The 57671-nt window shown below is 41.9% G+C and carries 52 protein-coding genes (1 of these 52 running past the window's edge); 26 read left to right on the forward strand and 26 right to left on the reverse strand.

Annotated elements, in window-relative coordinates:
• The 4 genes in view from CDH51_RS07795 to CDH51_RS07810 are tightly spaced (at most 45 nt apart) and all read left to right on the forward strand, a layout consistent with a single transcriptional unit that may run on beyond the window.
• Positions 1-2757, forward strand: the 3' portion of a protein-coding gene (locus CDH51_RS07795) for a translocation/assembly module TamB domain-containing protein (protein WP_157807070.1). 1818 nt of this gene lie to the left of the window's left edge; only the last 2757 of its 4575 coding nucleotides appear in the window; its start codon lies off the left edge, out of view; the stop codon is at positions 2755-2757.
• A 45-nt stretch (positions 2758-2802) separates the two neighbouring features.
• Positions 2803-4101 carry a cryptochrome/photolyase family protein gene (locus CDH51_RS07800; RefSeq protein ID WP_100628127.1) on the forward strand — a complete coding sequence of 433 codons (1299 nt, stop codon included), beginning with the start codon at positions 2803-2805 and terminating at the stop codon, positions 4099-4101.
• A complete protein-coding gene (locus CDH51_RS07805; protein ID WP_100628128.1) occupies positions 4098-5048 on the forward strand; it encodes a Smr/MutS family protein in 951 nt (316 codons plus the stop codon). Before CDH51_RS07800 ends, CDH51_RS07805 begins: the two co-directional genes overlap by 4 nt.
• A 3-nt stretch (positions 5049-5051) precedes the next feature.
• Positions 5052-5885: a hypothetical protein gene (locus CDH51_RS07810; protein ID WP_100628129.1), complete on the forward strand. Its 834-nt coding sequence runs from the start codon at positions 5052-5054 to the stop codon at positions 5883-5885.
• Here CDH51_RS07810 and CDH51_RS07815 read toward each other — a convergent pair whose 3' ends face one another.
• Complete coding sequence (locus CDH51_RS07815) at positions 5886-7031, reverse strand: cystathionine gamma-synthase (protein ID WP_100628130.1); 1146 nt, start codon at positions 7029-7031, stop codon at positions 5886-5888.
• Between the two features lie 295 nt (positions 7032-7326).
• Between CDH51_RS07815 and CDH51_RS07820 the strand changes: the two genes are divergently transcribed.
• Positions 7327-7821 (forward strand): TVP38/TMEM64 family protein, encoded by a 495-nt coding sequence (locus CDH51_RS07820; RefSeq protein ID WP_157807071.1) that lies wholly within the window; start codon positions 7327-7329, stop codon positions 7819-7821.
• Here CDH51_RS07820 and porU2 read toward each other — a convergent pair.
• Together porU2 and CDH51_RS07830 are read right to left on the reverse strand one after the other, a co-directional pair.
• On the reverse strand, positions 7818-12836 hold the full coding sequence (gene porU2 / locus CDH51_RS07825; RefSeq protein WP_100628132.1) for a putative type IX secretion system sortase PorU2: 5019 nt from the start codon (positions 12834-12836) through the stop codon (positions 7818-7820). The two genes, CDH51_RS07820 and porU2, sit on opposite strands and share 4 nt — an antisense overlap.
• On the reverse strand, positions 12824-13921 hold the full coding sequence (locus tag CDH51_RS07830) for a putative type IX sorting system protein PorV2 (RefSeq protein ID WP_232724828.1): 1098 nt from the start codon (positions 13919-13921) through the stop codon (positions 12824-12826). The genes porU2 and CDH51_RS07830 overlap by 13 nt, the downstream gene beginning before the upstream one ends.
• A 409-nt stretch (positions 13922-14330) precedes the next feature.
• On the opposite strand from CDH51_RS07830, the gene CDH51_RS07835 reads away from it, so the two are divergent.
• The 9 genes from CDH51_RS07835 to CDH51_RS07875 all read left to right on the forward strand — a co-directional run bounded on the left by CDH51_RS07835 (position 14331) and on the right by CDH51_RS07875 (position 23018).
• Positions 14331-14660, forward strand: a complete 330-nt coding sequence (locus tag CDH51_RS07835) for a PadR family transcriptional regulator (RefSeq protein ID WP_024284937.1) — start codon at positions 14331-14333, stop codon at positions 14658-14660.
• Between the two features lie 40 nt (positions 14661-14700).
• A complete protein-coding gene (locus tag CDH51_RS07840) occupies positions 14701-16671 on the forward strand; it encodes a PspC domain-containing protein (protein ID WP_100628133.1) in 1971 nt (656 codons plus the stop codon).
• 62 nt (positions 16672-16733) lie between these two features.
• Positions 16734-18134, forward strand: coding sequence for an MBL fold metallo-hydrolase RNA specificity domain-containing protein (locus tag CDH51_RS07845; protein ID WP_100628134.1), 1401 nt, complete (start codon positions 16734-16736; stop codon positions 18132-18134).
• Positions 18135-18189: 55 nt separating this feature from the next.
• Complete coding sequence (locus CDH51_RS07850; RefSeq protein ID WP_157807072.1) at positions 18190-18612, forward strand: carboxypeptidase regulatory-like domain-containing protein; 423 nt, start codon at positions 18190-18192, stop codon at positions 18610-18612.
• Between the two features lie 201 nt (positions 18613-18813).
• A complete protein-coding gene (locus tag CDH51_RS07855) occupies positions 18814-19383 on the forward strand; it encodes an RNA polymerase sigma factor (RefSeq protein ID WP_024284933.1) in 570 nt (189 codons plus the stop codon).
• The gene (locus tag CDH51_RS07860; RefSeq protein WP_100628136.1) at positions 19376-20131 is read left to right on the forward strand and encodes a hypothetical protein; all 756 of its coding nucleotides are present in this window, start codon (positions 19376-19378) and stop codon (positions 20129-20131) included. Before CDH51_RS07855 ends, CDH51_RS07860 begins: the two co-directional genes overlap by 8 nt.
• A gap of 30 nt (positions 20132-20161) precedes the next feature.
• The gene (locus tag CDH51_RS07865) at positions 20162-21199 is read left to right on the forward strand and encodes a porin family protein (RefSeq protein WP_100628137.1); all 1038 of its coding nucleotides are present in this window, start codon (positions 20162-20164) and stop codon (positions 21197-21199) included.
• A gap of 43 nt (positions 21200-21242) precedes the next feature.
• Positions 21243-22073 carry an outer membrane beta-barrel protein gene (locus tag CDH51_RS07870; RefSeq protein WP_100628138.1) on the forward strand — a complete coding sequence of 277 codons (831 nt, stop codon included), beginning with the start codon at positions 21243-21245 and terminating at the stop codon, positions 22071-22073.
• A gap of 15 nt (positions 22074-22088) precedes the next feature.
• A complete protein-coding gene (locus CDH51_RS07875) occupies positions 22089-23018 on the forward strand; it encodes a DUF4097 family beta strand repeat-containing protein (RefSeq protein WP_100628139.1) in 930 nt (309 codons plus the stop codon).
• A 56-nt stretch (positions 23019-23074) separates the two neighbouring features.
• Here CDH51_RS07875 and CDH51_RS07880 read toward each other — a convergent pair whose 3' ends face one another.
• Both CDH51_RS07880 and CDH51_RS07885 read right to left on the reverse strand, forming a co-directional pair.
• Complete coding sequence (locus CDH51_RS07880; protein WP_134202319.1) at positions 23075-23566, reverse strand: hypothetical protein; 492 nt, start codon at positions 23564-23566, stop codon at positions 23075-23077.
• A gap of 4 nt (positions 23567-23570) precedes the next feature.
• Positions 23571-24674: a ferredoxin--NADP reductase gene (locus CDH51_RS07885; RefSeq protein ID WP_100628141.1), complete on the reverse strand. Its 1104-nt coding sequence runs from the start codon at positions 24672-24674 to the stop codon at positions 23571-23573.
• A gap of 200 nt (positions 24675-24874) precedes the next feature.
• On the opposite strand from CDH51_RS07885, the gene purB reads away from it, so the two are divergent.
• The gene (gene purB, locus CDH51_RS07890; protein ID WP_100628142.1) at positions 24875-26218 is read left to right on the forward strand and encodes an adenylosuccinate lyase; all 1344 of its coding nucleotides are present in this window, start codon (positions 24875-24877) and stop codon (positions 26216-26218) included.
• A gap of 52 nt (positions 26219-26270) precedes the next feature.
• Here purB and CDH51_RS07895 read toward each other — a convergent pair whose 3' ends face one another.
• The 4 genes from CDH51_RS07895 to CDH51_RS07910 form a co-directional block, all read right to left on the reverse strand.
• Positions 26271-26783, reverse strand: a complete 513-nt coding sequence (locus CDH51_RS07895; RefSeq protein ID WP_100628143.1) for a UpxY family transcription antiterminator — start codon at positions 26781-26783, stop codon at positions 26271-26273.
• An 85-nt stretch (positions 26784-26868) separates the two neighbouring features.
• Entirely contained in the window at positions 26869-28617 is a 1749-nt protein-coding gene (locus CDH51_RS07900; protein ID WP_100628144.1) for an ABC transporter ATP-binding protein, read from the reverse strand.
• A 100-nt stretch (positions 28618-28717) separates the two neighbouring features.
• A complete protein-coding gene (locus CDH51_RS07905; RefSeq protein WP_100628145.1) occupies positions 28718-29113 on the reverse strand; it encodes a DUF1573 domain-containing protein in 396 nt (131 codons plus the stop codon).
• A gap of 125 nt (positions 29114-29238) precedes the next feature.
• Positions 29239-30660, reverse strand: a complete 1422-nt coding sequence (locus CDH51_RS07910) for an ATP-dependent DNA helicase (RefSeq protein ID WP_100628146.1) — start codon at positions 30658-30660, stop codon at positions 29239-29241.
• Positions 30661-30675: 15 nt separating this feature from the next.
• Between CDH51_RS07910 and CDH51_RS07915 the strand changes: the two genes are divergently transcribed.
• The 4 genes from CDH51_RS07915 (at position 30676) to coaD (ending at position 33226) form a co-directional block, all read left to right on the forward strand.
• Positions 30676-31185, forward strand: a complete 510-nt coding sequence (locus CDH51_RS07915) for an NUDIX domain-containing protein (protein WP_100628147.1) — start codon at positions 30676-30678, stop codon at positions 31183-31185.
• A gap of 52 nt (positions 31186-31237) precedes the next feature.
• Entirely contained in the window at positions 31238-31819 is a 582-nt protein-coding gene (locus CDH51_RS07920) for a hypothetical protein (RefSeq protein ID WP_100628148.1), read from the forward strand.
• A gap of 11 nt (positions 31820-31830) precedes the next feature.
• Complete coding sequence (locus CDH51_RS07925) at positions 31831-32649, forward strand: DUF3822 family protein (RefSeq protein ID WP_157807073.1); 819 nt, start codon at positions 31831-31833, stop codon at positions 32647-32649.
• Positions 32650-32770: 121 nt separating this feature from the next.
• On the forward strand, positions 32771-33226 hold the full coding sequence (coaD, locus tag CDH51_RS07930) for a pantetheine-phosphate adenylyltransferase (RefSeq protein ID WP_026945304.1): 456 nt from the start codon (positions 32771-32773) through the stop codon (positions 33224-33226).
• Here the strand turns inward: coaD and CDH51_RS07935 are convergent.
• Entirely contained in the window at positions 33219-33893 is a 675-nt protein-coding gene (locus CDH51_RS07935; RefSeq protein WP_100628150.1) for an NUDIX hydrolase, read from the reverse strand. The genes coaD and CDH51_RS07935 overlap by 8 nt on opposite strands.
• 137 nt (positions 33894-34030) lie before the next feature.
• Here CDH51_RS07935 and pyrE point away from each other — a divergent pair, with 137 nt between their 5' ends.
• Positions 34031-34672 (forward strand): orotate phosphoribosyltransferase, encoded by a 642-nt coding sequence (gene pyrE / locus CDH51_RS07940; protein WP_024284917.1) that lies wholly within the window; start codon positions 34031-34033, stop codon positions 34670-34672.
• Positions 34673-34680: 8 nt separating this feature from the next.
• Here the strand turns inward: pyrE and CDH51_RS07945 are convergent, their stop codons facing one another.
• The 7 genes from CDH51_RS07945 to CDH51_RS07975 all read right to left on the reverse strand — a co-directional run bounded on the left by CDH51_RS07945 (position 34681) and on the right by CDH51_RS07975 (position 40794).
• Positions 34681-35877 (reverse strand): hypothetical protein, encoded by a 1197-nt coding sequence (locus tag CDH51_RS07945; RefSeq protein ID WP_100628151.1) that lies wholly within the window; start codon positions 35875-35877, stop codon positions 34681-34683.
• Between the two features lie 6 nt (positions 35878-35883).
• On the reverse strand, positions 35884-36717 hold the full coding sequence (locus tag CDH51_RS07950) for a type 1 glutamine amidotransferase (protein ID WP_394335568.1): 834 nt from the start codon (positions 36715-36717) through the stop codon (positions 35884-35886).
• Between the two features lie 38 nt (positions 36718-36755).
• Positions 36756-37874, reverse strand: a complete 1119-nt coding sequence (locus CDH51_RS07955) for a carboxylate-amine ligase (RefSeq protein ID WP_100628152.1) — start codon at positions 37872-37874, stop codon at positions 36756-36758.
• Positions 37875-37891: 17 nt separating this feature from the next.
• Positions 37892-38848, reverse strand: a complete 957-nt coding sequence (locus tag CDH51_RS07960) for an ATP-grasp domain-containing protein (RefSeq protein WP_100628153.1) — start codon at positions 38846-38848, stop codon at positions 37892-37894.
• A gap of 21 nt (positions 38849-38869) precedes the next feature.
• Positions 38870-39583, reverse strand: a complete 714-nt coding sequence (locus tag CDH51_RS07965) for an esterase family protein (protein WP_100628154.1) — start codon at positions 39581-39583, stop codon at positions 38870-38872.
• Positions 39584-39681: 98 nt separating this feature from the next.
• Positions 39682-40203, reverse strand: coding sequence for a hypothetical protein (locus CDH51_RS07970; protein WP_100628155.1), 522 nt, complete (start codon positions 40201-40203; stop codon positions 39682-39684).
• Positions 40204-40272: 69 nt separating this feature from the next.
• The gene (locus CDH51_RS07975) at positions 40273-40794 is read right to left on the reverse strand and encodes a gamma carbonic anhydrase family protein (RefSeq protein WP_100628156.1); all 522 of its coding nucleotides are present in this window, start codon (positions 40792-40794) and stop codon (positions 40273-40275) included.
• Positions 40795-40906: 112 nt separating this feature from the next.
• On the opposite strand from CDH51_RS07975, the gene CDH51_RS07980 reads away from it, so the two are divergent.
• Genes CDH51_RS07980 through dinB form a run of 3 tightly spaced genes read left to right on the forward strand, consistent with a single transcriptional unit; the run spans position 40907 to position 44012 of the window.
• Complete coding sequence (locus CDH51_RS07980) at positions 40907-41629, forward strand: YceI family protein (protein WP_100628157.1); 723 nt, start codon at positions 40907-40909, stop codon at positions 41627-41629.
• Positions 41630-41686: 57 nt separating this feature from the next.
• The gene (locus CDH51_RS07985; protein ID WP_232724777.1) at positions 41687-42922 is read left to right on the forward strand and encodes an anthranilate synthase component I family protein; all 1236 of its coding nucleotides are present in this window, start codon (positions 41687-41689) and stop codon (positions 42920-42922) included.
• Positions 42912-44012: a DNA polymerase IV gene (dinB, locus tag CDH51_RS07990; protein WP_262494515.1), complete on the forward strand. Its 1101-nt coding sequence runs from the start codon at positions 42912-42914 to the stop codon at positions 44010-44012. The genes CDH51_RS07985 and dinB overlap by 11 nt, the downstream gene beginning before the upstream one ends.
• Before the next feature lie 3 nt (positions 44013-44015).
• Here the strand turns inward: dinB and CDH51_RS07995 are convergent, their stop codons facing one another.
• Complete coding sequence (locus tag CDH51_RS07995) at positions 44016-45320, reverse strand: pyridoxal phosphate-dependent aminotransferase (protein ID WP_100628159.1); 1305 nt, start codon at positions 45318-45320, stop codon at positions 44016-44018.
• 211 nt (positions 45321-45531) lie between these two features.
• Here CDH51_RS07995 and CDH51_RS08000 point away from each other — a divergent pair, with 211 nt between their 5' ends.
• On the forward strand, positions 45532-46752 hold the full coding sequence (locus CDH51_RS08000; protein WP_100628160.1) for a metallophosphoesterase: 1221 nt from the start codon (positions 45532-45534) through the stop codon (positions 46750-46752).
• Positions 46753-46769: 17 nt separating this feature from the next.
• Here CDH51_RS08000 and CDH51_RS08005 read toward each other — a convergent pair whose 3' ends face one another.
• The 3 genes from CDH51_RS08005 to ettA all read right to left on the reverse strand — a co-directional run bounded on the left by CDH51_RS08005 (position 46770) and on the right by ettA (position 51084).
• Positions 46770-47972, reverse strand: coding sequence for a 6-bladed beta-propeller (locus CDH51_RS08005; RefSeq protein ID WP_100628161.1), 1203 nt, complete (start codon positions 47970-47972; stop codon positions 46770-46772).
• 50 nt (positions 47973-48022) lie between these two features.
• Positions 48023-48220 carry a hypothetical protein gene (locus CDH51_RS08010; protein ID WP_100628162.1) on the reverse strand — a complete coding sequence of 66 codons (198 nt, stop codon included), beginning with the start codon at positions 48218-48220 and terminating at the stop codon, positions 48023-48025.
• 1184 nt (positions 48221-49404) lie between these two features.
• The gene (gene ettA, locus CDH51_RS08015; protein WP_100628163.1) at positions 49405-51084 is read right to left on the reverse strand and encodes an energy-dependent translational throttle protein EttA; all 1680 of its coding nucleotides are present in this window, start codon (positions 51082-51084) and stop codon (positions 49405-49407) included.
• Positions 51085-51214: 130 nt separating this feature from the next.
• Here ettA and CDH51_RS08020 point away from each other — a divergent pair, with 130 nt between their 5' ends.
• Entirely contained in the window at positions 51215-52462 is a 1248-nt protein-coding gene (locus tag CDH51_RS08020) for a DUF349 domain-containing protein (RefSeq protein WP_026945289.1), read from the forward strand.
• 247 nt (positions 52463-52709) lie between these two features.
• Positions 52710-52931: a DUF2795 domain-containing protein gene (locus CDH51_RS08025; RefSeq protein ID WP_024284896.1), complete on the forward strand. Its 222-nt coding sequence runs from the start codon at positions 52710-52712 to the stop codon at positions 52929-52931.
• 48 nt (positions 52932-52979) lie between these two features.
• On the opposite strand, the gene CDH51_RS08030 is transcribed toward CDH51_RS08025, so the two are convergent.
• The 5 genes from CDH51_RS08030 to queA form a co-directional block, all read right to left on the reverse strand.
• Positions 52980-53708 carry a LytR/AlgR family response regulator transcription factor gene (locus CDH51_RS08030; protein ID WP_100628164.1) on the reverse strand — a complete coding sequence of 243 codons (729 nt, stop codon included), beginning with the start codon at positions 53706-53708 and terminating at the stop codon, positions 52980-52982.
• Positions 53705-54745, reverse strand: coding sequence for a sensor histidine kinase (locus CDH51_RS08035; RefSeq protein WP_100628165.1), 1041 nt, complete (start codon positions 54743-54745; stop codon positions 53705-53707). Before CDH51_RS08035 ends, CDH51_RS08030 begins: the two co-directional genes overlap by 4 nt.
• A 28-nt stretch (positions 54746-54773) precedes the next feature.
• Positions 54774-55619, reverse strand: a complete 846-nt coding sequence (locus CDH51_RS08040) for a LiaF transmembrane domain-containing protein (RefSeq protein WP_100628166.1) — start codon at positions 55617-55619, stop codon at positions 54774-54776.
• A gap of 127 nt (positions 55620-55746) precedes the next feature.
• Positions 55747-56430 (reverse strand): 2-C-methyl-D-erythritol 4-phosphate cytidylyltransferase, encoded by a 684-nt coding sequence (locus CDH51_RS08045; protein ID WP_100628167.1) that lies wholly within the window; start codon positions 56428-56430, stop codon positions 55747-55749.
• Positions 56431-56532: 102 nt separating this feature from the next.
• Positions 56533-57582 (reverse strand): tRNA preQ1(34) S-adenosylmethionine ribosyltransferase-isomerase QueA, encoded by a 1050-nt coding sequence (queA, locus tag CDH51_RS08050; protein WP_026945284.1) that lies wholly within the window; start codon positions 57580-57582, stop codon positions 56533-56535.
• Positions 57583-57671: the final 89 nt, after the last annotated feature.

The following is a 57671-nucleotide window of genomic DNA, read 5'->3' on the forward strand; positions in this document are numbered from 1 at the left end:
ATGGCAAAGGATTTGCCTTTTTTGCTTCAGCAATATTTGGCCATACTTCTGCAAGACGAAGCCCCAGTGGCGGAAAACTCGGACTATTTCTCAGTTCCCTACAATCTTGACCTGAATATCAACCTGATTGATATAAATCCCATTCTACGACTGCTCAAACCCGATCTTTATATTTCTAAAAATACCCTAGTCGAAGGAGCATTTTATCAAACAGAAGAAAATACGATTTTCAACTTTTTCTCAGGGATTGACACTCTTCGATATGGTGCTAATGAAGCGAGACAGGTAAATATTGACTTCAACACCTCCAAAATCATAAACAGTCCCGAGATTTTGGCTTCTTTTTACATCTTCTCAAAGCAACAAAATATTGGCGGAAAGCTCGATTTCAGCAATTTGGGATTTGAAGCAATTTGGAACAACGATGCCCTTGATCTGAATTTAGCCCTGGATCAGGACTCGACTCAAAGCAAGGCCCGTGTCAATGCAGTAGCTCAATTTTCCCCTTCTCAAACCACTCTTCAGCTCAAGCCTTCCCAACTAACTGTACTAAGTAGTAACTGGCAATTTGACCCTGACAATTTGGTCACTTTACTACCCGGTTCTGTGAAGTTTGAAAACCTGATGCTCATTTCTGGCGAACAAAAAATTGACTTAGAAGGAGTTCTAAGCAATCGCCCGGAGGATGAATGGACTTTGAGCCTTGACCAGGTGAATGCCAATATTCTCAACACCCTGACTCCACAGGAATATGAAGGAAAGGTAAAAGGACTGATTCGCTCCAGTACAGGAGAGGCAGGAAAGATGACTTTGGATGCCGAAATCGGAATAAAAAACCTGACGATTAACGAAATCCCAATCGGAGACCTCTCAACAGAAGCTCATCTTAAGGATGATGCAATGGTTTTGCAAATTGAAAATATGCTTGATGGTAAGAAAACCATCACTTTGGGAGGTGACTTGGAGCTCGGTACCCTTGAATTTGATCTCAACGGAAAACTTCAAGAGGCTGAAATCAAAATTTTCGAGCCATTTCTCTCCAATTACCTCTCTGACATGGGCGGTCAGATCACCGGTGACATTCAGCTTAAAGGTGATGCCATTAATCCTACCTTGGTGGGTGAAGGAAAGATCGATCAGGGAAAATTACGTGTCAATTACCTGAATACTCTTTATCAATTGGATGGGAGCGTGCTTTTCACGCCAGGTCAAGTTCGCTTTGACAAATTAATTGCTAAGGATGTACGGGGAAATACAGCTGACCTGAAGGGTGGATTAAACTACCAAGGCTTGGATAACATCAGACTGGACATTCAGGCTGACTTAAGGAACTTTCAAGTCATGAATACCTCTGCCAAAGACAATGAGGTCTTCTACGGGACCATTTATGTCACAGGAGAAATGGATTTAAGTGGAAATACCGATAATCTTATCATGGACGCAAGAGCAAGAAGTGAACGCGATACCCGGATTTTCATTCCTTTGAGCAGCAGTAATGAGCAGGTCAGTGAGGATTACATCACTTTTGTCAATATTTATGATACAGTATCTGTCCAGTCAATAAATGAAGAAATAGATCGCCTAGACATTCAGAACTTCCAGATGAACTTCACCATGGAGGTAACTCCCGATGCCTACGCTGAAATTATCATTGACCCAAGGACGCAGGAAAAAATCTCGGGGCGAGGCAGAGGTGTCCTGACCATGAATATCGATACCCAAGGGGCCTTCCAGCTGAATGGTACCTACGAGGTGACCGAAGCAAGTTATGATTTCTCCCTTTACAATGTGGTGAATAAAAAATTCACCGTACAGCCCGGGGGCAGAATATCTTGGTATGGAGATCCGTACGAGGGAATCCTCGACCTTACGGCACAATACACAGAGTCCGTTTCTATTCAGCCTTTATTGGCCACGAGTACGACACAAGATCAGCAAAATGGCACCAACAGGCGTTACCCAGTCAGTGTCATCATGAATCTTGACGGGGAACTGATGTCGCCTGACATTTCCTTTGGTTTTGATTTTTCTGAGCTTCCCAATAGTGGAGAAGTTCAAACTGCCATCTCATCTTTTCAGTCTCGTATCGCCAACGATGAACAGGAGATGAACAGACAGGTTTTCTCCGTGATTATGAGCCGATCATTTTCTCCGGAGGGTCAGTTTGCAGGCGTCAACTCCATATCAAATAGTTTGGGGCAATTGCTATCTGCCCAACTTAATTCACTTGCCAGCCAAGTAGATAAAAATCTTGAAATCAATATTGACCTTGCCAACCTGGATCAAAATACCCTGGAAACTTTCCAGCTAAGTGTTGCCTACACTTTCCTCGACGGCCGACTAAGGGTGTCAAGAGACGGAGGATTTACAGATAACACTGGACAGGCTGGAGCTGCATCCATCATCGGTGACTGGCAAGCTGAATACTTACTTACAGACGATGGGGTATACCGAATGCGTATATTCAATAGAAACAACTTCAACACCTTCACTTCGCTCTCGCTTTCACAGAATATTGTGACCTACGGAGTAGCACTCACTCAAAATGTTTCCTTCAATTCTTTCTCCGAACTATTCCAGAAGATCACACAGCGGAAGGAGAAAAAAAGAAACACCTCCCTGATCGAAGACTCTGATAACTACCTCAGATTCCAAGAAGACGCCGATTGGAAACCGATCGATCTAAGCCCGGTAGTAGAGAGACTTGATTCTATTTACAATAAACCCAATCAAATTTTACCAGTTGATCAGCGATAGGTAAACATTTTTGTACGCTATGGGCTTATTTTGAAAAAGTAAATTATGCAAAAAATCACGCTGTTTTGGTTTCGACGAGACCTTCGTCTGGATGACAATACTGGACTGTATTACGCACTTTCGCAGGAAGAAAACGTACTCCCCCTATTCATTTTTGATCAAAATATCCTAGAAAAACTGGAGGATAAAGATGATGCAAGAGTAGGGTTCATCCACGATCAAATCACAGATCTCAACTCAAAATTTGAAGAAAAAGACAGCAGCCTTCTGGTGAAAATTGGACGTCCTGTGGAAATTTTCAAATCCCTTCTCGAGGATTACGACGTGCAGGCAGTCTATACCAACCGGGATTATGAGCCCTATGCCAAAGAGCGTGATAAGGAAGTGGCAAAACTTCTAAAGGAAAAGGCTATTGAACTCTTCACTTTCAAAGATCAAATGATTTTTGAGCCAGGAGAAGTTTTGAATGGCTCTGGAGAATTCTACAAAGTCTTCACCCCCTACAGTAGGGTTTGGCTTGAAGAGTTTAAAAAACAGACCATAGAGCCCCTGAATTATTTCCATTGGAAAAATCTTCTAGAGTGCAAAGCATTTGATCTACCCTCGCTCAAAGAGGTAGGCTTCGAAAAATCTTCGATTGAGATTCCGCCTAAAATGACGGACGAAGATATCATTCGGCATTATGATAAAAATCGAAACTTCCCTGCAAAAGAGGGAACGAGTCGACTTGGAATTCACCTACGATTTGGCACAATCTCGATTCGGAAATTAGCCCTTACTGCCTCCAAACTCAACGATACTTACTTGAATGAATTGATATGGAGAGAGTTTTACATGACTATTTTGGCATACAATCCACAGGTGGTGGATAAGGCCTTCAAGCCGGCGTATGACCAGATTCCATGGAGAAATAACGAAGAGGAGTTCAAAGCCTGGTGTGAGGGCAAAACCGGCTATCCCATAGTCGATGCGGGAATGAGGGAACTCAACACCACCGGATACATGCACAACCGGGTACGAATGATCGTGGCGTCCTTTCTTACCAAACACCTTTTAATAGATTGGAGATGGGGAGAGGCCTATTTCGCACGGAAGCTTCTGGACTTTGAACTTGCCTCTAACAATGGTGGCTGGCAATGGGCAGCGGGGACCGGAACAGACGCTCAGCCTTACTTCCGGGTATTTAATCCGGAGTCTCAAACAGACAAGTTTGACAAGGATCTACGCTACATTAAAAAATGGATTCCTGAATTAGATAGCAATGATTATCCAAAACCCATCGTAGATCATAAATTTGCAAGGCAAAGAGCCATTGACACCTATAAAGAAGCGCTAAATTCATGAATATCGGAGACCGAGTCAGACTACTACGAAGCACAGAAGAGGGAATTGTACGAAAAATTTCCTCCAGTGGTAGGATTGAAGTAGAAATCGAAGATGGGTTCACCATTCCTGCTCTCAAGTCTGAAGCGGTAGTCATCCACTCGGCCGAGGAAGCCTATTTTGGAAAAAAAGAAGAGGGAATCGAGGAGGAAAAAATACCCTTACCTATTTCCAAGCCCAAGGATCAAGGTTTGTATCTTGCCTTTATTCCCATCAATGATCAAAACATCAGCCTGTACCTCATCAACGATAGCAGGGATGGATACTTGGTGCAATGCACGGAGGTTTTTGGCACGAATCATCGGACGCTTTTCGCAGACAAATTACTTTCTGGAGAAAGCAAAAAATTTGATGACCGAATCCTAAAGCAACTCGATGAATGGCCTGCTTTTTTACTTCGGTTTTTTCCCATTCAAACCCAGCTAGGCCCGGAGAAGAAACCTTTTGAAAGAAAACTCAAGATCAAAGCTTCCCAGTTTTTCAAACATCTTGGAGAAGCACCACTTTTGGGAAAGAGAGGCTATCTTTTTCATTTGGAGCAAACTACCCAAGACTTGGACGTTCAGAAACTGAATCTTGAGCTGGAGAATATCAAGCCAAAACCAATCACCGAACCTATCAAAAAGCCAGCACAGCGAATCGATTTACACATCGAAGAACTCGTGCAAGATCCGACAGGAATGAGTAATTCGGAGATACTAAGAATTCAGCTTGAGACCTTTGAAAAAAACCTCAATCAAGCTATTGCATCTGGAATGCATGAAATCACCTTCGTTCATGGAATCGGTAATGGAGTCCTCCGCAAAGAAATTCAAAAGCGACTGAGTGAATTGAGAAATATTCAGTACTTTAAGGACACCCAGAAGGATAAATGGGGATATGGGGCGACCCTAGTACGAATCTCTTGATCCATGCAGACTAAAGTTTCGCCTGTTTTTTCTGTTTTTGAAAAAAGCCATCAGGAGGCTATTCAATTGTTTTTCGAGCTTAGCAAGCGGATTCGATCCAAAAAAGCCGGGCAACTTTATGAAAAGCTGCTATACCTCGAGCTATTCGCGGATTTGATTGGCAAAATCCATTTTGAGCAAAAAGAACTCTCTAACCAACTCATTCGGGACTTCAGGCCTTTGGAAAAAGATCTAAAAAAAATCATTCGCCTAAAGGCTGTAGAACAAGGATTGGAAAAGAGACAATCAAATCTAGCTATCCGGTATAATTCCTATGAGCAGTTTATCCAAACTCACAAAAGGGGATTGCATAAAGTAGCTTTTGATAGGATTGTGGGCAGTACTACCTCGGAATGGAGTCAACTGCTCGACCAAGTCAAAAAATCAAGTAAAGGACTTAAAGTCCTTGAAGTGAGTACGGCGATTCATCAGTTGGTCCAAGATGAGTTGGAATTTTTCGAACTCGAGTGGAAAAAAGGAATGGATAGCCGAGCTTATAAAGACTTGCATTTGGGACTGCAAAAAATCATGAAACTGGAACAACTGCTAGGCCATTTGGGATTAAACCCGATTTTCATAGCACGTATTCATACAGAAATGAAGCAAATGATTGATAGTCTGGATAGCTGGTATGTCAATCATTTGGAGATTCAATTTCTCAGTCAGTTTTTGGCAGAAAAACCAAAGGTATCTCAGAAATACCTTGATTGGGCCAAGGAGTTGAAGCAGAAAAAGAAAGGCCTGTCTTCCGTGATCGAAAAACAGGCCAGTCAGTTATTTGCTAAAATTCTCGGTTAATCAGATACTAGATAAAGCTTGAGCAAGATCATTTTTTAGATCCTCAGCATCTTCCACACCCACACTGAGACGGATCAGGGAATCTACCAAACCAACCTTTTCACGCTCTTCCCTTGGAATGCTGGCGTGGGTCATACTTGCAGGGTGGCCGCAAAGTGACTCTACTCCTCCCAAGGACTCAGCCAATGCGAAAACTTGGAAGTTTTCCATCACTTTCTTGGCATCTTCCAGACGATTGCCCTTCAGCGTAAATGAAATCATACCGCCAAAGTCACGCATTTGTTTTTTAGCAATATCATGATTGGGGTGGTCTTCAAATCCAGGCCAGTAGACCTTTTCAACTTTCGGGTGATTTTTTAAATAGGCAGCAATGGTCTTCCCATTTTGGGAGTGACGCTCCATCCGGAGGTGAAGTGTTTTGATGCCTCGAAGTACCAAGAAGCAATCCTGAGGACCTGGAGTCGCTCCGGAGGCGTTTTGCAAAAAGACCAAACGCTCTGCGAGCGAATCATCATTCACTACCAAAGCTCCCATCACTACATCCGAATGCCCTCCAAGATACTTAGTCACTGAGTGCATCACGATGTCTGCTCCTAGATCGAGTGGATTTTGGATAAAAGGGGAGGCAAATGTATTATCCACAGCCACGAGTACTCCATGTTTTTTTCCTAAGTCTGCCACTGCCTGAATATCAATAATATTCATCATGGGATTAGTAGGTGTTTCCACCCAAATCATCTTGGTATTCGCAGTGATTTTTGACTCGATCGCTGCCGGGTCCGCCATAGGCACAAAGTGAAACTTAATACCGAAAGGCTCAAAAACTTTGGTGAAAAGCCGGTAAGTACCACCGTAAAGGTCATTGGTACTGATGATTTCATCACCAGGTCGGAATAGTTTGATTACGGCATCGATTGCACCTAATCCGGATGAAAAACAGATTCCATGCTTGCCATTTTCAAGTGCAGCAAGATTTTGCTGGAGAGCAGTCCGGGTGGGATTATGGGTACGGGAATACTCATAGCCCTGATGATCTCCGGGAGAGCGCTGCACGTATGTGGAAGTCTGAAAGATAGGGGTCATAATAGCCCCCGTACTCGGATCTGGCTCTACACCTGCATGAATGGCTTTGGTTCCGAATTTCATATTTCTTTGTATAAATGATTGATGAATAATAAAGTTAATTTGGGTTGATTTTCACTAAACTTGTGACATCCCAACCGCCGTAGGGAAGCCAAAGATGACAAAAAAGAGGAGTTTTTTCAACCAAATTTTATATTACCTCCAGAGGCATCCATTGGCGCTTCTTTCTTGGATTTGGGTGACTCTTGTACCTTTTTTGGGCAGCTTATGGGTGGTATCGAATTATACTTTCTTTTCTGAAATTCCGATAAGCGGTTTTTCATCCCTGAGTCTATACACTCTCATTGCAGCCCTTGCTATGGGACTAGCTTTGATCCCTACCACACTTACCTCCTTGTTGACCGGCTATTGGCTCGGATGGATAGGTTTTCCGATTATGGTTTTGGCCTATTCCTTGGCTAATGTAATCGGCTACCTGCTTGGTCACTACCTTAATATAGATTTCAAAGATTTTGTTTTTCGAAAGTATCCAGATTTGGAATTAGCTTTTGAAAAACGAATGCAGCGAATCGGTTCTCTGATTTTCTTTGTCAGAATCAGCCCGGTGATACCTTTTGCCATTTCCAATTTCCTTTTTGCTTCGCTTAAGATCCCGCTCAAACAAGCATTGATCTACGGTATCCCGGGAATGCTTCCCCGGACCTTGATGGCTTTTCTTGCCGGAATTATCGCCAGTGATTTTTTGGAAGCCCGCGAAAACCTTCAAGAACCTTGGCAAATTCTTTTGGTATTCATCCTTTTGATTGCCAGTATCTGGGGGATATGGAGAAATTGGAAACTATCAAAGGCTTAGCGAAGAAGATACATTTTACCATAGCCTTGCTTGAAAGCCCGGTCTCCGGCAGAAGGCCTATGTTCCATAAATTGACCATTCTTTCTGATCAATACCCGGTAAATGTAAACTCCATTTGCAAGCTGATCTCCGTACTCATCTCGTCCATCCCAGGCATATTCGGTGATATTATTTCCGATTCGGATCGGCCCTAATTCATCCTGAAGGATTTCTCTGACCACCCGGCCTGTGACAGTCATGATCTGAATCTTGATCTCATCGGGAATTTCTGTTCCTGTCAGTGTGAAAACAAACCGGACACTGGTACTAAAAGGATTCGGATAAGGGTAGAAATTGGTGATCTGAGATTCATTGATTACTTCAAAATTAACCTGATATGGCTCCGGAGAATCTTCATTTTGAACCCGTAGTGTGTATAAACCATCCTCTAATGGTCCAGGTTGGAAGGCCACGCGGAAGTCAGTATTCTCAGAAGCAGGCGTCCAGGTTAGATTGGGATTGGAGAAATTGATTCGTTCGAAATCACAGGATTCGCACTCTCGCTTAAGGAAAATATCCAGCCCAACGGTATCCTTCTTCAGCAAAATAGCTTGATCATTTTTCAGGATGGCATTGATCATGACTGTCGGAGATACAATGTCCCCATCCATGATATAAACTCCGTCGAAATTCACATCCAAGATGTCCTGACTATCATCCCCTTCTACTTCGAAGTACACGCCTAAGTCCAGCTGATTATTTCGGAATGTCTGCTCGAGCTGTATCCTTGGATTGGCGAAAATCTCAATTTCGTAGCTTCCATTTTTCCCAACTGTATTAAACTCGATCGCCTCACTTAGTCGCTCACCTGCTTTGAGAGCTGGGAATTTTTTGGAGAATCGCTCCACCTGTCTGGATTGGCTATTGGTGATTTCCCAATTCACCTGAATAGAATCCAGAAAGTCATTTCTGGAAACATTCACAAATTCGTATTCCAAAATCCCAGTTTGTCCTTCGATCAATTTGACTGTTTCGGAGCGAGGATTTACCATCAATGCTCCTTCCGGAACTCCAGTGTAATTCACCTGCCAAAAATTCAAGTCTGCCGGATCCGTAGATTCAGCATCTTGCATGCGATAACGAAGGCGGAGGTATGGATAAACTTCAGAATTGATAAATGAAAGGTCCAATTGTGAATCAGTCACTTCTGTAAGTAATACTTCTTCCTCTCCATTGGACTTGATACCGATGATATCAAAATTGGTTTCTTCTTCTTGGATCCAAGGTCTATCATTGATCTCTTGGACAAAGGCCTCCCAGTTTCTTGCTGGGCCGATTTGAGGGGTAATAATCAATCCCTCGCTAATATATCCTGTCAATTCTGTTTTGAAACTCAACGTTTGCTGACTGGACGGAACCTCAAAATCAGGATTTCCGATGATCTCAAGTGCTTCACCGGGCTTCATTCCTTTCCGTCCATACAGAATGTAAGGATCGCCAGACTGTAAGTTTCGAAGGGTCACTTCACTGGCACCAAATTCCTTCAATCTTGCATAAGCTTGATCCGGCCAATCATCGAAATTGACACCTCCTACTGTGAAAATCACCACATAATCTCCCTCTTCTACATTTTCGGTAAAATCATCCAAAATGGTCCTTCCCGGAGCTACTATCCAAGCATTTCGAATGCTCTGAATTAACTGAGGCGGTCGACCACATGATCTTCCATCCAAAATATCAAATCCCGGCACCGGTACTGGAAGGTAAGGTTGCAAGGTTTTCTGCTGAAAAGTCACCAAGCCCAAAGAGCCATTTGGACAAAGTCGACTATTAGCATTGTTGACATTGTCAATGATTTGTGGAACCTCATTTAAGAAAAATTGGGTATTTCTAAATGACAAACTATCCACTGCTGATCCTACCGTAAATACCTCAAAACCTAAATCCTGATCCAAGTACTTTAATCTTGAGGCATTTGAATTGACCTCTAGATTATTCAAAATATTCTCTCCAAGCTGTGGTAATACTCGCTGAGTCCATCCCTCGGGACCATTATTGATGTAAGAAAATGAGGTAGTCGTCCAGGAATCAGTTTCACCTTGTCTTGGTTCCTGATATTTGGATCTCCAGAAATAAGTCACGGAATCAGGCCCCGTGAGTAATTCCACCGGCCAATTGAAAATTCCTTTCGTAGGAATTCGGATTTCTTTTCGATAGGCTGAATTAAAGGTTGCTGCAGTATCAAGCTGAACGATGACAATCCTTTCGGTTTCGTTTTTGCCCGGGATTTGACCTATCAACTCTGCATTAGTAGAGTTTTCGATGGCATAGGCTTTAGGACTTAAGTGTAAGGTTCCACTGAGTGAAATAAATTGAGAAATCCGAATCTGATTATTCGTCAGGGACATTTCCTCCACTTCCTGCTTGCTATTGACGATTAGCTCAAAGAAATTTTCTCCGGCTGAATTCACCTCCACATTTGGGATGGTGAAAAAGAGCGTATCCAACCTTTTTGTTGCCGGAATCTGGATTTCGGGGTAATTGATTACCGTCCCATCTGCCAACTGTCTGCTCACTTTGTAATGAATAGAGTCAGAACTTGTAATCCCGATATTTCGAAGCACAAAAGTCAGCTTCAGGCTATCCGTCAAAGTAGTAATGGGTTCATTTTCAAAAGTCCCTATCCTTGCCTCCGATTCTTCCAAATAATAATCGGGCTTATCGGCAGGGAAAAGTCGAGTAGCCGGATCCCCCAGTAGAATCATTTGCTCCATGTGGGAATAATTCAGCGGATTGAGGCCATATCGATTGACAAAATTGCCTTCCGCAGTCCGCTTGATCTCACCTACAGTTCTGAAAATCTTGGCACTGTCAGCAAAAGCCTCCAAATAAAATTGCTCTGAATATCTTCGGAGAAATACGTCTACGCCAATGGATGAATTAGCCAAAATATTGGAAGCTCCTTTATCAGCCGTCATGACCCAGTCTTCTCCCTGAGTATAGTTGGTCCCGAAAGCACTTCCATAATCACAGCCATTGAAAAGCATGACCGGATATTTTCCTTTGTTTTGATAATTGATGGTCGGATCTGATGCAAAACCGATATCAATATCCAATATCGTAGGAGAGCCATGTCCGAAGAAAGTCACCAATGAGCGACCTTCATTTAAATCTCCAGTAATGTCAATTACCTCCACCACATTGTTGGATCGCTTCCGGTAAGTGGTCACATTACCTCCTAAGAAATCAGATTCGGCGATAGCCTTAAATCCATTTAGGAAGCTGAAATATCGATCCAACTCAAACTCTGAAACCCCTCCTCCTAAATGGATGAGCTCTTTTTGCCAAGGTTCCGAAAGACCCAACTCATCCTTTTCAATAGCCTTATTTAAATAGGTTTCAAGTTCCTGAGCATTCTTTGCTGGTATTCTTCCAATTGCTATCGCAGGCACGTTGGGGTTTTGGGGATCCAAATCGACCACGAACTCATTATCCGAAAAAGGATAACCTGCAACTGGCACTAAACTTTGGAAAGGGAAAGCTGAAGGCCTATTTCGGTAGAAGTAAGTCACGCCTGCCTCCCGAGCAGTTGAATAGATTGCAAGCGCCCTACCTGCTAATAGCACATGAGAAGGTCTATGTACGGGATAATATTCTTTCAAAAAATTATAAAGCGCTACAGGGCTTTCTTCACCATAGGCATATTGATTATACATCTGCTCCATGAGTAGCGTGAGGGTATCGTAGTTGCCCCCTGTAGGAGATGCCCGGTGAGATGCATAAGCCTCCAATACATTTTCGAATTCCGTACCTGCTTTCTGCAACTCTCGATGACCAACCAAAAGATAGTTCGCACTTTGAGATAAATAATCTCTGAATCTCACTCGCTCCAGCCTATCGATAATCTGTATATCGGAAAGGTTCTGGATTTTGATTTTACTTGCCTCAGTAGCTACTCCGGACTGTAGAACAAATTGGTTTCCATTTTGGGTAATATTGAGAAACTCCAGATTATTCGGATCAGTGATTTCAAATGCCCGATACGCTGCTGCATCGCCGGGCAAAGAAATCCTAGACTCACCAGCAGGGACGGAAATCTCCTCAGACAAAAAGTCCACCGATGGCTTGGACTTTTGATAATAAATCTGAGCATAGGTGATCGAGATATTATCTGCAGATTCAGGACCCTGGGGGCTCACAGAGATTACTATATTTCCATTTGGATCAAAATCCAAGAATTGTAGCGGAACTTCTAGCTCAAGCGAGGAAAAACCTTCAAAAATAGCTTCCTGAAGTACTCGCTGTGTTCCGGCATTTCTACCAGCTCCAATTCTCACCAAATGAGGATTTCCTGACCGACCAGTTAGACCAATCACCAATCTAGGACTTCCTCCATTGACTATCTGGCCTAAATTTTCAAAGGGAATATTCCGAACGGCACCCTTGGTAATTACGGTACTCATCCAGCCCTCTCCGTTGTCATAACTAGATAGCCGGAATCCCAAGGTATAACTCGCACCCAATGAAAACTGATCTCCAAAAACAACTTTACGGCTACTCTCAAAGCTGGTAATTTCAGGAATACTGCCCGATACATCCGCTCTTTCAAGCATTCGTTTTCCAGTTCCTTCAGACTTGATGGTCAGGAAAAACGCTGTACTATCTGAATGTAAATTAAAGTAGGGATTGGCTGGAAATTTATCTCGATAAAGCAGAGAATCCAGCGTAGCATCATTTCTCAAACCGTAAAACTCGATAAAATCACCACTTCCCAATTGCCCGTCTGCTTCCCCCTCTACGAAAATGGCTACTTCTTTCCCCCGATGATACAAGCTCAGCTTTCTGGGGTCTAGGGAATTGAGGTTCAATCCTGCTGCTTCCAAAGACTCAGCTGGAATTCGGTGGATACCGTCTTTGGCTGTTTTAATCTTGTAATAGTCCTGCCCATAATTATACCATCGGGCTATCTGAGCCTGTGAGGATCCTACAGCAAAAAGGACCAAAGCAATTATCAATATGCGTTTCAGTAAGCCCATCCTTTATACTTTCTATCTTCCTCTTTGAGATTTTCTAATGAAACTTTGACACTAAAAATATGTGAATAAGGTGTCTCTGAAATATTTCCAATATCCGAAAGTGCATAATCGATTTGGAAACGCTGATTGATATTGAATCCCAAACCTGCACTTGGGAGGAAATTTAAACTTTCATTACCCTGAAAATCCTTGATGTACTGAAAATTACTCACTCCTGTACGCAGGAAAGCCACCTGCTTAAAACTCAGCTCTAAGCCAAGTCTTGGGTCAATACTCAGCAGTGAAGTAGAAATAAGAGTGTTCCTATTTCCATCAAAGGTCATATCCAGATCAAGTGCTGAGACCAGACCAAATGTTTCTCCAAGCTTCCAGTAATAGCTGATGCTACTGATTGCCCTTGGCAAAGTGAGTTCCACCGAGTTTAGCGGCACCTCGTTATCAGTATCTGCATAGATATCTCTTACCATCTCAGCATTATGAGCCCAAGCATTGAAGGTGGTGGTGATATCGCGCAGCATAAGGCCGACGGTGAGCTTATCCTTGTGATACATAGCTCCGACATCCAATCCGAAACCCCAAGCAGAGGCAAATTTCCCCACATTTCGGTGAATCACTTTGGCATTTGCTCCGACTTTGATTCGATCCGAAATCGCCCGAGAATAGGTGAGCAAGAGTGCGTAGTCGGCTGCATTGAAAAACTGAATATTGTTGTAATTCAATGCACCGTTGGCATCATACAAAAACCTAGTATCAGGAATATCATCAACTCCAAAGCGGATTAGAGAAACAGCAATTTGACTCTGATCCTTGATCGGTGTGGTAAATGCCAAGTAATCGTATTGAGCTATCCCCGCAAAATATTCAGCATGCATCAAGGTAGCCTCGTAGCGGTTTTTAGTGCCAAAAAGCCCGGCGGGATTCCAGTAGGAGGCTGTTACATCCCTTACGGCAGAAACCTGCGCTCCTCCCATTCCCAAAGCCCTAGCACCTACCCCAATATTCAAGAACTCATTGGAATATTTTGGAGTAAGATCCTGTGCCTTCAAGGAGATCCCTGTTCCTAGAAGAGTGATGAGTGTAAAAATCCTTAGATAAAAGGCCTTCGATTGATTCACAAGGCCAAAATAACCAAATTCTTGTTAGATGAATTAATCTCAGGAATATTCCCTGGAGAAGCGTAAAAAAAATGTACGGGACCGAACACTTTTTTGTACGGTTCTCTACATTTTTTTATACACAAAAAGTCCAAGGGCAGGGCGCCTATATTTTTTTCAAAATCTTTCAAATCCTACAAAAACCTCATTTAAACAACCTAAACAGGTGTTTTTATATGGTTTTCAATTCGAAACTCCATACTTCATGCCTAGAATTAGGCATTACAAGGTAGCTTGGAAAAGATTGGTATCATTTTTCATTAATTATCAGCAAGGCAAAAATCTTTTCAGTGAATAGAAGAGAATATTTTGGCTGAAAAAGACTATCACCACTATCGACATGAATATAGCCAACACACAAATTCAAATGAGAAAGGGACTATTAGAACTCTGTGTCCTTCACATCATTTCGCGCGATGAAGTTTATACCTCCGATCTTATAGAGGAACTAACTCAAGCGCAAATGATCGTAGTCGAAGGCACATTGTACCCTCTTCTCAATCGTCTCAAAGCTGCGGAGCTGGTCAAATACCGCTGGGTAGAATCTGAATCTGGGCCTCCGAGAAAGTACTATTCTATTACAGAACAGGGCAAAGAATTTCTCTCCACCCTACAGGAAACCTGGCAATCCATCTTGGATTCCACCCAAATGATCACCCGGAAAAAATAATCCAAGACCAAAGCAGAAGTAGTCGAAAAAAGAAAAAATCATGAAAAAGACCATAAGTATCAACATAAGCGGAATTTTATTCCACATCGAAGAGGATGGCTACGATACCCTTCGAAAATATCTCGATGCGATCAATAGACATTTCTCCTCTTACTCCGATAATCAGGAAATCATTTCTGATATCGAAAACAGAATTGCGGAGATTTTTCTCAGCAATCTCAAAAACAACAAGCAGGTAATCACTGCGGAAAACGTAGATAACCTCATCAAGAAAATGGGGACTATTGCAGATTTCGTCTCCGTAGAACAAGGAGAAGAAGAAGCTGCTCCGGAGAAAGAAGAATCTACGCAGGAGGACTTCTATAAATACGTGACTCCTCCAGGAGATGAGAAGCAGGGGTATAAAAAACTCATGCGATCCGAACCCAAGAAAATTCTGGGAGGTGTATGCGCCGGAATCGCTAACTACTTTAGGATTGACCCGCTTTGGATTCGTTTGATTGCGCTTCTATTGCTCTTTAGCGGTCAGTTTAATAGCATATTCGAAGGCCCTGGGTTTTGGATTTTTGATGAGGTAAGATTTAAATTCTCATTTGGCTTCTTCACCTTGGTAGCCTATATCGTGATGTGGATCATCCTTCCTGTTAGCTATGATTATGAAGAAGATAAGTCGATCAAAAAGCTATACAGAAATCCTGACGACAAGGCTTTAGGAGGCGTGGCGAGTGGCTTAGCTGCTTATTTCGGAGTCGAAGTACTTTGGGTCAGATTAGCTTTCGTATTCCTTACCATAGCCGGTGGCTCCGGAGTATTGATTTACCTGATCTTGTGGATTATCACGCCGGTGGCCCTTTCGATCACTGAGCGAATAAAAATGAAAGGTGGGGAAATCACCTTGGACAATATTGATTCGACGCTAAAGGAAAACATGAACCCTATTCCTCCTCAGCCAGAATCTTCAGCAAAGAGAATTCTGATGGCACCGTTCCGGGTTTTGGGACAAGTCATTGAGGCAATAGGAAAAGCCTTGGGACCTTTGGGTAAATTTCTATTGGCAGTCTTTCGGGTCATATTCGGGATGATCGTCTTCTTTATTGGACTATCATTGACCATTTCACCTTTGATCGTACTAGCCTTCTTCTTTGAGTATCTCAATCCAAATGATTATGTGATGACCACGGGTGAAGTTCCTTTTGAGCTATTCACCGGAATTGTACCTAGTTGGCTAGCCATTAGTTCATCCTTCTTGATGATTATACCTGGTGTCATCTTTATGCTCCTTGGACTAAGTGTGCTGATTCGCAAGAATCTGGTTGCTAATCGGTTTGGATTGATTGCATTTGCTCTCTGGCTCCTATGCCTGGGCATAGCTTTATTCCAAGTCCCTAGAATAGTCAGTCAGTTCAAAAACGAAAACAGATATCAAGAAACTGAAACCATTTCCGCAACTGGTGGGACGATGTTATTGACCTTGGATAATCAAGCCGAAGATCCAGATTTTAATGAGGTCAGCCTTAAACTGATCGGAACTTCCGACTCCTTAGTAACTCTAGAGAAGGAGTTTTTCTCCAGAGGAAAAACAAAGGCTGAATCATTAGAAAACGCAAAACTATTGTCTTACAACATCAGCATACAAGATTCTGTAGTGACTTTCCCTCCTGGATATGATTACAGTGCCATTGAGATCTTTAGAGGTCAGCGCGTCAGTCTCACCATGTCAATCCCTTATGAAAAACCATTCATTATGGATCGATCCCTTTTGGAAATTCTCCGAAATACTATCTATAGAAATGGGTATAGAAATCGAGATGTACAGGAGGGAAATACTTGGGCTTTCAATGAGGCTGGCTTAGTTTGCCTTACCTGTGAAATTCCAGAAGTCAGTGATGAAGTAGATTATGAAGAGGAGGAAGATGCCGAAAACGAGGATCAAAATGAAAGTACGAGCAGAGAGACCTTAGACAGTCTTTCGAGGGCTAAATACCTGCAGCGACTCGATACTCTTGACTAAAAAAAGAGGGACATTCCTAGCCGAGTGTCCCTTTTTTTGTAACTTCTCCAAAAAAAGATCAGATGAACATCAGCGCAAAATTTTTAGGAGGAGCAGGTTCCGTGACCGGTTCAAAATATTTGATTGATACAGGTGATTTTGAGTTTTTGGTGGATTGTGGGTTGTTTCAGGGAAGAAGAGAACTCAGAGAGCGAAACTGGGACAAATTCCCCATGCCTCTCGATCAAATGGAGGCAGTCATCCTTACTCATGCCCACTTAGACCATATCGGATACCTTCCTCGTCTGGTAAAGCAAGGCTTCAATGGTCCAATTTATTGTACTGAAGCAACAGCAGAATTAGCCAAAATTCTACTATTGGACTCTGGAAAGTTACAGGAAGAGGAAGCTGAATATGCAAGAAAAAAGGGTTTTTCAAGACATAAAAATCCGCAACCACTTTACACCGCAGAAGATGCAGAGGCAGTATTTCCACTTTTTGTTACACAGGATTTCGAAAAGCCCTTTTCCATTCACCCCAAGATTACTGTCACCTATTATCATGCAGGTCATATTCTAGGTGCAGCCATTGTCAAAGTTTTGATTGAAGGAGATACCCAAAAAAAGCGACTAGTTTTCTCTGGTGACTTGGGTAGGTTCCATGATCCGATTTTGTACCCTCCTACCCTTATCCCAAAAGCTGATATTCTCTGGATCGAGTCAACTTATGGAGATAGAATTGCTACAAAATCACGCCCCGGAGAAGAACTGGCTGCTGCAATTACAGACACTTTTGACAGAGGGGGCTTGGTAATCATCCCTTCTTTTGCAGTTGGCCGGACGCAGCTGGTGATGTATCATATTTTTCAACTGATGCAAAAGGGAAAAATCCCAAAAGTCCCTGTTTTTGTTGACTCTCCTATGGGTATCAATGCGACGGAGCTTTACATGAAGTTTCGAAATGATCATCAACTGAGTGCTGTACTTGAAGAGGAAGACGCTCATCCTTTCGATCATCCACAGCTCAAATACTATCGAAAACAAGAAGACTCAAAGTCATTGAATGAATTCAGAGGGAACGCGATCATTATTTCCGCCTCGGGGATGGCGACAGGTGGCCGGGTACTTCATCATCTATACCATCACCTTCCAAACCCAAAGAATGGGGTCATTTTCGTTGGTTTTCAGGCCGAAGGAACTCGTGGAAGAAGACTTATTGAGGGCGAAAAATTCATTACCATTTACGGAAATCAAGTGCCAAATGAAGCCAAAATCTATCAAATAGATGGATTGTCAGCACATGCCGACCAGGAAGAATTGATGGAATGGGCTGAAGGGTTTACCGAAAGCCCCAAAATAACTTTTATCGTACACGGAGAGGGGAAAAACTCCGAAGAATTGGCACATAAGTTGGACTTCGAACTAGGCTGGAGAACGATTATTCCAAATTATCTAGAGTCCGTTCTGCTTTTTGAAAATATTTAAGCCTACAAACATGTCTTCGAAAATTATCTTAGCGCTACTTATAATTCCCATTCTTATGACAATTTCCTGCAAGCCTCCACTTTCTGACGGTCAGGGAATACAGGGGAAAGTCACTTGGCTCGAGGGAAATCAAATGCCTATGATAAGCGAAGATGGGAAGTCCTCTGAAGTCAATCCTAAAGGAGTACCGGCAGAGCGAATGTTGCTGATTTATCCTTTGACAAACCTTTCGGATGCAGCGAGGGAAGGAGCCTTATTCAGTAGAGTAAAAGGAGAACCGATTGATTCTGTCCAATCCGATGCGGATGGCAAGTACAGCATTCAGTTAGCCCCGGGAACCTACTCAGTTTTTGTAAAGGAGGAAGAAGGCTTGTTCGCCAATATGTTTGATGGAAATGGAAGTATACAACCTGTTGTCGTCAAAAAGGCCGAGTGGACTACGTTAGATATCATCATCAATTACAAAGCATTCTTCTAAAGACTTAACCTACCAAGGCAAAACTTTGGTGGAATTCAGCATTTCAGGCTTGGCAAAAGTATGGCGTAAAAGCCATGCTAATTCAACCACTATATTTTATGCGTTGATTTTCAGTTATTTAAATATTTTTTTAACTTTTTTTCACTCTGCATGCAACCAATTTTTCAAAAGTGACATCTACCTCATTGAAAGCCACCAAGAATGTTATTTAAAACCAACTATTCTTCAGACGAAAAGCTAATCAAGGGATGCCTCAAAGGAGACCGTTCGGCTCAGCGGGCATTGTACGATAGCTATTCAGGCAAATTTCTGGCGATATGCCTTCGCTACCTGAAGAATAGAGAGCATGCAGAGGACGTAATGATCGAAAGCTTCATGAAAATATTCGAAAAATTACCTCAGTACGAGGGAAAAGGCAGCTTTGAAGGCTGGATGAAGCGAATCGTCGTCACTCAGTCCCTCATGACTTTGAGAAGTAATCGCCATCTCATGATGGAAGTACATGTGGAAGAAGATCATCAATATGAGCACTTCCACTACGAAAGTACAGATCTCGAAGCAGAGGATTTAATGGACATGGTAGAAAGCCTGCCTGTAGGATACCGGACAGTCTTCAACCTCTATGCGATTGAAGGCTATGCACATCAGGAAATTGCAGATCTACTGGGAATCAGTGAAAGCACTTCGAAATCTCAACTGAACCGTGCAAGGAATGTATTGAAAGAAAAAATCGCCAGTCAACAACTCAAAAAAAAGAGAATCAATGGCTAAGAATAAAGAAAACTTGGATACGATTTTTCGGGAAAACCTGGAGAATCACGAGGTCAAACCCAGTCGATTGGCTTGGGAGAGACTTGAAAACCAGTTGCCTAAGCAAGAAAAGAAATCAGCCCCTTTTGTATGGTGGGCAGTAGCTGCAGCGGTGGCCTTATTACTTGCCGTCGGTAGCCTACTTCGCAGTACAGACAGTCCAATTGAAGAACAAAATCTTCTTTCGGAGGAAATCACCGAGCCGAGCTCTGTGGAAACTCCACCGGTAACTATCGCTGAAACAGAAGAACCTCAGAAAACTGATGAAAAGGAATCAAGTACTGAAATCATTCAGGAAGAAGAATCGCCAAGAAATGATCCAAAACCAACTGTGAAAAAAGAATTCCAGACTCCTCAAAACCTGATTGCGCAAGCGGAGACGGAAATCGAAGAACCAAAAGTCCGAGAGGAGTTACCTGAAATCAGAATCAACAAAGAAGTAGAACTACCAAGTGTACCAACTACAGAAATCAACCAAGGTCTATTGATCGCTGAAGCAAAACCTGTAGAAGAACCGGCATATCGAGTGACCATCATTTCCGACGGAATCAAAGAAGATAAAAACCTGATTGCTGATATCGGTCGAAAAGTCAATCAAGTAGAAGGTCTTTTGGGGAAAGTCGATGAAGGCTTTGCAAATCTACAGGATGCCAAAAACAACTTGTTTACGGCCCTGGTGACTCGAAAAGAAAAAGTAACTGAAGAATAAAAAAACCACCACCTATTTATTTATACAAAAATGAAAAAGTACCTGCTATTATTCTGCCTGATGGCCCTTGTGCAAACTGCTTTTGCATACAACAGCTTGCCATCCAATGATCACCTGATCACCAAAGACTCTGTGATAGTCGAATTCGGGAAATCCGGTAAAGTCGTGATTATCGTCGAAAATAAAGAAGACTTTGAACGACTTAAATCGATGGATATCAATGAGATAATCAGATCCCTGGGTCTTGAAGAAGATGAAGATACCGGCGAATTGACTATCGTAGAAATCCGTAAGAAAGATGGATCCACCAAAGAAGTGGTGAAAGTACGAGAAGATGGACTGGAGACCGAAGTGCAAATCGGAGGTATGCGCGTCTACGTAGATGAAACCGGCGCCAATACCAAAGTCAAAATCGAAACAAACCGGTCCAAAAAGGAAGAACCCGCTTTTCGTACCTTCTTTAATGTGGATCTGGGCGTCAACAATTACCTCGACGCAGATGGACAATTTCCAACTTCAGACAATCCCTACGCAGTCAAAGGCTGGGGAAGCTGGAATCTGGGACTGAATTGGATGGCTGCACAGCGTATTTCCAAGGGATTTTACTGGAATTTCGGTGTAGGCTTTCAGTTCTACAACTTCAAGTTTGAAAATCGAGACTTTCAGGCAGTACGCGGAGACGACATGATTGAATTTACTCAGCGTACAGATGTAGATGGATTCAAGAGCAAAATCTCAGCTTCTTACCTTACCGCCATGACCATGCTGGAGTTGGATTTTGGGAGAATGAATGACAATGGTAGAAGAGGACTTCGAATCGCAGCAGGACCCTATGTAGGTTACAGATTGGGAGGTCAATCTAAATTTGTCTACCGCGAACTTGGAGGCTCAGGACGTAAAAAAGACAAGCAAAATACCGGCTTATACCTTAACAATTTGCGCTATGGCGTCCGGGGAGAAATCGGAGTAGGACGATTTACTTTCTTCTCCACTTATGACCTCAACAATCTATTCCAAGACGGAAAAGGACCTGAATTGAATCCGATTACATTTGGCATCGTATTCTAAACCACTCATTCTAAGCTTTTTACCAACTATCAATACAAAAACAATGAGAAAACTACCACTATTTATCCTAGCTCTTGTGATTTTTGCTTCGGGAACTTTTGCACAATCACAGGATACCACTAAAAAAGTGGAAAAAACTTTAGACTACACCATCATGGGCAAAAGCTGGACTGTCACCAAATATGCAGATGGCACCAAGCTCATAGAATGGGAAGAGGATAACCAGCTTGACAATGATCCCGAAAAGTACATCCGAAAGTCTACCAATAAGTTTTATTACAACTTTTTGGAAAGTGAAATCGGTCTCAGCATGTACCCAAATGATAAGGGCGCACCGCAGGTGAAACCTTGGGGAAGTTGGTATGTATCACTTCACTCTGTAGGTACTTGGAAGGCTAGTAAAAACTTCCATCTTCGATCCACACTTGGAGTGAATTGGTACAACTTTAAATTCGAGGATAGAGGTACTATCGCAGTGAGAAATCCTGATGGGCTTGACTTTGTCAACTTTGAAGATTTACCAAACGGTCCTGAAGGTGTACCTACCAAATCGAAAATTTCTGCTTCCTATGCCACGCTGACCCTTGTGCCTACTTTTAGAACCAATGATGGCAATTTCAGAATTGGTGCAGGTGGCTATGCTGGATTTAGACTGGGAGGTAGAGGTAAATATGTCTATGACGACTTGGATGGTGATAAGCAAAAGGTCTTTACCAAATCCAACATGTATGTAGAAAACTTCAGATACGGCCTCCGAGGAGAAATAGGTGTCGGCGATGTGACCTTTTTCTTCAATTATGATTTGAATGACTTGTTTCAGCCGGGCTTAGGACCTGAATTGCAAGCGATAAGTTTTGGACTTCGAATAGATTAAAACCAATAACACACTATGAACAATATTTTGAAAACTTTCAACCTCTGTTTTGCACTACTTCTGATCGGAAGTAGTGCTTTTGCACAAAATGTCCTTGTGGACGTCAACAAATCCTATTCAAATATCGAAAAACTCGAAATTGAGGGAGGTTGGCTTGAAGTGACTTACGAAGGAGGCTTCGGAGACGAAGTTCAGGTAGAAGCTTATCTAGAGTCCAATGATGAAGATCAGGACATCGTATTTGTCACGCTAGGTAATGTATTGAAAATCAAGTATGAGCGCGGAAGTCGCAACGTAAGCTGGGGAAACTCCAAAAACAATGGATACATCCGGATTAAAGGTCCCGAATCCATCCAATTGGACGTCCAAAATAGCTCAGGAAGTGCCAAGATCAGCCGGGTTAATTCCGAAACGACTCGTCTCAAAGTAACTTCTGGAAGAATCATCGCAGAAGACATTCAGGGGGATTTAATTATCGGTGGAACCTCAGGTAATTTAATAGCTTCGATCATTGGTGGCGATGTAACTGCATCCTTGACTTCAGGTCGAGGGGAAATCTCCCAAGTAGACGGAAATGTTTCTTATAAATCCACCAGTGGTTCATTAAACGCTTCTGATATCAGAGGAGAAATCAATGTGCAGTTTACCTCTGGCAGAGCTGAATTGGAAAATATCGGTGCACTTGGTGCCTTGAAATTTACATCCGGATCGATGCGAGCTGAAAATGCCGGACTTGGTCCTAATACCAGTTTTTCAGGTTCTTCAGGAAACTTCCGAATTCAAACCAATTCGAATCTGGAAAACTTCAATTTTGATCTGAGCGCATCTTCCGGTAACCTACGAGTAGGAAACTCCAGGGGTAATAAAAGTCTAGAACTGGATAATGGGGCTGCCTCATGGGTCAAAGGTAAGATCACTTCAGGAAGCATTTCCATTGAAAACTAAACCAACTATTTAATCACAAAAAAGCCCTTTTTGATAGTCAAAAAGGGCTTTTTCATTTATGGTCTTGAAATCAAACGGGCAATTTCGCCCTCTTCCTTACTGAGTTTCAGTAGCCGCTTCATCCGGTCAGGTGTGACTTTAGCTAAAGAGAAAAATACAAGTGCCAATGCAAACATGATCACAAACCAGGCACTTTGGAAAAACAGTAAACCTACTGCACTGATCAAGGATATTAAAAACAGAAAACCAACGCGCTTTTGAGAAGCCCGAAGGTACTGCATCACTTTTCCTTCAAATACATTTTCTGATTTAGCTCTTTTCAATTCGTCCCGGAAAATAAAAAATTGGCCAATCAACAAGCCGTATCCAGAACCAATCATTAAGCCCCTGAAGAAATCTGGAATTTGAGGTAAATCCCAGTCTAAATTACCAGAAGTATAATAGAGGTATACAATTCCGAATATAGGCAGCGCAACCAGCATCAATATTAGCGAAGTTACCTCCTGCTTTCGGTAGCTCTTTTTTAGCTTTTCTATATCTAATTCCAAAACTCTATTCGATTGTGATTTTAATGTCGTCACTTACAGCACGAGAAGAGCAACATAAAATATATCCTTCTTCGATCTCCTTGGGACTCAAGCCAGCATCCTCGTCCATTTTCACCTGACCAGAGGTAATTCTACCACGACAAGCAGTACAAAGCCCACTTTGGCAGCTATATGGCATATCCAAACCAGCCTCCAAACCAGCTTCTAAGATGGTTTTATCCGGAGATACGCTCACAAGATGATCTTCCCCTTCCAAAGTGATTTTCACATCCCGTGTCAAAACTCCCGCAGCAATCCCAGCTTTTGCATCTGCCTTGGCTTGCTCTGCAGCTGCTGAAAAAAAGCTTTCGGTGTGGACACGCTCATCAGGTACTCCGATTTCGTTGAGGACATTTTGAGCAGTGCTCATGATTCCCTCCGGTCCGCAGAGAAAATAGATTTCTTCATATCGCTGCTCATACTCGGTATTAGCGACAAGCTCTTTGAATTTGGCATGATCCAATCGGCCATAAGTTCCTGTCCACTCGGATGAAGGTTGGCTAAGAACATGCTCTATCCTTAGGCGATCAGGGTTGGCCTTTTCCAATTTTTCGAGTTGATCCTTGAAAATGATCATTTCCTCATTTCGGCTGCAATAAATTAATGTCGCAATGGACTTGGGTTCATTGACCAAAACAGATTTCAATATCCCCATGATAGGCGTGATCCCACTTCCACCCGCTACCAGAATAAAGTGCCGCTGAAGTGAGCTGTGAAAATCAACCGTGAAATTTCCCAAAGGAGGCAGGACGTTGATGGTTTTACCCGGAAACACCTTCTCATTGAGATAGTTGGAAAAAAGACCTCCTTCTACCTTTTTGACCGAAATCCCAGGAAAAGGATCGACAAAAGGAGATGTACAAAGGCTGTAAGAGCGTCTATGCTCCTTACCCCCAAAGTCCATAACCAAAGTCAAAAACTGACCGGGTTTGTACTCCAAGAAAGGTTCTGGCTGCTCAAAATATATACTTACAGTATCTGGCGTTTCCCTGACTACTTCCCTCACTTTTAGAGGTAAGAAATTTGACTTCTTCGCTTCAGGTTTCTTCTTCTTAAATAAATTAAACATTCCTACAGGGATATATTCGGGTGCAAAATTAATGAGGCAACTGACAATACAGAGCTTATGCCTGATTTTTCAATAGTCAAACCATAATTTCTTTCGCTTAGTTTGCTCTGATCGATAATTATTCTTCTATCGGGGCATATTTTCAGGCAATGCCGTAAATTGCAGCTCAAATTGGAAAGTACTTCATCACCAATCTAATCATGGAATTCAATCCCCTGACCGCCATCAGTCCGGTAGATGGCAGATATGCCGGCAAAACCGAAGCTTTAAGAGCCTATTTTTCTGAATTTGCTTTGATCAAATATCGAGTTCATGTAGAGGTAGAATATTTCATCGCCCTTTGCGAACTCCCCCTTCCTCAATTGGCAGGTTTTGACACAGATCTTTTTGCAGCTCTGCGAAATATTGTCAAAAATTTCTCCCTTGAGGATGCAGAAGAGATCAAGGAAACTGAAAAGGTCACTAATCATGATGTAAAAGCAGTTGAATATTTCCTGAAGAAAAAATTTGATGAGCTTGGACAAGAGCCTTTCAAAGAGTTCATCCACTTTGGGCTTACCTCTCAAGACATTAATAATACAGCTACTCCGCTCATGTTGAAAGAGGGATTGGAGAAAGTAATCTTGCCTACGCTTGATAGTGTATTGAACAAGCTCAGAGAACAAGCTAAATCTTGGGAATCCATTCCCATGCTGGCCAAAACCCATGGTCAGCCAGCGTCCCCCACTCGACTCGGAAAAGAGTTCCAGGTTTTTATCACCCGAATTGAGCAGCAACTTGAGCAACTCCAAGCAGTCCCCTATTCAGCGAAATTTGGTGGCGCTACAGGTAATATGAATGCGCATTTGGTTGCCTATCCACATTTGCCATGGAATGACTTTGCAAAGCATTTTGTAGAAAAATATTTAGGCCTTTCCCGCTCATTTCCCACTACTCAGATAGAGCACTATGATAATCTTGCTGCTCTTTTCGATGCAATGAAGCGCATCAACACAGTCTTATTGGACCTTTCGAAAGATGTGTGGCAATATGTGGCGATGAATTATTTCAAACAGAAAATCAAGGCTGGAGAAGTAGGCTCCTCTGCTATGCCTCACAAGGTAAATCCGATTGATTTTGAAAATGCGGAAGGAAACCTGGGTATCGCCAACGCTCTTTTGGAGCATCTCTCAGCAAAACTTCCGATTTCGAGATTGCAGCGGGATCTGACAGACAGCACCGTCCTTCGGGTCATTGGAGTGCCATTAGGCCATATGCTTATCGCTCTAGAGTCTCTGAAAAAAGGACTAGGGAAATTAGAGCTCAACAGAGCCGCGATCGATTCGGATTTACAAGAAAACTGGGCAGTAGTTGCTGAAGCAATACAGACTATTCTACGACGCGAGGGTTACCCAAAACCTTATGAAGCACTGAAGGATCTTACAAGAACAAATGAAAAAATCACCCAAGATTCCATCGCCAAATTCATCGAGGGTTTAGCCGTCTCTGATGAGATCAAGCAGGAATTGAAGCAGATTTCACCCTTCAGTTACACCGGTCTTTAAAGTAAAAAAGGAATGCAAAAGCATTCCTTTTTTGTTTTGAATAAACTTAATTTTAAGATGCTTTGGAGGGAAGCACCTGTAGATATTTACGAGGGAGATTAATCAACATATTCTGGTAAATACCCGGGATTCTGATTACGAAATAATCTTTATTTCCCTTTTCGATACATTCCCCAACCATATTTTGAAGTGGTCCTCCGATGACTTCCACTTGCTCGCCGGGTTCGATTTCAGTACCGTCGGTTTCTACAGCTACTCCCGTTTCGACTACCCGTTTGATTTTATCCAAATCCTCTTCCCGAACCGTAGCATGCTGACCTGAAAAGTGGACGAATTTCACTGCACCAGGCTCTTGGAGACATTCCCAAAGCTGGTTTCGTTGGGTTTTGACAAATACATAACCATTAAAAAGTGGACGTTCTACTTTTTTCTTCCTATCGGACCATTGACGAAGTTCTGTCACCAAAGGAAGGTAAACGTCCCATCCCTTCTCTCTCAGTCTTTTCGCTACCTTTTTTTCCGAACGCGAAGCCGTGTACATCACGTACCATTGAAGTTCACTCATTTCTAAAATTTATTTGGGAGATCAAATTTACAAAATACCTTCCTGCAAATCGAATGCCTTGGCTTTGACTATGATCAAAATGAAATCAAATCCTAGCCTGATAAGTATACAGCTGATAATATCGCCCTTCTAGCGCTATTAATTCATCATGTTTGCCGCGCTCCACGATCTCGCCCTGCTCGATGACCAAAATCTGATCTGCCTGTCGAATCGTACTCAACCGGTGAGCAATCACGAATGTGGTACGCCCTTTCATCAATTCCTTCAAACTGGCTTGGATGAGCGTTTCTGACTCCGTATCCAGATTCGAAGTAGCTTCATCCAGAATGAGAATTTTCGGATCAGCCAAAATCGCCCTTGCGATAGCGATTCGTTGGCGCTGACCGCCAGAAAGCTTGACTCCACGCTCACCAATCAAGGTGTCCAACCCATCCTCAAAGCGATCGGTGAACTCCTGAACATGAGCAGCACGTACAGCTTGATGAAGTTGGTCTTCTGTGGCATCCGGCCTTGGAAAAAGGATGTTTTCGCGGATAGTACCTTCAAAGAGAAAATCATCCTGGAGCACTACACCCAAGCGGGACCGATAGGACTCCAAGGTCACTTCACCCAAGTCATTTCCATCCAGAGAAATCTCTCCAGAATCAGGATTCAGAAAACTAGCTGCCAAACCCGCGATCGTAGTCTTTCCCGAGCCGGAGGTTCCGACAAGTGCAGTAACTGACCCTGCTGGAGCCTCGAAACTGATTTCTTTCACCACTTCTTTTCCTTCCTCGTATGAGAATGATACCTTATCGAAAAGAATATCTCCTTTAAAATCATGAAGTTCGATTTTCCGCTTTTTATCATCCGATTCCAGCGGAGCATTCATGATTTCCTCCGTTCTATCCAAGCCGGCGAAAGCTTCTGTGAGTTGGGAGCCAATATTTGACATTTGAACGATGGGTGCGATCATGAATCCCAAGTAGAGCGTAAAGGCCAAGAAGTCACCAAAAGTCATTTGACCTTCCATAATCATCCAGCCACCAATCCCCATGATGCCGGCAGATGCCAGTCCCAAGAGTAAAGTCCCCGCTGAAGTAACAAATGATGTCGCAGTAAGACTTGATTTTACATTCTGAAAAAGTTCATCTACTCCTTTTTGGAAAGTTTTGATTTCCTGCTCTTCTGCATTGAAGCCTTTGATCACACGGATCCCCCCTAGTGTTTCAGTAAGCCTTCCGGTCACTTGGGCGTTGATTTTTCCCCGCTCTCTGAAAATTGGGCGGATTTTGCCGAAAGCTTTCAACGAAACAACTCCAAAGACAATCACCGGAACGAGAACATACAAGGTCATCATCGGTGAAATACTGATTAGTAAAATCAAGGAAATCACCGCGGTCAAAATTCCACCTATCATCTGTGCAAACCCAGTCCCCACCAAGTTGCGGACACCTTCCACATCACTCATAATCCGAGACACCAATTCCCCGGTTTTGGTATTGTCAAAAAACCGAATGGGAAGCTTGATAATATGACTTTGGACTTGGGAACGAAGCTTAGCGATGAGATTTTGTGCTTCTACTGAAAGGATTTGTGTCAGAGCATAGGATGTGACCGATTGAATTACAATGGCTGCAACCACTGCAATTATCAGCCATTTCAAAAGGTGTAGATCATTGGAGGGGATGACATCATCTACCAAGTACTTACTCGCACCGGGAAGAACTAATCCTGCTAATCGACTGATTACAATTAAAAATAATCCAAGCAGTAGGTGCTTTCGACGGGGCCAGACGATGGTCGCAAACACCTTTTGGATACTGACCCGCTTTTCTTTTGGTTTCTGTTTCATGATGTAGACAGGCAATTAATAAACAATTTGTGGATTTGGTTCCCGGGTAATAAAAAAGCCCGTCAAAATGACGGGCTTGAATTCTTATTAATTGAAAATCTTATTTGGTCTTGGGCAACACATTAGAAATCAGTGAAACCTTTTCGATAGGCTCTGAAGCATTGGAATAAATCCTCACGACAGAGTTCTGTTTTCCCATTTTCCCAGCTGAATTAAAGGAAACTTGAATCTCAGCTGATGCTCCGGGAGCGATGGGCTCTTTTGGCCAGCTAGGTACCGTACAACCACAAGTAGCAGCTACATTTGAGATTACCAATGGAGACTCACCAGTATTGGTCAATTCGAATGTGTGAGAAACTTTCTGACCTTGCACGATGTCGCCAAAATCAACAGACTTTTCCTTGAAGGTAATCACTGCGCCAGATTCACTTTGTGCATTGACTTGGATTACAAATAAGAAGGCAAATAAGCCAAGTAGCAAACCGAATTTTTTCATATCTCTCATTATTTTAATTATTCAAATATTCAACTTTTCAATAATAACTCAAAATCCAGACCAGTATAAGATCTGAGGCGCATTTTAACTTATTCTAACAGACAGACATGCCCTTTTGTCAGCTTTTAGAAAAATTGCGGAGCAAAGTTCAACAGGTAGAGTTCCTCCTTCGCACGGGTCACAGCAGTATATAGCCAGCGTATAAAATCACGATCAACCTGACCATCCGGTAAATATCCTTGATCCACAAAAACCGCCTCCCACTGACCACCTTGGGCCTTATGACAGGTCAAAGCATAGGCAAACTTAACCTGAAGTGCATTTAAATAAGGGTCTTTTCTGATCAACTCCGTTCGCTCAGCTTTACTTGCGACATCCGCATAGTCCTCCGAAACCTGATCGTAGAGCTTACGGTATTCTTCACGCGTCAATGCTGGTGCAGCAGAATACAGTGTGTCTAATAGTACCTTTGCTTCGAAATGAGGCTCATCCGGGTAATCCAAAAGCCTGAGCTCCAAAGTCGCAAAACGAAACCCATACAACTCCTCAAAACTTCTGATCTTCATGATTTCGGCCATGTCACCATTTGCCAAAAAATTCACCCGGTCTGAATCAGCCATATAAGTGTAGTTATTTTTGACTATCATCAGCAAGTCCCCCGTATCAATTTCATTTTCATAGAAAAAAATCATGCGCCGAATGTATTGATTGTATTGCACCGCATTTTTATTGGATCGGGTTACAATCACGGTGTTTTCTCTTCCAAATTTGTCATATCCATAGCGCAATCCATCTTCAAGCCGCTCGCCCGTCATTTTGAAAATATCTCTAAAGCCGCCTGTTTTTAATTTAATCTGGGGGTCTTTCTTACCCAAAAGCTGCCTTAGTCCCGTTGCATTAAATAAAATACCGGATTCCTGGCGCTGACGCATCACCTCAGTCAACTCAATTTGGGAGGCATTCAGCCGAAATTGCCTCTGCAAATATCCAGACTCCAATGCAGGGCTGTATTCACTTCCCACCGGAGGTAGCTGTGCCGTATCCCCCACTAAAAGAAGACGATTATTTTCCCCACTAAACACAAACCGAATCAGGTCCCCTAGAAGCGTTCCCGACATACCGCCGTCGTCAGATAGCATAGAGGACTCATCCACAATAAATACCGTGTCCTTGAAGTAATTTTTCTGAAGAATAAAACCAAAGCCCAAACCCGACACTTCCTCTTTCGGCTTATATATAATCTTGTGGATAGTAAAGGCAGATCGTGAACTATACCCAGCCATTACTTTTGCAGCCCTACCGGTAGGAGCTAGCAAAAGCGACTTCATTTTGAGTCGCGGAAGCACTTTTACCAGTGCAGAGACGAGCGTAGTCTTTCCAGTTCCGGCGTAGCCTCTTAGGATAAAGGTGGGCTTTTCCTCAGTCTCTTCTAGGAGGAATTCATCCATCCCAAGAAAAAATCGCTCCTGCCCCTCTGTTGGTTCAAAGGGAAAATATTTTCTGATAAAACCCGACGGTCTCTGACCTAGCTGAGTATCTTTACCCATAAGAGACGAAGGTAAATGAGAGAAGACAAAATAGGGCAAGAAATCGAATCGAAATTCGGAAATAAACTTCGAACGCGGGTAAATGGTGTATTGATCCGCGATGAAAAAATCCTGATGGTCAGACATAAAATGAGTGATCAGAGGGATTTTTGGTCAGTACCTGGAGGTGGGATGGACTTTGGATCGGATGCTCCCAGCAATTTGAAGCGGGAGTTTATGGAGGAAACCGGATTGGAAATCGAAGTAGGCAAATTCTTGTGTGTGCATGAGTTTTTGAAGCCCCCTTTACACGCTATAGAATTGTTTTTCGAAGTAGAAATGAACGGCGGAAAACTACATTTAGGAATAGATCCCGAGCTCGAAAGCCAGAATCAAATCTTGAGCGAAATCGCATGGATGAGCTTAAAAGATCTTAAAAACGTACCTCATGATTCTATTCATCAGGTATTTTGGGGAATAAAATCATTCCGAGAGATAGGATTGTGGAAAGGATATTTTAATTTTGGAAATAAATACCTAAAATAGCACGGCAAAAAAGAACCATCAACCTTACCCAGATTTTAAAACTCAAATCAAAATGAATCTAACCAAAGTCTTATCCTTCGTATTTCTTTTGGGTGCACTAGCACTTGGCTACTTTCTATGGAAAGGCGTCGATGATGTCGTAGAAGCAGAGAAAAGAATTGCTCTAATTGAAGGTGCTGTCATCGAAAAGCTTCAGATGCTTAGAGATGCACAACTTGCTTACGAAGCTTCCAATGGAAAATATGCTTCCACCTGGGACAGTCTTAAAACCTTTATCCAAGAAGGCGAAATCTGGTTGATTCAGCGTACAGAAACAACCAAGCTACTTGACTACGGAAAAGAAGAGACAACTGTCACTTTCGATACTTTGGGTTCTGTTCCGGTGATTGACTCCTTATTCAATGAGCGTAAATTCCCTGATTTCGATCTTGATAAATTAGCTGTAGTACCTGGTTCAGGAGGAAAGCAGTTTGAGTTTTTCGCTGATAAAATTGAGCGAAATAGCTACATGATCAACGTATTTGAGATCAGAGACCCTGCTCCTATCAACCCAGAAAGAAGATTGAACAACAACGAGAAGGCTCTTCGTGTAGGATCCAGAACAGACGCCTCGACTGAAGGTAACTGGAAATAATCCAAGCGAAATTGGAAACCACTCTAAAAGTATTTAAAAGTGATAAGTTTGATGCGGGTGATACCGCAAGCTTATCACTTTTTTTATACCCTAGCTTTTTAGCAATTTTTGCAAAGGATCAGAATCAAGCCAATATTGGCATTCATTTTTATCCAAAATTTGATTGGAACTCTCTGGAGAAGCTCATCATATCCGATCCATTACTGAAGATCGATGTGCCAGCCAGAGTCTATCTTCATCAATCCGGATTCAGCTTAGTACCGGGGGTTTTGTATTCTAGCGAAAATGACAGAACCTATCTGGAATATGTACAGGAACTTCCTGAAAAGTCACATTTTTTCCACACAGCACTGGACAGTAATAATGTTCAGATCGTTTCATTCATAGAGGAAAAGCTTAAGCGAAGCCTTCAGGCTCGGTTTACTGAAATTTCCTTTTATCATGGCTCCTGTTCTTTTCTGTCTTACCTCTTCAAAGAACGATTCAATCTGATCGGACAAGAAATACTTGTTAATCTTTTGGATGGTAAAATGTATCTAGCGGCCTTTACCGATCAAGAGCTTACTACCTTCAATATGTTTGAGATATCAGAGAAGGAAGACCTGCTAAAGTATGTGCAGATTCTGATCAAGCAATTGAATTTTAATCCAAAGCACGTTCGGGTTACAATCTATGGAGTACCTTCTAAGTCCGAAATCACAGAAGAATGGGCTCAAGAGTATTTCCATAATGTGCGGATTTTAACCCCTCATGCCAATCAGAACTACTCTCACGGATTCAAAAAAATAAAGGATTTGGGTCTGTTTGAGGTATATTGGCAATATCAATAAGGATCATCCATCCGTTTGGATAAAAAAACACTCTTTTATAAGAAAGAAACACCCTTAAGATTTATTGAAAGTCTCAAAGGCTATTTGAGCGAAGAAAATAACTTTTGCGAACGACAAACCCATGAAAAAAACAGCCATTTTCCCCGGATCTTTTGACCCCTACACCAAAGGACACCATGACATCGTCATGCGAAGCTTGGATATTTTTGATGAGGTGATTATTGGCATTGGGTATAATTCGACCAAGAAAAACCGCTATTTTGATATCGACCTGATGGTTAAAAAAATAGAGTCAGTGTACGAAGGTATGGATTCAGTGAAAGTAATTGTCTACAATGAGCTTACTTCAACACTCGCTAAAAAGCATGGAGCTAATTTTCTGATTCGGGGACTACGTAATACCACCGACTTTGAATATGAGAATACCATCTCTCAAATGAACCGCTATCTCAACGAGGACTTGGAGACAGTTTTCCTGATTACCTCCCCGCAGTATGCCGCTATCAGCTCCACCGTCATTCGGGAAGTGCATCGCTATGGAGGAGATGTGAGCGAGTTTTTACCTTATTCTATTTAAAATTCCCCTTCAGCATTTGCTTGAAAAGCCAGCGCATGGATGGGTATGAATTGATTAAAGCTACTTTAGCCTCTTCGATTCCAAACCATCGAATATCATCAATTCCCTCCTCCAATTGTGGAGTCATCTGACTATCATCTGTACAGGACATGGTATACCAGTAGGTCTTTTTTAGGATACTTTTCCGGTTTTGGGTGTAAGTATGCCAAGTGTTACAGATATGACTTCCCATTTTGACCTTTATCCCACATTCCTCCTCGACTTCACGAAGCGCGCATTGCTCAGGAGTTTCGCCTTTATCGAATTTGCCTTTTGGAAAATCCCACTTCCCCAATCGATGGATCAGAAGTACCTTTTTGTCTTTTAAGACTATCCCTCCAGCAGCTCTGATCGTATAAAACCGACTTTTGATAAAGCTCTTAAGATCTCCCTTAGTATGTGAGACTAAAGTAATGGAGTCTAATTCTCTCAGCTTCCGCGTTCTTAATTGATACAAAATTCGAATCACTAAATCAACCGAGGGGTCCTTGAACAAAATATCGTCCTGCCAGCGCTTAATTGGGGGTAATTCCTGAGAGTCAGAAAAAACTCCCTCGAATTTTTCAGGATTGACTAATTGCTTGTAGCTGATTATATCCAGCGGTTTGTCATTAATAAAAATCCGCATAAAAGCACGGCTGGGTTTAATGGTTGTTTCTGAATGATAGTACGCATAGGCATCTTACCATTGCGTTAAGATTTTAAAAATGCAGATTTTTTATACCAAGACAAACATTCCTTTCGGGTTTCCTGTATTTTTGGGCTATGGAAATTTTATCGAATGAACTAGCAGCTGAAGTAGCCGATCAATTATTGAAAATTAAAGCGATTCGTCTTCAGCCCGAACAGCCCTTTACCTGGGCCTCAGGTTGGAAATCCCCGATCTATTGTGACAATCGGCTTTCCCTATCATTTCCGAAGGTCCGTAATCTGATTCGGGATGGTTTGACTCAATCCATTCAGCATTTTTACCCTCAAGCCGAAGCGATAGCAGGTGTTGCAACTGCCGGTATTCCACAGGGGGCACTTTTAGCCAATGAGCTTGAAATCCCATTTCTCTATGTCCGATCCAAACCAAAAGGTCATGGAATGGAAAACATGATTGAAGGCCAAATTACCCCAGGTCAAAAAGTAGTGGTGGTAGAAGACCTTGTCTCCACTGGAGGAAGTTCTCTGAAAGCTGTTCAGGACCTGCGCAATGCAGGATTTGAGGTCTTAGGAATGGTGGCCATATTCAGCTATGGATTTCCGGTAGCAGCTGAGAATTTCGAGAAAGCAGGAGTCAAATTAGTGACGCTATGCGATTATGAGCATCTTTTGCCAAGAGCGGTTGCAAAATCCTACATTGACGAAAAAGCACTTCAGTCACTTGGCACATGGAGAAAAGACCCATCTGCGTGGGGATAAAGGGATGATTAAGCTTTTTTAGTAAAAAGGCCTATTGACCCTCCCACCCAGTCTTTGTCTTTATTGAATTTGACCCCTATCATTTCGCCTCGACTCAGACGGACTAGGTTTCCTGCTAAAGTAGGTTTTTCGTCAGCCTCAGGCCAGATTGCTAAGATTCGAACCTCCACCTTTACCAATCCATCCGGTGCCTGGATTACAGGCTTGTAGCTCACTTTCTTTTGTAGCATATACAAGCCTTTGTCTTGGACTGCCTCAATATCAGCTTTAGTCACATTAAATATTACTCCTGCACCTGAGAAGGAAAATAAAGGCTTCAAAACGTAATTTTCAAGATCCTCTGGTATTTCCTGAAGCTCACTTAGCAAAGTAGACTCAATAAAATAAGGTCCATGAAGATGGGGAAGAATAAACTTTGAAATCCGCGTGTACCAATTGGGATGCCCGGCCCATTCTACCTCGAGCTCATCTGTGAAGCTGAACTCCATTTTCAAGTCTGGTCGAGCAAACAATTCATCAAACACTACCCGATTGTAGATTCGCTTTATCTGAACTTCTTGACCGTCTCGGTTTTTGTAAAAAAGCTTTTTCCCTTTTTTAATCACCTTAGTCACACAACAAGTGGCAATCCCAAGGTCTTTTTCACAGTAAGAAAAATCTATTTTCGTATTTTGTTTTTCAGGTTCAATTTCCAATAAAACCACTTCTTCTGGAGCATATTGTCCCAAAATTGTGCTTTTTAGCAAAGAAAGGCAGCTATCTTCATCCAAACCTGATAGATAAGGAGTCAAGCTTTCCAGCATCGGGTAGACTTTCTTCAGCTTTTGAAAAAGATTATGCTGAAAATTGAAAATTGAAGGGAATCCCTGTACCTCAATCAGCTTCGGAGTAAGCACTCCATCTTCCTCACATACCCCAAAGTCAATTGCCATAAACTGCGTATGAAGGTCCTCATTCGGAACCTCAATATTCAAGTCAAGCGCCCTTTGGGTCAATTCTTTGAATTTGGGCTGCTTAATAAAAGTGACTAAGTCGTCGCAGGCCTGAAGTAACTTTTCCTTGAAATCATCAGGAATAAAGAAAGGCGTTTCTGCTACCCGAAAAGTAGGAATATATCCAAAGTCATCTTGAATCGAGTCAAGAAGCTTTTGGTATTTTTGCGTCGAAAACTCAGCATTGAATTGCTTCCGATAGGTTTCAATCATCGAGCTTTAGATTAAAATTTTCTTTTTTCGATAGGTAGCGATAGCCTTTATACCCCTTTCCAAAAAGTTAGGGATCAAAACCTGATTGGTTCTAACGATTTTATCTTCATCTACCAAGTGCTCGATCATATCTCTAAACTTGGCTTTTCCTTTGACTGCGATGATTTTTTCTTTCACCTCCGGCTTTTTGAGGTGTTCCAAAAAAGAAATCGCATCTGCCTCCGGATGAAACTGGGTTCCTACGATCTCATCGGAAAAGCGAATACCCATCAAGGCCCTTTCATATTCTACATGATTTCGAATCTTTTCTAAGGCGATGATTTTAGCACCCAACTGCTTGAATTTTCGCTTTTCAGGACGAATAACTTGATAATCTCTGCTATCTACTGCCCAAAAGGGATTGTCCAAATTATAGAATAATGGGTCCAACAAGCCTTCATCCGTCTTGTGGATGGTCATCACGCCAAAGGAAGTGGATTTTCTTTTAGTGATATCTCCCAGCCCAAAGTGCTTACAGGCCATCTGGAACGAGTGACAAATCAGCAGCAAAAACTTCTTCTGATTATGGTTTTGGTTCCAAATCCACACTTGATCAAGAAAGTCAAAGTATTTCAATTCCCATTCACCATTTCCCTCCAGTGGACTACCTGGCCCACCAGTTGAGATAAACAAGTCAAAATCCTGAACGTCCGGAACCTCTGATTTTCCCCGAACGTCAAAAACCCGAAAAGAAATATGTTTCTGAAAACGCCCAACTATCTCTTGTATACAACGCATGCCCTGATTGGGCTCCCCGTCATACATATCCAAAATAGCCAGATTGATTTTTGATTTTGCCACTGCGATTGAATTTTACGGGTCAAAGGTACGGCAAATACTCAAATACCTTCGGTAAATTTACCAGTGATATAGTCTACGACTTTTGCCAAGTCTCCAGTCTCAAGATAGACGGCCAATTGCTGATCAGCTCCTGTACCCTTAGCTAGAATTTGATGAACGTATTCTACTTCTTCCCGGCTACCCAACTCATCTACAACATCATCTATAAAATCTAATAGCTCAGCGATCAACTCAATAGTTGGCACTTCTGATTTCTTACCAAAATCGATCAATTTGCCTTCAATCCCATTTCTTGCTGCACGGAATTTATTTTCTCGAATCAATGCGATCCGGTAAATATTAAAGCTTGTGTTGCTCATCAATAGCTTGTAAAGCTTGGCAACCACAGCTTGTATCAGTGCGACGATGCAGGTAGTCTCCTCTACCGTAAGACACATGTCGCAAATACGAAATTCGATGGTACTAAAAAACGGGTGCATTCGAAGATCCCACCAGATTTTCTTTGGATTATCTATGCAATTGGTCTTGACCAAAATCTCCAGATAATTGTCATAAGACTGAACCGAATCAAAGTATTCGGGAAGTCCTGTCCGTGGGAATTTGGCAAAAATCTTTGCTCGGAAAGCCTTAAAACCTGTATCTCTTCCCTCCCAAAATGGGGAATTGGTCGTCAGGGCATAAATATGGGGGAGAAAGTAGCAGGCCTGATTCATCAGCTGCAAGGCAGTTTCTCTATTTTCAATGCCGACGTGCACATGAAGACCAAAAATCAAATTGGATCTGGCGATATCTTTCAGCTCGTCCACGATATGATGATAGCGGGGCTCATCGGTGATAGCCTGGTCCTGCCACTTGGCAAAAGGGTGAGTACTCGATGCTCCTACGATTAAGCCTTGCTTTCCGGCTAGCTCAGCAATTTTATTCCGTAGAAAAGCCACTTCCTTTCTGGCTTCCTGTACATTTTGACAAATATTGGTACCAACCTCTACCACGGACTGATGCATCTCCGCTTTTACTTGCTCTCGGAGCTGAATCTTTCCTCCCTCCACAATTTTGGACATGTGAGAGCGAAGGTCCCTTGTTTCGGGATCGATGATCTGGTACTCTTCTTCTACGCCGAGTGTAAACTTCGGTAGTTTTTTATTGGAGATACTCATAATCAAACAGTTAAATACTAAAAGCGCTTAGCCATCTCGACGGAGTTTTTGACAAAGGTTCCCCAAGTCAAATTCATTTTTCCGGGTTTTTGAGCTTTTGCGTAGCGAATTGCCATGTTGGCTGCCTCTTCAACTACCCATTCAAAATTTTCCTGACCTACCGAATTGACATCGGCATCAGGTGCTGGATTACCAAAGTCTATGGCATAAGGAATTCCATCCCTCACAGCGAATTCTACAGTATTGAAATCATAGCCTAATCCTTTACATAGATCAATCGTATATTTTTTGACCTTAGCTAAAAGCTTTTTCGAGGATGGTGCCCTATCCACCACATAGCGAAGATGGTGCGGGTTTCGTGGTTCATACTCCATGATGCGAACCTCTTTCCCCCCAAGACAATAAACTCGGAAATACTCATCGAAAATGATTTCTTCTTGTAGCAACATCACGAGTTGACCGGTTTCTGGATGCTTCTGAAAAAACTCTTCTTTATTCTCAAGTCTATAGACATTCTTCCAACCTCCACCTGCATAGGGCTTCATGTAAGCTGGAAAGCCGATGTATTCAAACATGCCATCCCAATCGAGAGGAGCTGCTAGATTTCGAAAGGACTTGGAAGTAGTATCCGTGGGGTGCTCTGCCGAGGGCAATAATACCGTTTTTGGTAGAGGAACACCCAATTGGTCTGCCAGGGCATTATTGAAAAACTTGTCATCTGCACTCCACCAAAAAGGATTGTTGATTACGGCTGTACCTGTCAGGGCTGCATTTTTCAAATAGGCACGATAAAAAGGGACATCCTGAGATATTCGATCAATAATCACCGCATAATCGGAAAGCTCATTTTGGATCACCTTGTCAATTTTCACTGCCTCGGCAATAATCCCCTTCTCTGCTTTTTGATTCACTCGATCGATAAAAGCCTGAGGAAAAGTATCTTCCATCCCGAAAAGTATTCCTATCTTCTTCATATTCTTATTGGATAAAATGGTTTAATCAAACTTAATTCTACTTAAATAGTGTGGAAACATCTCTTTCCAGACATCCCAATCATGAACTCTATTTTGCCTCACATCCAGCCAATGGGGAACACCTTTTTTATTGAGGCAGTCGTCTAATTTGAGATTAGCATCAAAACAGATATCCCAATTAGAAGTACCCAGTACAATATCCATCTTCCAAAGCTCATCATCATTTAATCCTGGGAGATATTCTAAGGGGCTGTTGTAATAAATATCATCATGGTTATATCCATCCATGAAATTTCTAATATCGAAAGCCCCTGACATACTGAACATATGGCTTACATATCCTGGGTGACGGAAGGCAAAGTTAGCAGCATGATAGCCCCCAAAACTACAGCCTGCTACCACCACTTTTGCTACTGCAGTGTTCAATCGAATACGCTCCACAATCTCATGGCAGATCATTTTATCATAAGCCACATGATTTTGGATGCGTTGATGGGGATGAATGTTTCTGTTGTAAAAGCTGTCAGCATCATTACTTTCCGGACAAAAAATCTGAACCAGACCCTGCTCAATATACCATTGGGCAGAACCGATCAAACCCATGTCTCGGTTTTCGTGGAAGGACCCTTTCGAGGTAGGAAAAACTACCACCGGATAGCCTGCATGTCCAAAAGTCAACATCTGAACCTCTCGATTGAGATGGGGAGAATACCATTTGAAATATTCCTCTTTCATAAAATTTCCCAAAAAGATTAATGGTCGTAAGTTTTGAAAAACTATTCAAAATATCTTGAAAAGCAAAGGATATTCTTCTTTACTCAAAAATTAAAAAATCAAAGCCTCGACCTAGAAGAAGATTGAGGAAAATATTTCTTAGAAAAGACTAATCGGAAAATACCGAACAGGACTATCCCAAGCATAATAGCCACGGCAATCCATTTGAAGGTCGTAGCAATGGAGGCTATAAGGGTAAGTACCTTAGAAGGCTCTGGAAAAATCTTCAATAGGCGCAAAACCAATAGGTTTTCAATAAAATCAAAGGAAGCTACCAAAAAAGGAAGGAAGACAACTCGCTTCATTCCCATCAGCCTGTATAGTAATCCTGAGAAAAAGACACTGTATACAATTAAATACGGTAAATCAAGAAACCATATCCCCTTCCGATAGAGGTCTCTTGTATCCATATCCATTGCCGAGAGGGATTGCCATGCTTCCGAAAATGTATAGGCAAATTTCAAATCCAGCGCATATTCCTTAGGCATAAAAAAGGAAAGCGATAAATTAAAGGCAATCATCATCAAGAAAAAGGTGATTAATGATCCCTTTTGAGATAAACTTCTAAAAGTTGATTCCATAAAAAAGCTTTAAAAGAACTCGAATTTACTCAATATCAATTAGTTAAAAAATTCTAAAAGGATTTTTTATCAGCCTTTTTGAAACCACTTAGAATACATTGGGTAATTTCTGGCTGTTCGTTCAATGACTTCTTTCATCTCAGGACCTATTTCTTTGACTTTTTTGGCGGGCATACCTGCATAAATGGAATTTGCCTCTACCACCGTATTTGCCAAGACTACAGCACCCGCGGCAATCACTGCTCCAGAGTGCACAACAGCTCCATCCATGATAATCGCCCCCATTCCTACCAATACCCGATCATGGATCGTACAGCCATGCACTACCGCATTATGAGCGATAGATACCTGATCGCCTATGTAGGTTCCGGCTTTTTGGTAGGTACAATGGATGACTACCCCATCTTGAATATTTGTTTGATTACCTATCCGGATCTCATGCACATCTCCTCGTACCACGGCATTGAACCAAACCGTACATTCATCTCCCATGATGACATCACCGACAACAGTGGCATTCGGCGCTAACCAGCATGACTCTCCGAAAATTGGCTTTTTGCCGTTTAGCTCCATTATTAAGGCTTCCTGCATTGAGTTTTTGATTTTTGAACAAATTCAAAAAATTTTCCGAGAACCAGAACTTTTTGTATTAATTTTGGTTTCCGTGTATATACATCAAATTTGAAACTAAACACAAACCATTATGAAGTTATTTAAACAAACAGGCCTATTTCTTTCGGCTGCCCTTTTGACATTCGCCTGTGGCGGACCAAGTGAAACTGTAGAAACATCTGAAGCTAAGGAAGTAGCAGAAGCTACCGGACAAGCTCTAAATCTTGATATGGATGCAACTACTATCTCTTGGAGAGGATATAAGCCAGCTGGTCAGCACTTTGGAAAAATCCCTGCTACCGAAGGTTCCTTGATGGTGACTGGTGATGAAATTACAGGTGGAAAATTCACATTTGACATCACAGGTTTGAAAATCGAAGACCTTGAGGAAGGTTCTGAGAACTACGGCAAACTTTGGGGACACTTGCAGTCTCCTGATTTCTTCGACGCTGCCAATCATCCAACTGCAACTTTTGAAATTACAGGAATCGAGCCTTTTGCTGCTGGTGATGTAATTGCTGATATGGAGCAATTCGAGACAGACAATACGCCAATGGCTGCATCTGAGCTTTCTCCTGAAACTCCTACTCATTGGATCAGCGGAAACTTGACCATGAGAGGTACTTCCAAAAACATCAAGTTCCCAGCTGCAGTTGCGATGGAAAATGGTGTAGTTACTGCAAAAGCAGGCTTCAACATTGATCGTACTGAGTGGGGTCTTTCTTACGGAGACGAAGCTAACGCAGTTGACAAAGCAAAAGATCAGTTTATCTACAATACTGTATCTTTGATGCTTGACGTAAAAGCAAACTAATTACAATCAACCAATTTAAATCAAGGGAATTCTTCGGAATTCCCTTTTTTTTGTATTGTGAACTCACACACCTATCCATTTTCAGAAGAAAAATATCTCCCTCATTTACTTCGCTGGATTGATCAAAACTACAGCCACTATCTTTTTACTCAGGGGAATAATCACTCCTACCCCAAAGGCCCATTTCCCAATCAAATTCTAGCTGGAAACCAAGCAATCAATTCAATCGAAGAGCTTGAAAAAAGATATTCGAAAGAAGCTCTGGCCGGTATTTTTTCCTATGATTTTAAAAATCAGATCGAGAAACTATCTAGTAAAAACCCGAGTTTCTTTGAGCTACCTGACTTTTGGTTTTTCCAGCCCAAACTCCAGGTATCCTGGAATAATTCGGAGATCAGTTCTAGCCAGCCATTACCACCAGAAATTTTCAATCCAGTTTGCCCAAAACCAAAAACGAAATCAGTTAGCATTCAGTCTCAGACAAGCAAAGATGAATACCTGAAAAATTTTCGAAAGATTCAGGATGAGATCCGTGAGGGCAATACCTATGAAATGAACTTTTGTATAGCGTACCAAGCGGATTTTGAAGAGCTGGACCCAATCGATACCTTTCTCAGATTGAATAAAAAGTCTCCGATGCCATTTGCGGCACTTTTTAAAGCTGGGGAAAAATATATTCTATCTGCCTCACCAGAACGTTTCCTGAAAAAAACGGGGAATCAGCTCATCGCCCAGCCGATCAAAGGAACTGCCAAAAGGGGACAAAATGAAGCAGAAGACCTCGAAAACAAAAAGCAGCTCCATGCAAGTGAGAAGGAACGTGCGGAGAACCTCATGATCACAGACCTCATGCGCAATGACCTATCCAAAGTCTCAGAAATAGGATCGGTTGAGGTTCCAGAGCTCTTTGGGCTTTACTCTTTTCCAAGAGTGCATCAGATGATCAGTACTGTATCAGCTACCCTCAAACCAAATACGACCTTTAGACAAATCATTGAGGCCACTTTTCCAATGGGAAGCATGACAGGCGCTCCCAAAATCAAAACCATGGAGCTCATTGACCAATTCGAAAACTTCAAAAGAGGCTGGTTTTCAGGCGCCTTGGGTTTTATAAACGAAACTGGGGATTTTGACTTTTCGGTAATAATCAGAAGCATCATCTTAGATCAATCGAGTAAAAAACTCTATTTTGCTGTAGGCAGTGCCATCACCATCGATGCCGAAGCTGAGCAAGAGTATGATGAATGTCTGCTAAAAGCAAATGCTATCCTGGAGGTCCTTAGTGGAAAATAAAGAAAGTAATCCTAGCCAAATCATACGAAAAATAATCCATGTCGACATGGATGCCTTCTATGCCTCGGTGGAGCAACTGGACCATCCTGAATGGCGTGGAAAGCCTCTGGTAGTTGGGGGGAATGCAGCAAGAGGCGTGGTGGCAGCCGCTAGCTATGAAGCGCGAAAATATGGAATTCACTCAGCCATGTCCTCCGTTTTGGCAGCTAGGAAATGTCCGCATCTTATTTTTGCACCTCATCGATTTGACCGCTATCGGGAGCTCTCACGTCAGATCAGGGAAATATTTTTTGAATACACTGACTTGGTCGAGCCCCTTTCTTTGGATGAAGCATTTTTGGATGTGACGGAAAATAAAATGGGACTCAAATCCGCCATTTTAATCGCCAGGCAGATACGGCAAAAAATCAAGGAAAAAACAGGACTGAATGCCTCAGCCGGGGTCAGCTACAATAAGTTTTTGGCAAAAATTGCTTCCGATCTAAATAAGCCCAATGGACAAGCAGTGATTTTGCCTGAAGAAGCCGAAGAATTTTTAGAGAAGCTGCCGATCAAAAAATTCTTTGGAATAGGAAAGGTCACAGCCGAAAAAATGGAAAAACTCGGAATATTCAATGGCAAAGATCTCAAAGAGTTTTCCCTCCAATTCCTCACCAAGAAATTTGGCAAGTCCGGCCTTCACTACTACAATATCGTGCGGGGAATTCACCTGTCTGAGGTTCAGCCTCACCGAGTCCGAAAGAGTCTCAGTGCAGAAAACACTTTCGAAAAGGACCTCATCAGCCTGGAGGAAATGGAAATGGAGTTAAAATCAATTTTCGAAGAGGTAATCAAGCGAACCCAAAAAGGAGGAATCAAAGGCAGAACGGTAACGCTCAAGCTTAAATACGCTGACTTTACCCAGCAGACTCGGAGCAAAACCTTGGAACAGTATCCCGAACCGGCTCAAATCTGGGAAGTGGGTCTAGAGCTGCTAAGGCAGGAAGAAATTCCCAAACCCATCCGGCTCTTGGGGCTCGGACTGTCCAACCTCAATATCACTGAAGAACAGGTGCATTTTGGAGAGCAACTGAAAATCCCTTTCGAATAGATCCTAGCTATTCAAATAAGACTGAATGGCCTTCCCGAGGCGAGTGAAGGTATCCTTAAAAACATCCTCATTCTCCTCCAATAGCGTCACTCGAAATCCTCGCAAATCCGAACAAAAAGAAGAAATCGGAACGACACAAATCCGCTCAGCAGCTAGTAAATAATAGACAAATCGCTTATCCAATGGCATATTCGGTTCAGTGAGCCAAGAATCCAGTAAGTCTTTTAATTTCTGGTCTTCGATCGGCAGAAACTGATTTTCAGAAAGTCTCCCTTCCTCAAAAACAATGGTATTGTAAAAAGCCCCCTGGGTTGGATTAAACTTGATTCCATCAATTTCACCCAAAATCTCCCGCATCCATTCACTTCGCTTCCCAATTTGTGCATTCGCTCTCCCTCGATAGGAGAAATAGGCAGGATGACTCATAATCCTTGGAATGGATAGCTGGGGTAAAATGGTCGAGCAAACCTCGATCATCTTGGCATTTTCTAATGTCTGGCAGAGTTTGGAAAACTCTTCAGAAGCTTCCCGATTGTAAAACTCCATCCAACCGCAACGAGCCCCAGGCCATGGGAATTCCTTGGAAATTCCTTTCAATGAAATGGCAGGACGGTTTCCGATTACTTCAGCGAGGGCGACTGCTTTGATGCCATTGTAGGTAATATTCTGATAGATCTCATCAGCGATTAGCAGAAGCTTAAATTCCTCGGCTATTCTCACAAAGCCTTCCAAAATCTCTTTGGGATACACCATCCCGGTTGGATTGTCGGGGTTGATAATCAGAATCCCAACAATGGAGGGGTTGTATTTGACTTTCAGATACAGGTCCTCCATGTCCGGAAGCCACTGATTATCCGGATCGAGTTTGTAGGTAATTGGAGCCGCATTGGCATGAGCCGCCTCTGCAGAGCTGTGGGTAGAGTATGCAGGAGAAGGACCGATGATCCGGGCCGTTGGTACCAAAAATTGATACAGTTTGGCGATGGCATCCCCTAGCCCATTGAAGAATAAAACATCTTCCGCCGAAATTTGAGCGCCTCCTTTTTCATTATTGAGATCAGCAAGAAATCTCCTAGTTTCCAGAACCCCTTTGGAGTCGGCATATCCGTAGGTTTGATCTTCCTTAAGCAGCTCGGCAATGATGGATTTCATCCAGTCTGGAATCCGATTACTCTTCTGGATTGGATCCCCGATATTCTCCCAGGTCATCCCATAGCCCAAGGCCTCGATTTGCCTTGCTTTCTTGACAATTCCACGAATTTCATAGGAGAGTTCTTCGGCTCCTGGTCTGAGGAGTAGCTGTCTCATAGTGTAATAGGCTGGTTGGTGAAAAATTTCGTCACAAAGAAAAGGAAAAGTAAGGTGATTTTTTAAATGCAAGGCGAAAAGGAAAATCCAGAAGCTTACGAAACTTCTTTCAGCCTAACAGGTTTACCCAAAGGATTTTCCAACTTGATTATATCCTTTCCGTTTACCTATTTTATTGCTCGATTTCCTTCCTTTAAAATTCTATTTCTAAGTGGTTTTTATCCGTATTCTGTTCTTTCTGCTCTTTCTAGGGCTTATTGATTGGTATTCTTACCAAGCCTTCAAAACACTTTTTCCAAATCAAAACTGGGTCAAAATCGGATTTTGGGCATTTTCAATAGGGATTTACCTATTCGCAATCTTCGTTTTCCTGACTTTTGACCGAATCAATGTTGGTTTGAATTTCGGAAGGCTAATCTCCCTTCTGGTACTTTCTATCCTTCCCAAGCTGATTATTCTGGTTTTTCTTTTCGGTGAAGATATCACACGTGTTGTTAGAGGTGTTTTTCAGTCGATCAGTGGAACTAACAATGGGGATTTCTTGCCAGAGCGACGGAAATTTATCAGTCAAACCGCCCTGCTACTTTCTGCCATTCCTTTTTTGGGAACCCTGCATGGGGTATTGATTGGAAAATACCGCTACCGGGTGATGAAGCATACCCTGGAATTTGATGACCTACCGGAGGAATTTGATGGATTTACTATCACCCAAATTTCGGATATCCACTCCGGAAGCTTCGACAACAAAGAGAAACTCGAATACGGAGTGGACCTGATCAATCAGCAGGAGTCCGATATGATTCTATTTACGGGTGACTTGGTGAATAATCATGCAGGAGAAATGGAGCCCTGGATCGAGACTTTCCAAAAGCTAAAGGCTCCGATGGGTAAGTATTCCATTTTGGGTAATCATGACTATGGGGACTATGTGGCTTGGCCAAGCAATGAAGCCAAAGTCCAGAATCTTCAGCGCCTTTGTCAAATTCAAGAAGAATTGGGCTTCAAACTTCTTCGAAACGAAAACATAAAAATTCAAAAAGGTAATTCCAGCATAGACCTAATCGGGGTGGAAAACTGGGGAAAAGGCTTTGCTCAATACGGGGATCTAAACAAAGCTACCGCCAATCTGGAGGAAAAAAGTTTTAAGATTCTGATGAGTCACGATCCCTCCCACTTTGATGAGGTAGTCAAAAAATTCTCCCAACTGATCCATCTCACCCTAAGTGGGCATACCCACGGAATGCAGTTTGGAATTGAAATTCCTGGATTTATCAGATGGAGTCCCGCTTCCCTTCGATATCCAAAATGGGCCGGGCTCTATGAAGAATTGGGTCGCTACCTCCACGTCAATCGGGGTTTTGGATTTTTGGCCTTTCCGGGAAGAGTGGGAATTTGGCCGGAGATTACGGTGCTGGAGTTGAGGAGGAAATAGGAATACATTAATATGACCTATGGAAAACCTAACTCTACCCTTTTTTTGAATCGAAAAAAGAACAAAACTGGATTATCATCCCTCTGAATATTTAAAGCTCGCAACCTCTCTAGGTAAAAATTATCTTTTGTTTCAACCTCCTTTAATAAATCTAGTAACATAGGGGCATCTATCATGAATAGATGATATCCTGGTTGAGAACTGAGCTCTACACTAATTCCAATCGAATTGATGTCAGGAATAATAGTCAAATCATTCTCAATATTTTTTATTGGGTAAGCTATTTGTGACTTTTTATCCCAAATAGCCATTTTAGAGTAAATTCCTTCTCCATAGCCTAAAAACATAAAGTCAGAATGGACTTGTAAATTATTGGAAAAATAAGCCAAATTAAACTCTCTGGCCATGTTGAGCTTACCTAGTTCAGAACCAGTACTGATTCTTGAATAATCAATCTCCCGTTCTGAAAAGCGAACACGGTAGATATTTTTGAGCTGATCACTATCAAAGTCCAAAAAATATGGATTTTCTGTATCAGAAAAATAAAAACCTTCTTTATCCCATTTTGGAAAGATATGGTGATCCTTACCCATCCCATATTTGGATTGATCTTGAGAAAGAAACTTTTCATTTAAATCAATTTGTTTTAAAAACTTAAAGGACGAATCAAGAATAATAATCTGATTACTTTGATACGATTTATTCTCCCGAGTCAGGTGATACTTACTATTGAACCACTTGAAATCCGTCAATGGACCTAGTGTATCTAATTTCAAATCGCGTCCTTTTTTCTCAAAAATGTTTTGAAAAACCAGTTTATTGGTAGCATTACTATAGATAATTATCTCTTCATCAGATAGGAGCTGCACATCTCTCTGAAATTTATACTCTCCCGGTCCTTCACCTTCAGTTCCGATCAGCCTTAATAGATTCCCTTTCCAATCAAATTGAAAGATTCTCTGAGTGATTTTCCTGTCTGTTATAAGTATTTGTTCTTGATCAAAATACACGTCACTTACCTCCCCGATCAACTCCCTATCATCCAAAGGAACTATAAAACAGGTATCAAAAAATTGACTGGCTTTGAAGGTGATCGGCTGGTCAAGGTCAATCAAAATCTCTTTTTCTTCTGTATCAGATCTATACTCCTGCTCGGAGTTACAGGAAAACAATCCTATGACAATCAAAAAAAGAAAAGATCCTCTAAATATAGACTTCATAATTAGTCAGAAAATATCAATAGACTGTCAGTTATTTTAAAAAATTCAAGCTACTCTTTACCTTTTTTCAATCCTGCTTTCAGCATCATTCCCTGCGAAATAACCAGAAAAACCATGGCCATCGCAGTAAAATTAGGGACAGTATTTACTTCATTAAGCCAAAAACCACTTTGCCATAAAGAAAGGCCTCCAATCACCAAGGCAATCAGAATCATGGCTATGTGAAATCTAAATCTTCGCTGACTCATGGGCTAAAAATATTTTATGTAAGAAATCAAACTAATTGTTAAAAAACAACCCCCTCAAGAATTTCTTTTTGAGGGGGTTGATTAAGGTTTAAGGCTACGGCGGACTTGGAATAATCTAATAAAAATACAATTTTGATATTATTTATGCGAACAATTCGATCATCAGAAATACCTAAATCATCTTTTTAAATACTTAAGTCAACTTCTTGATTTTCTTTCTATGCTTTAAATATTTGAACGCATAAAGTAAAAGAAGAAAAAGGATATTAAAATAAACAATTAATTCAAGCCTTGAAATATTGGCAAATCGATAAATAATAAAATCTTTAGAAAGGCTATATATAAATATAGCTATACCGAATAGAGACCAAATAAAGATAAAGATATTGTATGGGATCCTTAATTTCATAATTGTTAACTTTTATACATCCAGACTTATAACTGTTCCCCCAGATAAGATCTTTAGAACACTAAACCCAGTTATATTCTGCATTTATTTCTCTTTTTTATTCCAGCTCCATGAATTAGTATAATTTCTTAAAAGGTATTTTAAGAAAATCCCAACCCAGTACATTACAGTTAAAACACCTATCCTTTTTAATATAAAATCCATTGTTGCCATATTGATATGTCAAGATGCGATCTACATACAAGCTCCAAAACCACCAGTATCCAACCTGACAAAACCAAGTCAGGTGAATAAATGACTATTGGAACTTGGGCATTCATCATGTCAATTAAACAAATAGAAAAACGTTTTTTCTAGTAAAACTAGATACTAAATCGAAAAATCAAAAAAATTGTTTCAACTGGACTATCCGAAAAACCATTGAAACTGATTGAAATAAAACCTTAAAACAGAATTTAATTTTTTTTTCCATCTATTAATTTGAAATTAGTTTTTGAAGCAATGAGATTTTGCGAAGAACACAGAAAAAAATTTTTAGAAAAAAAATTTAGCTTTTGTCTCCTTGCCTATTCCAATCTTTGAAAATAGAAACTTCAAGTTCACACTACCGAATTCAAGGTTAATAGGCATTCTTTAAGATTTCTAAAAGTTGATGAATTTTTCGGAACTCCAAATTTTTTGAAACCCGTTCCTTTAATCAAAAAAAATCCTGCTTTTGGAAAAGCAGGATAGCAAGAAACCTTTGAGTCCGCTGTGGCGGACTCAAAGGTGAAGTTTACTTCAAATTCTTATACCGAATTCGCTTTGGAGTCACATCACCAAGCCGTTTTTTCTTGTTCTCCTCATAGTCGGTGAAGTTTCCTTCAAACCAATATACCTGAGAATCACCTTCGAATGCCAAAATGTGGGTACAAATTCTATCCAAGAACCAACGGTCGTGGGAAATGATCACCGCACAGCCACCGAAGTTTTCCAAAGCTTCTTCCAAAGCTCGTAGCGTGTTTACATCCAAGTCGTTGGTAGGTTCATCTAAAAGCAGCAAGTTACCGCCTTCCTTGAGCATCATGGCCAAGTGAACCCGGTTCCGCTCCCCTCCTGAAAGCACCCCGACTTTCTTCTCCTGATCTGCTCCGGCAAAGTTGAACTTGGACACATAGGCACGGGAATTCACTTCCTTGTTGCCTAGTTTCATATGCTCATTCCCATCCGAAATAATCTGATAAACCGTCTTATTCGGATCCAAAGAATCATGTTCCTGATCCACATAAGCCAGTTTAACGGTCTCTCCGACTTCAAAATTACCTGAATCGGGCTTTTCCTGCCCGGTGATCAGTTTAAACAAAGTGGTTTTACCAGCTCCATTTGGACCGATGATTCCGACAATCCCGCCTTGTGGCAAAGCAAAGCTTAAGTTTTCAAACAATAACTTATCCCCATAAGCCTTCGAAACATTATTTGCCTCTATCACTTTGGCACCCAAACGCGGACCCGGCGGGATGAAAAGCTCCAACTTCGCTTCTTTCTCTTTTGCTTCTTCTCCGACCAGTTTATCATAAGCATTTAGACGGGCCTTGCCTTTAGACTGTCGGGCTTTGGGCGACATACGAATCCATTCCAATTCCCGCTCCAAGGTCTTCTGACGCTTGGATTCAGTTTTTTCTTCCTGCTTCAGTCGGTTTTGCTTTTGCTCCAGCCAAGAGGAATAATTCCCTTTCCACGGAATCCCTTCTCCCCGATCCAGTTCCAAAATCCATCCGGCTACATTATCCAAGAAGTATCTATCGTGAGTCACCGCTATGACCGTACCCTTGTAGTTTTGCAAGTGCTGCTCAAGCCAGTGGACAGATTCTGCATCCAAGTGGTTGGTAGGTTCATCCAAGAGGAGTACGTCCGGCTCCATAAGCAGGAGACGGCAAAGGGCCACTCTTCGCTTTTCTCCTCCGGAAAGATTGGCTACGTTGGCCTCAGCAGGCGGAAGTCTCAAGGCATCCATAGCCTTGTCCAGCATGACATCCAGTTCCCAAGCATTGGCTGCGTCCAGTTTTTCCTGAACCTCACCCTGACGCTCGATCAGCTTATTCATCGCATCCGGATCTTCCATCAAGGCCGGATCCATGAATTTTTCGTTGATCTCTTCAAATTCTTTGAGCAGATTGACCGTATCAGCTACGGCTTCTTCCACGACTTCTTTGACGGTTTTGGTCGGATCGAGCTTAGGTTCCTGCTCCAGCATTCCTACTGAGTATCCTGGTGAAAAGACCACTTCGCCGAGGTAATCCTTGTCAATGCCTGCAATAATCCGGAGCAAGGAAGACTTACCCGAGCCATTCAAACCTAGGACACCGATTTTGGCACCATAGAAAAATGAGAGATAGATATCTTTGAGTACTTTTTTCTGCGGGGGATAGACTTTTGAGACCCCTGCCATCGAAAAGATGATTTTTTCTGCGCTCATGCGTTGAATTTTTCCTGAAAATTTGCGTTAAATAGCAAAGATGCAAAAAAAGGCCATTCTTAGGATAAGTGCTTTTGAATTAATTAATTTGCGGAAAATTGAAAACAACCACCTAACCTACTGTAGTGCAATGGAGCATCCGTACGGATATATCAAAGACAACAAGGTCTTTCTGAAGGGATTTTTGGGAAAACCTGATCGGGAAATTGGAGAGGTGAAAGAAGATGAACCTTCGACCATTGCCTATTTTGAGGATAGATTTGCTCAGATTCAGGAGAAGGTAGAGAAGCTCAAAAAGGATATTGAAGAAAACCAAAACAAGGGTTCCTTCCTCATGAAGCTGATTCACCTGCGTGATTCGCTCTATGAATCCGATGCTTTGGGTGATTTCGTGCCGATGATCGAAGAGCTGAACGGCCTGGAAGAATACCTCAATGAAATCATCCAAGCCAATCGTGCCAAAAACCTAGAGATCAAAAAGGGTCTTATCCAAGAGGCAGAAGCTCTCAAAGATGATACAGACTGGAAAGAAACAGCACAGGCATTTAAGGACCTAAAAATGCGCTGGATCAAAACCGGTCCGGTAGAAAAAGAACTCGAAGAGGAGATTGAAAATCAATTCCAAGAAGCGGTTCAGCATTTCTTCGAAAACCGTAGACATTTCTTCGAAGGCATGGCCCTTCAGGCTGAGGAAAACATCAAGGTCTATGAGTCACTAGTGGTACAGGCCCGAGAAGCTCATGACTTGCCAGATGCGAAGATGGCCTTTGAGATCAGTAAAAAAATCCAAAAAGAATGGAAGTCTGCGGGGAAAGTTCCTGCCGAAAAGCGTCAGCCTCTTTGGGACGAATTTTCCAAGCTGAACAACCGAATCTTCTCCAAATACAAGCGAACACTCAATCCAGGTCCACAAATGCATCCCCGAGAGGTGATGAAAAAGGTGGAAACGCTGACTGAAGAAATCAAGAAACTGGCCGGAAAGGACACTTCACCTGAGTTGATCGCAAGAGCGAAGGAAATTCAGCAAGAATGGAGAAAGCTTCCTCCCAGAAAACCAAAAGACGCGAATTTACTAGCGCGGTCCTTTCAATTCTTCTCAGACATTGTTTTTGAGAAAGCTTTCTTGGACAAGCTTGTGCATGGAAAGTATGCTGATTTTGATCAAAAATCAGAAATGGAACAAAATCAGATCAAAACTGCTTTACTGAGAGATCTTCTTCATCGAGATCAAACAGAATATGAGACTGCTCAAAATAATTCGGACAATTTTCAGGTCAGGAGCAGCGATTTTGAAATCATGATGAAGAAAAAGTTATTTGGACTGAAGCGGAAAGTAGACGTAAAAAATTATGTTTTGAAGCAACTTTCTCAGAAATAATCAGTACAAGCTTACATATTTAAAAAAATAGATAATTTTGCAGCCTTTAAACCCGGATTATACATTAGAATCCGTAATGAAAGTTCAAAACACAATAAAATCAAGCATTTAGCGAATGAAGCATAGCATCGCTACGGTGATTGAGCTAGATGCAGTAAAGCGTTTGATTTTGAAGTGTTTTGAGCTTGTAATAGGAAGTCTAATGAATACTACGGGTTAAATTCCGGAACACTCTAAAACGAATACTATGTACTGGACACTCGAACTAGCCTCCTACTTGGAAGATGCTCCATGGCCAGCGACCAAGGACGAATTGATTGATTATGCAATTCGCTCTGGTGCACCGATGGAAGTGGTAGAAAACCTCCAAGAACTGGAAGATGATGGAGAACCTTATGAGACCATCGAAGAAATTTGGCCGGATTACCCGACCAAAGATGATTTCTTCTTTAATGAAGATGAATATTAATGCCAAAGCCTCGGATTTTTTCGGGGCTTTTTCTTTCTACCTGGGATTTTAAATTCCCAAGACCTGCCTCAGTCGGGAATACCCGGTCTTGCTCACAGGTAGCTTTTTCCCATTTCTCAAAAAGACTAAATAGCTATCCTTTTCATAGGGCTCTATCCGTGTGACTTCATTGAGATTCAAAATATAGGACCGATGAATCCTAGCAAAACGATCGGGCGAAAGTGCCTCTTCCAAGGACTTCATGGTCATCTTTTTTAAGAAAGCCCCTGATTCGGTAACAATATTGACATAGTCATCTGCCGCTTCGAAGTAGCTTACCTGATTGACAGGGATAATTTTGATTTCATTTTTCACCCGTACCACGAGACGCTGACTTTTTTCGGCAAGCGAAGAAATAGCCGAATTTTGCCCACCTTGCTCCACTTCATATCGCTCCAGAAAACGGTTTAATGCTTGCTGGAATCGTGATTTAGAAAAGGGCTTTAACAAATAGTCTATCGCCTTGGCGTCAAAAGCAGCTAGCGCATACTCATCAAAAGCCGTGGTAAAAATCACAGCGGGAGGCTCATCCAAAAGCTCTAGCATCTCAAATCCCGTGATCTTTGGCATCTGAACATCCAGAAAAATCAAGTCAGGCTGATACTTTTGAATGGCTTTCAATCCTTCAAAACCATCCTGACATATTTCCAAAATTTCGAAACGACTATCTGATCTCAGAAATTCTTCGACTATACCCGCAGCTAGGGGTTCATCATCGATAATGAGGGTTTTGATCATTTTGGCTGGGGGATTTTCAAAGTGACAGTAAATATATTTTCTTCTGAAAGGGTGCTGAGCAGATCATTTCTACCAAAAAGTAAATAAAGCCTACGCTTCACAGAACTCAGTCCAAAGCCCAATCCTTTTTGTTGGGGAACTTCTGAGTCGTATGGATTCTGCAATTTGACCAAAAGATAAGGCGACTCGACACTAGCCTGAACTCGAATTTGAACATCTCCCCTTACTCCGTACAACCCGTGTTTGATTGCATTCTCAAGGAGAGGCTGAATCAAAAGTTGAGGAATCTGCAACTCACGGGAATCATCCGAAATATCAAATTCGACTTTAAGTCTATGTCCAAAGCGTACCTTTTCGATTTGAAAATACATCTCCAAGTACTCCAACTCCTCCGATAAAGTAGTCCAGGACTTCAGATCCTTTCGGATAGTTCCCCGCAGAAAATCTGACAGTAACAATACCATTTCTCTGGCTTTTTCAGGCTGACTGACTACCAAAGCACTGATAGAATTGAGACTGTTAAACAAAAAATGCGGTTGCAATTGCTGCCTTAACTGACTCAACTCGGCTTCCTTGCTGAGCTCCAGCATATGCAATTCCCGATCCTGACTTTGCTCCTGCTCCTCCAATCGGGAGACAAGCATGGCTATCAGGCTAATCATGACTCCAGCCAATGCCAAAATAGCCCATCTCAAATAGAGGTTTTGCTTTAAAAAGTCCACATAATCAGGATAATCGACAAATATCCAAGCCATAGTCAGCTTATGGATAAATATCAAAAGGAATGAAAGCGCAAGAGGCAAAGCCAATAGAATTAGAATCTTCCCGCTTTTAGGATTGTAAAAAGTGAAAATCCTATCTAAGACCGTCACCATTCCAACAAATACAAGCGAAAAAACACTACTATCCACTCCAGCAATCAGATCCTCAACACCATAGTAGCTCAGGACCAAAAAAGAACCAAGGAGCCAGGCTAATCCTGCTCCTTGGATAATCCAATAGTATGTTCTGGTAGATCGAAAAGCTCTAGCAAGCATTTATTGCTGATTTTTTCTTCAAAATCAATTAAAAGGATCTGATTTCCAAACCACCGAAGAAACAGGTGCCTCGAAGAACCAATACTTTCTCCGGATCTACTTCTGTCTGACTATACATTCGCTTATCTTCTACACCTGCAGCGATATTGGTGATCTCGACACGGACATCCCAGTGGGGAGGCACAAGAATCTTAGTCCCTCCAAAGATTACATCTATCTGTAGATAAACAGTTCCTGAAAAATCTGCCTGCGTCAGATCCAGATCTATTCCTCCAAATGCTGCAGTCAGTTTTCCACCTTCAAATTTCTTGGATAAAACTCGCTTATTCACTCCTGAGAAAATTGCATCGATATTGACCCGATCATTGTAAGAAATCCCAGAAATACCCTGAAAATTTTTCTTGGCTCCATCCGAGGTATTTGACTTCGACTCATCTGAACCGGCTTGAGCCTCTGCACTGCTGGAATCGCTGGAGTCCAAAGGACTTGATTTGAATTGCTTATTATGCATTTGCTGCTGCACATTCTCCATGATTCGTTTTTCCTTTTGCTTCTGCGTGATGAGGTAGATACCCAATGCTATCAAGCCGAGCGGAAGTAGGTAATTTTCAAGACCGAAATCAAAATAGAATTCCCGCTCTAGCAGAAAATACACCCCGAAAAAGAGCATGATAAATCCAAAAAAGGATTTGAATTGATGCTTAATCGATACCACAAGGCCAATTACAATGAGAATCATGGGCCAACTGAGTAACCAGGAGGGATAGAAAATCCCGATCTTACGAAGTAAAAGTAAAACGCCAAGGCCGAGGATAATGAACCCGAATATCAGGCCTCCGTCATTGTTGGATTTTGGTTTAGAATAGTTTGCCATCGCTTTGTTTGTTTAAAATTGATGATCAAAACTATCTCTGCTACTGCCAATTCAAGAATGCTATTCGACTAGGCTGTTGAAAAATCGGTGAATGCGCCTAAAAAGTCGGTAAAAACTCCGGAGAATTTTACCGACCGTTTCTCCTTTCGGCCAAATACTCTGCGTAATCCATATCTTCCGGCGTGGTAATCTTAATATTTTCCGGATTTCCAGAGATAAGTGTCACTTCCCAGCCCTGATGCTCATACACGGTTGCATCGTCTGTAAACTGTGGTAATTCGGTAACCTGAAAAGCCTTTCTGATCCGCTTCAAATCAAAAGTTTGTGGAGTCTGTACCAAGCGGAAATATTGACGCTCTTGATAAAAGTTTTTTCCATCGTCAGTAAGCTTTCGAATGGAATCTTTCAAGGCAATCACAGCTACCGCGCTTCCTTTTTCCTCAGCTTTTTCAAAACTCTCTTGGATGACCGACTCATTCACAAAAGGCCGCACGCCATCGTGGATAGCCACTAAACCTTCCTCAAAAGAAATTGCGGAAATCCCGTTTTTAACAGACTGAAATCTGGAATTACCGCCCGCTACTAGCTGATGGGGTATCTGGAACTGAAACTTCTCACAGAGCTCGTTCCAATAAGCAAAATCGTCTTTGGGAATCACCAAAATCAATTCAATCGCTGAATCCACTTGATGAAAAACTGATAAGGTATGCATCAGAATTGGCAAACCTGCTATCGGAAGATATTGCTTGGAGATGGGTGCACCCATACGCGTCCCTCGACCTCCGGCTACTAGTACAGCCGCTTTTTGCATTTTATTTTTTTGCAAATCTAAAGTTTCAAAATTTACTTCAGGTCAATTCCTGATTAAGTCCCTGTAAAAATAAAAAAAGCTCCTTTTGGGAGCTTTTAGTATTTAGAGAATCAGCATCGCATCTCCGTAGGAGAAGAACCGATACTTTTCTTTGATTGCTTCTTTGTATGCTTTCATGATCAAATCATAGCCTCCGAATGCCGCTGCAGTCATCAATAAAGTAGATTCAGGCAAATGGAAATTCGTAATCATCGCATTGGCGATCTTGAACTCGTAAGGCGGAATGATAAACTTATCAGTCCATCCGCTGGAAGCTTTCAGATGATTGCTGGCAGTCACAGAAGATTCCACCGTCTTGAGAACGGTCGTACCCACTGCTACCACGCGCTTTTTGTGATCTAGGGCTTCGTTGACGAGCTTGACGGTTTTCTCAGGAATATCATAATTCTCTGAATCCATCTTATGCTTCGTCAAGTCTTCGACATCTACTTGTCTGAAAGTACCAAGACCCACATGAAGCGTAATCGGCGTCACTTCGATACCTTTCAGCTCCAATCGCTTCAAAAGATGCGGTGTAAAGTGAAGCCCTGCTGTAGGCGCAGCTACTGCACCGACATTCTTCGCAAAAACAGTCTGGTAACGGTCGCGATCTTCAGGCTCTACCTTTCTGTCAATGATTTCTTTCAATAATGGAGTCTCACCTAAGGTGTCGATAGCCTTGTAGAACTCTTCGGGAGTGCCATCGAAAAGGAATCTGATCGTACGACCCCTGGAGGTGGTGTTGTCAATGACTTCAGCTACTAAGTCAGAATCGCCGAAGTAAAGTTTGTTTCCTACACGGATTTTTCTCGCAGGATCTACAAGAACATCCCACAGTCGGAGTTCAGGATTGAGTTCGCGAAGAAGAAAAACTTCGATCTCAGCTCCTGTCTTCTCTTTGTTGCCGTATAATCTTGCCGGGAATACTTTGGTGTCGTTGGTGACAAAAACATCACCTTCGTCAAAATAATCCAGAATATCTTTAAAAGATCGATGCTCAAATTCCCCGGTTTTACGGTGAACGACCATCAAGCGTGATTCATCCCGATTGGGCGTTGGATACAAAGCAACAAGCTTTTTGGGGACGTCAAATTTGAAATCTGATAATTTCATAGAGAAGTTTTAGATGAATGGGATTCTTTAGAGTTTTTTCACTCTAAAAAGTGCAAAGATAAGAATATAATGTGCAAAATCCGCTAACT

The sequence above is a fragment of the Algoriphagus formosus genome, from assembly GCF_002807035.1.
In the GTDB taxonomy this organism is placed as follows: Bacteria; Bacteroidota; Bacteroidia; order Cytophagales; family Cyclobacteriaceae; genus Algoriphagus; species Algoriphagus formosus.

Coding starts and splice junctions, on each gene's coding strand:
- CDH51_RS07955 (WP_100628152.1), bottom strand. CDS start 37,874: ATGAGTATCTCCAATAAAAAACTACCGAAGTTTACACTCGGCGTAGAA.
- pyrE (WP_024284917.1), top strand. CDS start 34,031: ATGGAAATTTTATCGAATGAACTAGCAGCTGAAGTAGCCGATCAATTA.
- CDH51_RS07845 (WP_100628134.1), top strand. CDS start 16,734: ATGAACATCAGCGCAAAATTTTTAGGAGGAGCAGGTTCCGTGACCGGT.
- CDH51_RS07910 (WP_100628146.1), bottom strand. CDS start 30,660: ATGGGTAAAGATACTCAGCTAGGTCAGAGACCGTCGGGTTTTATCAGA.
- coaD (WP_026945304.1), top strand. CDS start 32,771: ATGAAAAAAACAGCCATTTTCCCCGGATCTTTTGACCCCTACACCAAA.
- CDH51_RS08020 (WP_026945289.1), top strand. CDS start 51,215: ATGGAGCATCCGTACGGATATATCAAAGACAACAAGGTCTTTCTGAAG.
- CDH51_RS08010 (WP_100628162.1), bottom strand. CDS start 48,220: ATGAGTCAGCGAAGATTTAGATTTCACATAGCCATGATTCTGATTGCC.
- porU2 (WP_100628132.1), bottom strand. CDS start 12,836: ATGGGCTTACTGAAACGCATATTGATAATTGCTTTGGTCCTTTTTGCT.
- CDH51_RS07965 (WP_100628154.1), bottom strand. CDS start 39,583: ATGAAAGAGGAATATTTCAAATGGTATTCTCCCCATCTCAATCGAGAG.
- CDH51_RS07960 (WP_100628153.1), bottom strand. CDS start 38,848: ATGAAGAAGATAGGAATACTTTTCGGGATGGAAGATACTTTTCCTCAG.
- CDH51_RS07995 (WP_100628159.1), bottom strand. CDS start 45,320: ATGAGACAGCTACTCCTCAGACCAGGAGCCGAAGAACTCTCCTATGAA.
- queA (WP_026945284.1), bottom strand. CDS start 57,582: ATGAAATTATCAGATTTCAAATTTGACGTCCCCAAAAAGCTTGTTGCT.
- CDH51_RS07820 (WP_157807071.1), top strand. CDS start 7,327: ATGGGACTAGCTTTGATCCCTACCACACTTACCTCCTTGTTGACCGGC.
- CDH51_RS07975 (WP_100628156.1), bottom strand. CDS start 40,794: ATGCAGGAAGCCTTAATAATGGAGCTAAACGGCAAAAAGCCAATTTTC.
- CDH51_RS07905 (WP_100628145.1), bottom strand. CDS start 29,113: ATGAAAAAATTCGGTTTGCTACTTGGCTTATTTGCCTTCTTATTTGTA.
- CDH51_RS07900 (WP_100628144.1), bottom strand. CDS start 28,617: ATGAAACAGAAACCAAAAGAAAAGCGGGTCAGTATCCAAAAGGTGTTT.
- CDH51_RS07970 (WP_100628155.1), bottom strand. CDS start 40,203: ATGGAATCAACTTTTAGAAGTTTATCTCAAAAGGGATCATTAATCACC.
- CDH51_RS07815 (WP_100628130.1), bottom strand. CDS start 7,031: ATGAAATTCGGAACCAAAGCCATTCATGCAGGTGTAGAGCCAGATCCG.
- CDH51_RS07840 (WP_100628133.1), top strand. CDS start 14,701: ATGAAAAAGACCATAAGTATCAACATAAGCGGAATTTTATTCCACATC.
- CDH51_RS07945 (WP_100628151.1), bottom strand. CDS start 35,877: ATGATTGAAACCTATCGGAAGCAATTCAATGCTGAGTTTTCGACGCAA.
- CDH51_RS07920 (WP_100628148.1), top strand. CDS start 31,238: ATGAATCTAACCAAAGTCTTATCCTTCGTATTTCTTTTGGGTGCACTA.
- CDH51_RS07810 (WP_100628129.1), top strand. CDS start 5,052: ATGCAGACTAAAGTTTCGCCTGTTTTTTCTGTTTTTGAAAAAAGCCAT.
- CDH51_RS07915 (WP_100628147.1), top strand. CDS start 30,676: ATGAGAGAAGACAAAATAGGGCAAGAAATCGAATCGAAATTCGGAAAT.
- CDH51_RS07800 (WP_100628127.1), top strand. CDS start 2,803: ATGCAAAAAATCACGCTGTTTTGGTTTCGACGAGACCTTCGTCTGGAT.
- CDH51_RS07850 (WP_157807072.1), top strand. CDS start 18,190: ATGACAATTTCCTGCAAGCCTCCACTTTCTGACGGTCAGGGAATACAG.
- CDH51_RS08025 (WP_024284896.1), top strand. CDS start 52,710: ATGTACTGGACACTCGAACTAGCCTCCTACTTGGAAGATGCTCCATGG.
- CDH51_RS07835 (WP_024284937.1), top strand. CDS start 14,331: ATGAATATAGCCAACACACAAATTCAAATGAGAAAGGGACTATTAGAA.
- CDH51_RS08030 (WP_100628164.1), bottom strand. CDS start 53,708: ATGATCAAAACCCTCATTATCGATGATGAACCCCTAGCTGCGGGTATA.
- CDH51_RS07885 (WP_100628141.1), bottom strand. CDS start 24,674: ATGTTTAATTTATTTAAGAAGAAGAAACCTGAAGCGAAGAAGTCAAAT.
- ettA (WP_100628163.1), bottom strand. CDS start 51,084: ATGAGCGCAGAAAAAATCATCTTTTCGATGGCAGGGGTCTCAAAAGTC.
- CDH51_RS07935 (WP_100628150.1), bottom strand. CDS start 33,893: ATGCGGATTTTTATTAATGACAAACCGCTGGATATAATCAGCTACAAG.
- CDH51_RS07895 (WP_100628143.1), bottom strand. CDS start 26,783: ATGAGTGAACTTCAATGGTACGTGATGTACACGGCTTCGCGTTCGGAA.
- CDH51_RS07865 (WP_100628137.1), top strand. CDS start 20,162: ATGAAAAAGTACCTGCTATTATTCTGCCTGATGGCCCTTGTGCAAACT.
- CDH51_RS07805 (WP_100628128.1), top strand. CDS start 4,098: ATGAATATCGGAGACCGAGTCAGACTACTACGAAGCACAGAAGAGGGA.
- CDH51_RS08005 (WP_100628161.1), bottom strand. CDS start 47,972: ATGAAGTCTATATTTAGAGGATCTTTTCTTTTTTTGATTGTCATAGGA.
- CDH51_RS08035 (WP_100628165.1), bottom strand. CDS start 54,745: ATGCTTGCTAGAGCTTTTCGATCTACCAGAACATACTATTGGATTATC.
- CDH51_RS07980 (WP_100628157.1), top strand. CDS start 40,907: ATGAAGTTATTTAAACAAACAGGCCTATTTCTTTCGGCTGCCCTTTTG.
- CDH51_RS07875 (WP_100628139.1), top strand. CDS start 22,089: ATGAACAATATTTTGAAAACTTTCAACCTCTGTTTTGCACTACTTCTG.
- purB (WP_100628142.1), top strand. CDS start 24,875: ATGGAATTCAATCCCCTGACCGCCATCAGTCCGGTAGATGGCAGATAT.
- CDH51_RS07855 (WP_024284933.1), top strand. CDS start 18,814: ATGTTATTTAAAACCAACTATTCTTCAGACGAAAAGCTAATCAAGGGA.
- CDH51_RS08045 (WP_100628167.1), bottom strand. CDS start 56,430: ATGCAAAAAGCGGCTGTACTAGTAGCCGGAGGTCGAGGGACGCGTATG.
- CDH51_RS08040 (WP_100628166.1), bottom strand. CDS start 55,619: ATGGCAAACTATTCTAAACCAAAATCCAACAATGACGGAGGCCTGATA.
- CDH51_RS07860 (WP_100628136.1), top strand. CDS start 19,376: ATGGCTAAGAATAAAGAAAACTTGGATACGATTTTTCGGGAAAACCTG.
- CDH51_RS07870 (WP_100628138.1), top strand. CDS start 21,243: ATGAGAAAACTACCACTATTTATCCTAGCTCTTGTGATTTTTGCTTCG.